The sequence below is a fragment of the Shimia sp. CNT1-13L.2 genome, from assembly GCF_024331145.1.
GTDB lineage: Bacteria > Pseudomonadota > Alphaproteobacteria > Rhodobacterales > Rhodobacteraceae > Shimia.
In genome coordinates, this window is sequence record NZ_JANDJO010000003.1 from 506610 (window position 1) to 564046 (window position 57437).

Annotated in this window: 52 protein-coding genes and 2 tRNA genes (2 of these 54 cut by a window edge); 38 read left to right on the forward strand and 16 right to left on the reverse strand. The window is 60.2% G+C overall.

Annotated features, from left to right (window positions below):
- The 4 genes from zwf to NNA36_RS09280 all read left to right on the forward strand — a co-directional run.
- A protein-coding gene (gene zwf, locus NNA36_RS09265; RefSeq protein WP_255106621.1) for a glucose-6-phosphate dehydrogenase crosses the window boundary here: on the forward strand, positions 1-54 show its 3' end. Its footprint begins 1392 nt before the window's first position; 54 of the gene's 1446 nt are visible here — the last part of the coding sequence; its start codon lies off the left edge, out of view; it ends in the stop codon at positions 52-54.
- Positions 51-725, forward strand: coding sequence for a 6-phosphogluconolactonase (gene pgl, locus NNA36_RS09270; protein ID WP_255106623.1), 675 nt, complete (start codon positions 51-53; stop codon positions 723-725). The genes zwf and pgl overlap by 4 nt, the downstream gene beginning before the upstream one ends.
- Position 726: 1 nt before the next feature.
- Positions 727-2343 (forward strand): glucose-6-phosphate isomerase, encoded by a 1617-nt coding sequence (gene pgi / locus NNA36_RS09275; RefSeq protein ID WP_255106626.1) that lies wholly within the window; start codon positions 727-729, stop codon positions 2341-2343.
- A gap of 106 nt (positions 2344-2449) precedes the next feature.
- On the forward strand, positions 2450-3781 hold the full coding sequence (locus NNA36_RS09280; protein ID WP_255106628.1) for a calcium-binding protein: 1332 nt from the start codon (positions 2450-2452) through the stop codon (positions 3779-3781).
- An 8-nt stretch (positions 3782-3789) separates the two neighbouring features.
- Here NNA36_RS09280 and NNA36_RS09285 read toward each other — a convergent pair.
- Positions 3790-3863 (reverse strand) — tRNA-Gly (locus NNA36_RS09285).
- Positions 3864-3944: 81 nt separating this feature from the next.
- Positions 3945-5996, reverse strand: coding sequence for an ASKHA domain-containing protein (locus NNA36_RS09290; RefSeq protein ID WP_255106631.1), 2052 nt, complete (start codon positions 5994-5996; stop codon positions 3945-3947).
- A gap of 278 nt (positions 5997-6274) precedes the next feature.
- On the opposite strand from NNA36_RS09290, the gene guaB reads away from it, so the two are divergent.
- The 3 genes from guaB to NNA36_RS09305 all read left to right on the forward strand — a co-directional run bounded on the left by guaB (position 6275) and on the right by NNA36_RS09305 (position 11283).
- Positions 6275-7723, forward strand: coding sequence for an IMP dehydrogenase (guaB, locus tag NNA36_RS09295; protein ID WP_255106633.1), 1449 nt, complete (start codon positions 6275-6277; stop codon positions 7721-7723).
- A complete protein-coding gene (locus tag NNA36_RS09300; RefSeq protein WP_255106636.1) occupies positions 7723-8874 on the forward strand; it encodes an RsmB/NOP family class I SAM-dependent RNA methyltransferase in 1152 nt (383 codons plus the stop codon). The genes guaB and NNA36_RS09300 overlap by 1 nt, the downstream gene beginning before the upstream one ends.
- A 105-nt stretch (positions 8875-8979) precedes the next feature.
- Positions 8980-11283 (forward strand): ATP-binding protein, encoded by a 2304-nt coding sequence (locus NNA36_RS09305; RefSeq protein ID WP_255106638.1) that lies wholly within the window; start codon positions 8980-8982, stop codon positions 11281-11283.
- Here NNA36_RS09305 and NNA36_RS09310 read toward each other — a convergent pair.
- Positions 11265-11861 (reverse strand): sulfotransferase family 2 domain-containing protein, encoded by a 597-nt coding sequence (locus NNA36_RS09310; protein ID WP_255106641.1) that lies wholly within the window; start codon positions 11859-11861, stop codon positions 11265-11267. The genes NNA36_RS09305 and NNA36_RS09310 overlap by 19 nt on opposite strands.
- A 194-nt stretch (positions 11862-12055) precedes the next feature.
- On the opposite strand from NNA36_RS09310, the gene recA reads away from it, so the two are divergent.
- The 5 genes from recA to NNA36_RS09335 all read left to right on the forward strand — a co-directional run bounded on the left by recA (position 12056) and on the right by NNA36_RS09335 (position 17631).
- Positions 12056-13138 (forward strand): recombinase RecA, encoded by a 1083-nt coding sequence (recA, locus tag NNA36_RS09315; protein WP_303623691.1) that lies wholly within the window; start codon positions 12056-12058, stop codon positions 13136-13138.
- A 23-nt stretch (positions 13139-13161) separates the two neighbouring features.
- Complete coding sequence (locus tag NNA36_RS09320; protein ID WP_255106841.1) at positions 13162-13692, forward strand: hypothetical protein; 531 nt, start codon at positions 13162-13164, stop codon at positions 13690-13692.
- A gap of 98 nt (positions 13693-13790) precedes the next feature.
- On the forward strand, positions 13791-16463 hold the full coding sequence (alaS, locus tag NNA36_RS09325) for an alanine--tRNA ligase (protein ID WP_255106644.1): 2673 nt from the start codon (positions 13791-13793) through the stop codon (positions 16461-16463).
- Positions 16464-16541: 78 nt separating this feature from the next.
- Positions 16542-16829 (forward strand): DUF1330 domain-containing protein, encoded by a 288-nt coding sequence (locus NNA36_RS09330; RefSeq protein WP_255106646.1) that lies wholly within the window; start codon positions 16542-16544, stop codon positions 16827-16829.
- Between the two features lie 19 nt (positions 16830-16848).
- Positions 16849-17631, forward strand: a complete 783-nt coding sequence (locus tag NNA36_RS09335) for a class II glutamine amidotransferase (protein ID WP_255106648.1) — start codon at positions 16849-16851, stop codon at positions 17629-17631.
- A gap of 65 nt (positions 17632-17696) precedes the next feature.
- On the opposite strand, the gene typA is transcribed toward NNA36_RS09335, so the two are convergent.
- The 6 genes from typA to NNA36_RS09365 all read right to left on the reverse strand — a co-directional run bounded on the left by typA (position 17697) and on the right by NNA36_RS09365 (position 22773).
- Positions 17697-19514 (reverse strand): translational GTPase TypA, encoded by a 1818-nt coding sequence (gene typA / locus NNA36_RS09340; protein WP_255106650.1) that lies wholly within the window; start codon positions 19512-19514, stop codon positions 17697-17699.
- Positions 19515-19574: 60 nt separating this feature from the next.
- A complete protein-coding gene (locus NNA36_RS09345; RefSeq protein WP_255106652.1) occupies positions 19575-19910 on the reverse strand; it encodes a multidrug efflux SMR transporter in 336 nt (111 codons plus the stop codon).
- An 85-nt stretch (positions 19911-19995) separates the two neighbouring features.
- A complete protein-coding gene (locus tag NNA36_RS09350) occupies positions 19996-20616 on the reverse strand; it encodes a YitT family protein (RefSeq protein WP_255106654.1) in 621 nt (206 codons plus the stop codon).
- A gap of 100 nt (positions 20617-20716) precedes the next feature.
- Positions 20717-21883: an HD domain-containing protein gene (locus tag NNA36_RS09355; protein ID WP_255106656.1), complete on the reverse strand. Its 1167-nt coding sequence runs from the start codon at positions 21881-21883 to the stop codon at positions 20717-20719.
- Positions 21883-22113, reverse strand: a complete 231-nt coding sequence (locus NNA36_RS09360; protein WP_255106658.1) for a hypothetical protein — start codon at positions 22111-22113, stop codon at positions 21883-21885. The genes NNA36_RS09355 and NNA36_RS09360 overlap by 1 nt, the downstream gene beginning before the upstream one ends.
- A gap of 3 nt (positions 22114-22116) precedes the next feature.
- A complete protein-coding gene (locus tag NNA36_RS09365) occupies positions 22117-22773 on the reverse strand; it encodes an alpha/beta hydrolase (RefSeq protein ID WP_255106660.1) in 657 nt (218 codons plus the stop codon).
- A 160-nt stretch (positions 22774-22933) separates the two neighbouring features.
- On the opposite strand from NNA36_RS09365, the gene NNA36_RS09370 reads away from it, so the two are divergent.
- The 19 genes from NNA36_RS09370 (at position 22934) to NNA36_RS09460 (ending at position 43471) form a co-directional block, all read left to right on the forward strand.
- Positions 22934-23395 (forward strand): Rrf2 family transcriptional regulator, encoded by a 462-nt coding sequence (locus NNA36_RS09370; RefSeq protein ID WP_255106661.1) that lies wholly within the window; start codon positions 22934-22936, stop codon positions 23393-23395.
- The gene (locus NNA36_RS09375) at positions 23392-24435 is read left to right on the forward strand and encodes a cysteine desulfurase family protein (protein WP_255106662.1); all 1044 of its coding nucleotides are present in this window, start codon (positions 23392-23394) and stop codon (positions 24433-24435) included. Before NNA36_RS09370 ends, NNA36_RS09375 begins: the two co-directional genes overlap by 4 nt.
- 17 nt (positions 24436-24452) lie before the next feature.
- Positions 24453-25976, forward strand: a complete 1524-nt coding sequence (gene sufB / locus NNA36_RS09380) for a Fe-S cluster assembly protein SufB (RefSeq protein WP_255106665.1) — start codon at positions 24453-24455, stop codon at positions 25974-25976.
- A 44-nt stretch (positions 25977-26020) separates the two neighbouring features.
- Positions 26021-26377, forward strand: a complete 357-nt coding sequence (locus NNA36_RS09385; RefSeq protein ID WP_255106667.1) for a hypothetical protein — start codon at positions 26021-26023, stop codon at positions 26375-26377.
- Positions 26374-26562: a hypothetical protein gene (locus tag NNA36_RS09390; protein WP_255106669.1), complete on the forward strand. Its 189-nt coding sequence runs from the start codon at positions 26374-26376 to the stop codon at positions 26560-26562. Before NNA36_RS09385 ends, NNA36_RS09390 begins: the two co-directional genes overlap by 4 nt.
- Entirely contained in the window at positions 26562-26762 is a 201-nt protein-coding gene (locus tag NNA36_RS09395) for a hypothetical protein (protein ID WP_255106671.1), read from the forward strand. Before NNA36_RS09390 ends, NNA36_RS09395 begins: the two co-directional genes overlap by 1 nt.
- A 3-nt stretch (positions 26763-26765) precedes the next feature.
- On the forward strand, positions 26766-27080 hold the full coding sequence (locus NNA36_RS09400) for a heavy metal-binding domain-containing protein (protein WP_255106673.1): 315 nt from the start codon (positions 26766-26768) through the stop codon (positions 27078-27080).
- 43 nt (positions 27081-27123) lie between these two features.
- On the forward strand, positions 27124-27879 hold the full coding sequence (gene sufC, locus NNA36_RS09405; RefSeq protein WP_255106675.1) for a Fe-S cluster assembly ATPase SufC: 756 nt from the start codon (positions 27124-27126) through the stop codon (positions 27877-27879).
- A complete protein-coding gene (locus NNA36_RS09410; protein ID WP_255106677.1) occupies positions 27879-29165 on the forward strand; it encodes a SufD family Fe-S cluster assembly protein in 1287 nt (428 codons plus the stop codon). The genes sufC and NNA36_RS09410 overlap by 1 nt, the downstream gene beginning before the upstream one ends.
- On the forward strand, positions 29165-29650 hold the full coding sequence (locus NNA36_RS09415; protein ID WP_255106679.1) for a YIP1 family protein: 486 nt from the start codon (positions 29165-29167) through the stop codon (positions 29648-29650). The genes NNA36_RS09410 and NNA36_RS09415 overlap by 1 nt, the downstream gene beginning before the upstream one ends.
- Complete coding sequence (locus NNA36_RS09420) at positions 29647-30228, forward strand: Yip1 family protein (RefSeq protein WP_255106681.1); 582 nt, start codon at positions 29647-29649, stop codon at positions 30226-30228. Before NNA36_RS09415 ends, NNA36_RS09420 begins: the two co-directional genes overlap by 4 nt.
- Entirely contained in the window at positions 30228-31448 is a 1221-nt protein-coding gene (locus NNA36_RS09425) for a cysteine desulfurase (RefSeq protein WP_255106683.1), read from the forward strand. The genes NNA36_RS09420 and NNA36_RS09425 overlap by 1 nt, the downstream gene beginning before the upstream one ends.
- A 55-nt stretch (positions 31449-31503) precedes the next feature.
- Positions 31504-31580 (forward strand) — tRNA-Arg (locus NNA36_RS09430).
- Positions 31581-32376: 796 nt separating this feature from the next.
- Entirely contained in the window at positions 32377-33174 is a 798-nt protein-coding gene (locus tag NNA36_RS09435; RefSeq protein WP_255106685.1) for a hypothetical protein, read from the forward strand.
- A 373-nt stretch (positions 33175-33547) separates the two neighbouring features.
- The gene (locus NNA36_RS09440) at positions 33548-36850 is read left to right on the forward strand and encodes a calcium-binding protein (RefSeq protein WP_255106687.1); all 3303 of its coding nucleotides are present in this window, start codon (positions 33548-33550) and stop codon (positions 36848-36850) included.
- Between the two features lie 182 nt (positions 36851-37032).
- On the forward strand, positions 37033-39600 hold the full coding sequence (locus NNA36_RS09445) for a calcium-binding protein (protein ID WP_255106689.1): 2568 nt from the start codon (positions 37033-37035) through the stop codon (positions 39598-39600).
- Between the two features lie 137 nt (positions 39601-39737).
- On the forward strand, positions 39738-41093 hold the full coding sequence (locus NNA36_RS09450; RefSeq protein WP_255106691.1) for an MmgE/PrpD family protein: 1356 nt from the start codon (positions 39738-39740) through the stop codon (positions 41091-41093).
- Between the two features lie 112 nt (positions 41094-41205).
- Positions 41206-42816 carry a tetrathionate reductase family octaheme c-type cytochrome gene (locus NNA36_RS09455; protein ID WP_255106693.1) on the forward strand — a complete coding sequence of 537 codons (1611 nt, stop codon included), beginning with the start codon at positions 41206-41208 and terminating at the stop codon, positions 42814-42816.
- A complete protein-coding gene (locus NNA36_RS09460; protein WP_255106694.1) occupies positions 42809-43471 on the forward strand; it encodes a cytochrome b/b6 domain-containing protein in 663 nt (220 codons plus the stop codon). The genes NNA36_RS09455 and NNA36_RS09460 overlap by 8 nt, the downstream gene beginning before the upstream one ends.
- Positions 43472-43774: 303 nt before the next feature.
- Here the strand turns inward: NNA36_RS09460 and NNA36_RS09465 are convergent, their stop codons facing one another.
- Positions 43775-44344, reverse strand: coding sequence for a DUF882 domain-containing protein (locus NNA36_RS09465; protein WP_255106695.1), 570 nt, complete (start codon positions 44342-44344; stop codon positions 43775-43777).
- A gap of 312 nt (positions 44345-44656) precedes the next feature.
- On the opposite strand from NNA36_RS09465, the gene NNA36_RS09470 reads away from it, so the two are divergent.
- Genes NNA36_RS09470 through NNA36_RS09485 form a run of 4 tightly spaced genes read left to right on the forward strand, consistent with a single transcriptional unit; the run spans position 44657 to position 48913 of the window.
- On the forward strand, positions 44657-46270 hold the full coding sequence (locus NNA36_RS09470; protein ID WP_255106696.1) for a murein L,D-transpeptidase: 1614 nt from the start codon (positions 44657-44659) through the stop codon (positions 46268-46270).
- Positions 46271-46295: 25 nt separating this feature from the next.
- Entirely contained in the window at positions 46296-47387 is a 1092-nt protein-coding gene (gene lpxD, locus NNA36_RS09475) for a UDP-3-O-(3-hydroxymyristoyl)glucosamine N-acyltransferase (protein ID WP_255106697.1), read from the forward strand.
- A 32-nt stretch (positions 47388-47419) separates the two neighbouring features.
- Complete coding sequence (locus NNA36_RS09480; RefSeq protein WP_255106698.1) at positions 47420-47677, forward strand: acyl carrier protein; 258 nt, start codon at positions 47420-47422, stop codon at positions 47675-47677.
- A 27-nt stretch (positions 47678-47704) separates the two neighbouring features.
- Positions 47705-48913, forward strand: coding sequence for a beta-ketoacyl synthase (locus NNA36_RS09485; RefSeq protein WP_255106699.1), 1209 nt, complete (start codon positions 47705-47707; stop codon positions 48911-48913).
- A 72-nt stretch (positions 48914-48985) separates the two neighbouring features.
- Here NNA36_RS09485 and NNA36_RS09490 read toward each other — a convergent pair whose 3' ends face one another.
- Positions 48986-49567, reverse strand: coding sequence for an invasion associated locus B family protein (locus NNA36_RS09490; RefSeq protein ID WP_255106700.1), 582 nt, complete (start codon positions 49565-49567; stop codon positions 48986-48988).
- Positions 49568-49601: 34 nt separating this feature from the next.
- Here NNA36_RS09490 and NNA36_RS09495 point away from each other — a divergent pair, with 34 nt between their 5' ends.
- Complete coding sequence (locus tag NNA36_RS09495) at positions 49602-49877, forward strand: hypothetical protein (RefSeq protein ID WP_255106702.1); 276 nt, start codon at positions 49602-49604, stop codon at positions 49875-49877.
- A 120-nt stretch (positions 49878-49997) separates the two neighbouring features.
- Entirely contained in the window at positions 49998-51545 is a 1548-nt protein-coding gene (locus NNA36_RS09500) for a helicase HerA-like domain-containing protein (RefSeq protein WP_255106704.1), read from the forward strand.
- Positions 51546-51638: 93 nt separating this feature from the next.
- On the opposite strand, the gene NNA36_RS09505 is transcribed toward NNA36_RS09500, so the two are convergent.
- The 5 genes from NNA36_RS09505 to NNA36_RS09525 all read right to left on the reverse strand — a co-directional run bounded on the left by NNA36_RS09505 (position 51639) and on the right by NNA36_RS09525 (position 56905).
- Positions 51639-52940 carry a branched-chain amino acid ABC transporter permease gene (locus NNA36_RS09505; protein ID WP_255106706.1) on the reverse strand — a complete coding sequence of 434 codons (1302 nt, stop codon included), beginning with the start codon at positions 52938-52940 and terminating at the stop codon, positions 51639-51641.
- On the reverse strand, positions 52937-53947 hold the full coding sequence (locus NNA36_RS09510) for a branched-chain amino acid ABC transporter permease (RefSeq protein WP_255106707.1): 1011 nt from the start codon (positions 53945-53947) through the stop codon (positions 52937-52939). The genes NNA36_RS09505 and NNA36_RS09510 overlap by 4 nt, the downstream gene beginning before the upstream one ends.
- Positions 53948-53995: 48 nt before the next feature.
- Positions 53996-54703, reverse strand: coding sequence for an ABC transporter ATP-binding protein (locus NNA36_RS09515; protein WP_255106709.1), 708 nt, complete (start codon positions 54701-54703; stop codon positions 53996-53998).
- Positions 54704-54841: 138 nt separating this feature from the next.
- The gene (locus NNA36_RS09520; RefSeq protein WP_255106711.1) at positions 54842-55624 is read right to left on the reverse strand and encodes an ABC transporter ATP-binding protein; all 783 of its coding nucleotides are present in this window, start codon (positions 55622-55624) and stop codon (positions 54842-54844) included.
- Between the two features lie 96 nt (positions 55625-55720).
- Positions 55721-56905: an ABC transporter substrate-binding protein gene (locus tag NNA36_RS09525; RefSeq protein WP_255106713.1), complete on the reverse strand. Its 1185-nt coding sequence runs from the start codon at positions 56903-56905 to the stop codon at positions 55721-55723.
- Positions 56906-57051: 146 nt separating this feature from the next.
- On the opposite strand from NNA36_RS09525, the gene NNA36_RS09530 reads away from it, so the two are divergent.
- Positions 57052-57437 carry the 5' portion of a PQQ-dependent sugar dehydrogenase gene (locus tag NNA36_RS09530; RefSeq protein ID WP_255106715.1) on the forward strand. 715 nt of this gene lie beyond the right edge of the window, so only the first 386 of its 1101 coding nucleotides appear in the window; the start codon lies at positions 57052-57054; the stop codon falls past the right edge of the window.

Here is a 57437-nt window from a genome sequence, read left to right on the forward strand (position 1 = left end):
GCACTGCAAATGGTGCGCCGGGACGGCCGGGACTGGCGAGGAATACGACGTTGAATTTGCAGGAATACGTAGACGCGGACATGATGGCGATCGATCTCGCCAATATTCTGGCCGACGAATTGTCCGAGGCGCTGCACCACGAAGACCGCGTGCTGTTTGCGGTGCCCGGAGGGTCGACGCCGGGGCCGATTTTCGACGATCTCTGTGCCGCTGACATCGACTGGAGCCGGGTCGATGTGGTGCCCACCGATGAACGCTGGGTGCCGGAAGATCACGAACGCTCCAACGCGCGCATGATCAAGGAACGTCTTTTGGTTAACCGCGCCGCTGCGGCCCGTTTCATCCCGCTTTACACACCTGCACATTCACCGGAAGAGGTGTTGCCGGAACTTGAGTCGATGCTGACACCGGAGTTGCCGATTGCCGTCGCACTGATCGGGATGGGGGCGGATATGCACACCGCCTCGATGTTCCCCGGCGCGGACGGGCTTGAAACCGCGCTGGACAGCCACGCGCCGATCCTCGTGCCGATCCGCCGCGATGACCTGCCCGATACCCGGATTACCCTTTCTGCCCGCATTTTGGGCGGTGCCGTCTCAAAGCACCTTGTCATCACCGGAGAGGACAAGCGCGACGCATTGAAACAGTCACGTCATTTGACGGCAGCGCAGGCCCCCGTTAGGAGAGTGCTGAGCGGCGCGACCGTACATTGGGCAAAGAGTTAGTATGTGGAATGAATTGAAAGACTTGCACGCCGCAACCGCGGCGCGTTCTATTGTTGACCTATTTGAAGACAGCGCCCGCGCCGAAACATTTTCACGGCATCACGACGGGCTTTTATTCGACTTTTCCAAGACCAATCTCGACGCTGACATCCTGAAGGCGCTTGTTGCGCTGGCCGAAGAAGCAGGCGTCGCGAACAAACGCGAGGCGATGTTTCGCGGCGACAAGATCAACGTCACCGAGGATCGCGCGGTCCTGCATACCGCCGCGCGGGCCATTGTCGGCGATGCCCAGGATGGCGAGATCATGGTTGATGGCCATGACGTGATTGCCGAGATTCGCCAGACCCATCGCCGCATGGCGCGCTTCGCGCGCGCGGTGCGGGCTGGGGACTATCCGGCAGGGGGCGTGCAGATCACCGACGTGGTCAATATCGGTATTGGCGGCTCTGACCTTGGCCCCGCGATGGCCACCAAGGCGCTGGCCCCCTATGGCGACGGGCCGCGCTGCCATTTCGTGTCGAATGTCGATGGCGGCGACCTTGTGGACGTGGTCAAGCACCTGCGCCCGGAAACCACGCTGGTGGTGGTGGCCTCCAAGAGCTTTACGACCCAGGAAACCCTGATGAACGCCCGCTCCGCCCTGCGTTGGATGGAAGAGGCAGGCGGTGATCCGACGGCCCGGTTCGTGGCGATTTCAACGGCGATGGACCTGACCCGGGATTTCGGCATCAAGCCCGAGAACGTCTTTGGCTTCGGCAGCTGGATCGGTGGGCGCTACTCGGTCTGGGGGCCTATCGGCCTGTCGCTGATGCTGTCCATCGGGCCCGAGCGGTTTGACGAATTCCTGCGCGGCGGCCTTGCCATGGACCAGCACTTTTGTGACGCGCCGTTTGACGAGAACCTGCCGGTGCTTTTGGCCCTGATCGGGTTGTGGCACCAGAAGGTCTGCGGCTATCCGACCCGCGCCGTCATTCCCTACGAACAACGCCTGCGCCGCCTTCCGGCCTATCTGCAACAACTCGAGATGGAATCGAACGGCAAGGGCGTGGGCACCGATGGCCAACCCTTGCCCATGGGCGGCGGTCCGGTTGTCTGGGGCGAGCCGGGCACCAACGGCCAGCACGCGTTCTTCCAACTGATCCACCAGGGGCAGGACATCATCCCCGTCGAGTTCCTGCTTGGCGCCGAAAACCACGAGCCCTCGCTTGGTCACCATCACCGGGCGCTGATTGCCAATTGCCTTGCTCAGTCCGAAGCCCTGATGAAAGGCCGCACGCTGGATGAGGCGCGCAGGCAGCTTGAGGACAAGGGCATGTCTGCGGAAAAGATCGACGAGATCGCGCCGCATCGTGTCTTTACCGGCAACCGCCCGTCGACGACCTTGCTCTATCCGCGCCTCACACCCTACGTTCTGGGCCAGATCATCGCGCTTTACGAGCACCGGGTGTTTGTCGAAGGCGCGATCCTCGGGCTTTATCCTTTCGATCAATGGGGCGTCGAGTTGGGCAAGGAACTGGCCAATGGATTGATGCCCGCAGTGAGCCGCCGTGAACGTGCGGAAGAGACCGAAGGGTCGACCCTCAAACTGCTGCGCTACATCCACAACGTCCGCGGCTAAGCGACGGGTTTGAGGCTCGAAGGCAAGGACCTGCGGCGGCTTGCCGCAAATTAGGTCCGTTTTGTGCTATACTTCCCCAATTGACAGCAAATCAATGGGGGACGTCATGGCGATTGAGACACGGCAGTTTCCGTTGGGCACGTCGACCTGGCGGTACTTTGCAGAGATCCTGCGCAACACCAATTCCACCTTCACACCGAACAGTGACGGGTCGAAACTGACCATCAGCAACGGCTCGGGCACGAATGTTGTCTTGAACGGCACCGGCCTGGATGTGAACGGGGGCATCTTTAGCGGCACCTTCGGCAGCATGTCCTTTGAACGCGCGGGATTTATTGCCACGACGCTGCTGCTGCCGGCGGTTGTGCTCATGCAGACAGCGATCACGCTGGCCCTGTCGCAAAGCGGCAAGTCCAACCCGGTCAAGGATGCGCTGTTCTTTCAACTCCTGCTGCCTGCGATCTTCTTTCTCGATGTCTTGGGCCATGTCGGGCGTGACATCGTCGATGATTTCGAAAGCAACGACTTCATCAACACCGGCGGCGGGCGCGACACGATCTTTTACCGGGGCGGCGCAGATCAGATCGACGGAGGCAAGGGGTTCGATACGCTGGATGGCAAATTCCTGAACGACACGCTGAACGTGAACCTTGGTGCCAACACGATTTCGACGGGCGGTGCGCCTGCGCTGGTCGGGACGATCCAGAAGGTCGAGAATATCAACGGTACCAGCGGGGATGACACCCTGATCGGCAATGCTGCGGACAATACGATCCTTGGCCGGGCAGGGGATGATTTCATTCTGGGTGGTCGTGGGGCGGATTACCTTGGCGGTGGAGATGGCAGGGATTCCCTGAACGGTGAGCGCGGCAATGATACGTTGTTTGGTGGCACCGGTGGTGACTCGCTGAGTGGTGGGCTTGGCAATGACCGGCTAGAAGGCGAGTCCGGACAGGACACGCTGTTTGGCGGGGCAGGGAACGATGTTCTCATCGGAGGGGCGCACAGCGACGTTCTGAATGGCGGCGATCATCACGATACGCTCAAGGGCGGCTCTGGCAAGGATACCCTGAAGGGGGGCAATGGCTCGGACGTTCTGGAAGGGGGCAAAGGCAACGATGTGCTGAAAGGCGGACTGGCGCGCGACACACTCAAGGGCGGTGCCGGAGACGATGTGATCGAAGGCGGCTTGGGCGGCGATGACCTGTTCGGAGGTCCGGGGAGTGACACCTTTGTTTTCACCGACGGTGGCCCCAACGGCTTTGACAAGATCTTTGATTTCAACGCCGCCGAGGACCAGATCCGCATCAAGGGCAGCAATGCCAACGAAGTGACGGTGACCGACAATGGCACCGATACGATTGTCACCTATGATGGCGGGCAGGTCACGCTCAAGGGGGTCTTGCTGACCGAGAGCGACATCACCTTCGATTTCTAGGGAGGCTCTGGAGCGGGTAACGGGAATCGAACCCGTAACAAGAGCTTGGGAAGCTCGTGTGATACCTTTTCACCATACCCGCTCGTGGGGTTCTGGGTAGTGAAACACCCCCGCAAGGTCAAGCCTTGGCGGGGGTGTTTTTGCTTTGGATATCGTCTTGCGATCAGGCGCGACGACGGCGACGGCGGCGGCCGCCGTCTTCTCCGGTGCCATCTCCGCCGCCGGTGTTGAAGTTCACTTGCGGCAGGTCGACGACAGTGCCGAGGATCGGGAAGGGATCGGACGAGTTCGGAATCGCCGAGGCGTTCACGAAATGCTCCTGGAAGCGCGGCTCCACGGCGGTTTCGATCTTCTCGATCTGGCGCACGGTTTCCTCGATCTCGCCGCGGGCTTCGGTGTTCAAAAGCGCGATGCGGGCACCGGTACCGGCGGCGTTGCCGGCCGAAGTCACCTTGTCGAGCGCGCAGTCGGGGATCATGCCCAGAACCATAGCGTGTTTGGCCGAGATATGCGCGCCGAAGGCGCCGGCAAGCACCACGCGATCCACGGTGTCGACTTCCAGCTTGTCCATCAGCAGACGCGCACCGGAATAGAGCGCGGCCTTGGCCATCTGGATGGCGCGGATGTCGGGGTTGGTCACGGTGATGGTCGGGCCGCCATCGGCAGAGCCGTCCCACAACAGATAGGCGTTGGTACGCCCGTCCTGAACACAGCGCGATGTGCCGACCTGTTCGGAAGAGCCGATCAAACCCGAGGCATCAAGGATACCAGCCAGCCGCATTTCGGCGATGGCCTCGATGATACCCGATCCGCAGATGCCGGTGATGCCGGTGGTGGCAATCGCGACGTCGAAACCTTCTTCGTCCGACCAGATATCCGAGCCGATCACACGGAAGCGCGGCTCCTTGGTGATGGGGTCGATTTCCACACGCTCGATCGCGCCGGGGGCGGCACGCTGGCCGCTGGAAATCTGCGCACCTTCAAAGGCGGGGCCGGTGGGCGAGGAACAGGCCAGAACCTTTTCCTTGTTGCCCAGCAGGATTTCCGCGTTGGTGCCCACGTCGACCACCAGAACAAGGTCTTCGGACTTGTCCGGCGCTTCCGACAGGGCCACCGCGGCGGCATCGGCACCGACGTGGCCGGCGATACAGGGCAGAAGATAGACGCGGGCGGCGGGGTGGATGTTGAGGTCGAGTTCCACGGCACGCAGGGCCAGCGCGTTTGAGGTGGCCAGCGCAAAGGGCGCCTGGCCCAGTTCGAACGGGTCGATGCCAAGGAACAGGTGGTGCATGACCGGGTTGCAGACAAAGACCGCGTCCACGATCAGCGCCTTGTCGATCTCGGCTTCGGCGGCGATCTGGGTGAACAGCGCGTTCATGCCCTCGCGCACGGCGCGGGTCATCTCAAGGTCGCCCCCCTTGTTCATCATCGCATAAGAGACGCGGCTCATCAGGTCTTCGCCAAAGCGGATCTGCGGGTTCATGATGCCCGAAGAGGCCACGACCTCGCCGGTTTTCAGATCGCACAGGTGGGCGGCAATGGTGGTCGAGCCGAGATCAACCGCGAGACCATAGACCGAACCCTCGTAGTAGCCGGGCCAGATGTGCATGATCTTGGGCGGGTGGCTGTCATCACCAAGGTGCACGGCCACGGTGACCTTCCAGTCGCCCTTGCGCAGGATCGGCTGCATCTGTTGCAGGATGTGCAGGTCGGTTTTCACGTCCTTCAGATCCCACTGAGTTTCCAGCGCCTCGATCAGGCGCTCCATATCGCCCGAAGGCTTGTGCATGTCCGGTTCTTCCACCTCGACATAGAACAGGCGGGTCGACGGGTTCATGGTGATGTCACGGGCCTCGGCGCGTTTGCGCACAACCTGACGGTGGACCTGGCTTTCGGGCGGCACGTCGATCACGATGTCGCCCTGAACGGTGGCCTGACAGCCAAGGCGGCGGCCATCAATCAGGCCGCGCTTGTCCTTGTAACGTTGCTCGACCTTGTTCCATTCCGACAGGGCGCCATCTTCGACGGTCACGCCGTGTTTGGGAAATTCGCCGTAAGAGGGCGTGATCTGGCATTTCGAACAGATGCCACGTCCACCGCAGACCGAATCCAGGTCAACACCCAGTTGACGGGCGGCGGTGAGGATCGGCGTACCAACGGGGAAATTGCCGCGTTTGCCGGATGGGGTGAAGATCACGAGAGGATCGCTGCTCATGTGTCCAGATACCTGTCTAAGTTTGTTCGCGCGAAGTATAGAATAAGTGACTGGTCGCGCTTGGAAAGACAAGGAGCGGCATCGAAAGGTAAAAGCGCGGCATATCCTGCTCTTTTTGTGGCGATTTTGCTGGCTGATCTGTCGCTCTGGTGCCGAATTTCGGGTTTTGCGGTATATTTCGCGTCACAGAGGCGGAAGTTCCGCAGAATAGGGGTTTCGCACCCCTCCCAGCCATGCAATAGGGAAGCGCCAAACGAGGTCACCCTAGGAGATGTGTGATGAAGATTCGTGAGGCGCTTACCTTCGATGATGTTCTTCTGGTTCCGGCGGCATCCAATGTGCTTCCGACAACCGCTGATACGCGGACGCGTGTCACCAAGAGCATCGACCTGAACATCCCGCTCCTGTCATCGGCCATGGACACGGTCACCGAGTCGCGCATGGCGATCGCGATGGCTCAGGCCGGCGGCATGGGGGTGATCCACAAGAACCTCGACGCCGAACAGCAGGCCCGCGAGGTGCGCCGCGTCAAACGGTTCGAATCCGGCATCGTCTACAATCCGGTGACCCTGACCCGCGACCAGACCATCGCCGACGCCCGCGCGCTGGTGGAACGCTACAACTTTACCGGCTTCCCGGTAGTGGATGCGCAGGGCCGCGTCGAAGGTATCGTCACCAACCGTGACATGCGTTTTGCCACCTCGGATGACACACCGGTTCATGTGGTGATGACAACCAACGACCTCGCCATGCTTCAGGAACCCGCCGATCTGGACGAAGCCAAAAGCATGATGCGCGCCCGTCGTATCGAGAAACTGCTGGTGGTTGACGGCGAGAACAAGCTGACCGGTCTTTTGACCCTGAAAGACACCGAGCAGGCCGTGCTGAACCCGACCGCCTGCAAGGACGATCTGGGCCGCCTGCGCGTGGCTGCGGCCTCGTCGGTGGGCGACAGCGGTTTTGCCCGCTCGGAGCTGCTGATTGATGCGGGCGTCGACATCGTGGTTGTCGATACCGCGCACGGCCACTCGGAAGGGGTGATCGAGGCGGTCAAACGTATCAAGGCACAGTCCAATGCCGTTCAGGTGATCGCGGGCAACGTGGCCACTGCGGATGCGACCAAGGCGCTGATTGATGCCGGTGCAGACGCCGTCAAGGTGGGGATCGGCCCCGGTTCGATCTGTACCACCCGTATGGTGGCCGGTGTTGGTGTGCCACAGCTGAGCGCGATCATGGATTGTGCCGAAGCAGCCGGTGACACCCCGGTGATTGCCGATGGTGGCATCAAGTTCTCGGGCGATTTCGCCAAGGCGATTGCGGCAGGGGCCTCCTGTGCCATGGTCGGCTCGATGATCGCGGGCACGGATGAGTCCCCGGGCGAAGTGATCCTCTATCAGGGCCGTTCGTTCAAATCCTACCGTGGCATGGGCTCGCTTGGCGCCATGGCACGCGGCTCGGCGGATCGTTACTTCCAGAAGGACGCGGCCAGCGACAAGCTGGTGCCGGAAGGCATCGAAGGCCAGGTGCCCTACAAAGGCGGCGCTGGCGCGGTCATTCACCAGCTGGTGGGCGGTCTGCGTGCGGCCATGGGCTACACCGGCAACGGCACGGTCGACGAGATGCGCAAGAACTGCCAGTTCGTGAAAATCACCGGTGCGGGCCTCAAGGAAAGCCACGTCCACGACGTGCAGATCACCCGCGAGAGCCCGAACTACCGGATCGGCTGATGACACCTGCGGCGCGGGTCCAGACGGCGATCGAGCTTCTGGACGAGATCATCGCGGGCACGCCCGCCGAAAAGGCGCTCACCGGATGGGCGCGGCGGGCGCGGTTCGCGGGGTCGAAAGACCGGGCCGCGGTGCGTGACCATGTCTACGACGTCTTGCGCCAGCGCCGCCTGGCAAGCGAGCTTGGGGGCGGCCTGACGGGCCGTCGCCTGATGATCGGTCTTCTGCGTGCGCAAGGTGCTGATCCTTCTGACCTTTTCACCGGACACCCGTATGCGCCGGCCCCTCTGGAGGCGGGCGAACTTGAGGCAGGCACGGCCAGTGGCCAGCCCGATTTGCCGGATTGGATCGCCCCGCCCATGCAGGAGGCGCTTGGGGCAGATTTTGAAGGCAATGCGCAGGCCATGCGCGCGCGTGCGCCGGTTTTCCTGCGGGTGAATTTGCGCAAAGCCTCACCTGAAAAGGCCCTTATTGCCCTGCAGGAAGATGGCATCACTGCCGAGACCTCCGCGATTTCCGACACCGCGCTTCTGGTCACCGAGGGGCAGCGCAAGATCAACAACAGCCGCGCCTATCGCGAGGGGCTGGTGGAATTGCAGGACGCCTCGAGTCAGGCCGCGGTGCAGGCGCTCGACCTTCAGGATGGCACCAAGGTTCTTGACTACTGTGCGGGCGGTGGCGGCAAGGTGCTGGCGATGGCGGGGCGCTGCAAGGGCAGTTTCTTTGCCCATGACGCCAACCACGGCCGGATGCGCGACCTTCCGGACCGCGCCAAACGCGCCGGGGCCAAGGTGCGCACGCTGCGGACGAATGATATTCCGGGGCAGGGGCCTTATGACCTCGTGTTCTGCGACGTGCCCTGTTCCGGCAGCGGAACATGGCGCCGGACACCGGATGCCAAGTGGCGCTTTGAGCAACAGGACCTGGACGAGTTGAACAGGGTTCAGTTTGATATCCTCTCGGAAGCCGCGCGTCATGTGGCCAACGAAGGGCGTTTGGCCTATGCCACCTGTTCGCTGTTGCGGGTTGAAAACCACGATGTTGTGAACCGTTTTCTGGCGGCTAATCCCGAATGGGCTGTGTCCTTTCAAAAGCAATGGACACTTCTGGACGGCTGTGACGGCTTTTTCCTGACGATCCTGTCGCGCTAACCCTCAAATTTGGCCACTTTACTCAACCTGTGGTAGTGTCTCCTTAAGCCGTTGTTAAGAAGCAACGACTTACAACGGGGAAACGAGGTTTGAGAGGGGGCCGCCGTGACGGTTTCTGCACTGCAATCCGGGCAGGCTTGGCGCAACTGGCTGCGCATTGGTCTGTTGTGGGGCGTGGCCATTGGTCTGTTCCTGCTGTCCGGCATGGCGTCACAAGAGGCTTCGCGCCTGTCTCTGATTGTTGCGGGCGCCATTCTCGGGTTTTTCACGCTGTTTCTATGGGTGCGCGACCTGCAACAGAAATCGCGCCGCAAAGCGGTGTCCAAGGGCCTTGGGGCGATGGTCGCGCTTGGACCGCATCAGCAATACCTCACAGATGGCGACAGCGTGATACTGGCCGCCAATGCCGAGGGTGAAAGACTATCCGGCGGCGCGGCCGACATGATCGCCTGTCTCGGCGCGTCCCTTGCCGACGTAGAAGGCATCACTAGCCGGTTGCTCGCCGCAGCAGCGGACAAGGGCGCGACAAGTGAAGAGTTTCACACCCGCGACGGCAAGATCGCCATACATGTGGCCGCCGTTTCTCCGGGAATCTTCCAATGGCAGGTGCATCGACACAGCTATCTGACCAACACGGAAGGCGCCGGAATCCCCCGTCTGCCCATGTTAACGGTCAGCGCCAAGGGGGCGGTTTTGTTCATGAATGCCGCCGCGCGCGAGTTGCTGGGCGCGCGCCGCACGGCCCTGCGCGAGATTTTCGGCGATGACGGTCCGCGCCAGGGCGAGGCCAACACTATCCTGACCGAGGAGGGTGGCAAGAAATGCCTGGTGGCCGAGTTTCCGACCAGCGCCGGACGCCGCGAAATCTACCTCCTGCCAACCACCGCGCCGCGCATCCCGGGCGATGTGGTGATGTTCGAGGACCTGCCGATCGCGCTGTTGAAAATCGCGGTCGACGGGCGGGTTGTTTCGGCCAACCGCGCCGCGCGGGCGCTGGTGAAGCGCGACTTTCGCCAGACCGTGGAACTTCAGGGGCTGATGGAGGGGCTGGGCCGGTCGATCAACGACTGGCTGGCCGAGGCCGCGGCAGGGCACGGGGGCAACCATTCGGAGTTCCTTTTATTGCGCCGCGAGGATCGCGAAGTCTTTGTCCAGGTGAGCCTGAACCGGGTGGTTGAAGGCGGGCGGATTTTCCTGATTGCGGTCTTGAGTGATGCAACCGAGTTGAAATCGCTCGAAGCGCAATTCGTGCAAAGCCAGAAGATGCAGGCCATTGGCCAGTTGGCAGGCGGCGTCGCGCATGATTTCAACAACCTGCTGACCGCGATTTCGGGACATTGCGACCTCATGCTGCTGCGCCATGACGAAGGGGACCCAGACTATGGTGATCTCGTGCAGATCAATCAGAACGCGAACCGCGCCGCGGCACTTGTGGGCCAGCTTCTGGCCTTTTCCCGCAAGCAGAACCTGCGCCCGGAGGTGCTCGACCTGCGCGATACGCTGGCCGATCTGACGCATCTCCTGAACCGGCTCGTGGGGGAAAAGGTGCGGCTGACATTGATGCACGACCCCGAGCTCAGCGCCATCCGCGCCGACAAGCGGCAGTTGGAACAGGTCTTGATGAACCTCGTCGTCAATGCCCGCGACGCGATGCCAAAGGGGGGCGAGATCATCATCCAGACCGAAAGCCTGCGTCTCGACAAGCCTCTCAAGCGGGATCGGGCCACAGTGCCGGCGGGAACCTATGTCTGTGTCAGGGTGCGCGACGAAGGTGTGGGCATTCCCGGTGACAAGTTACAGAAAGTCTTTGAACCCTTCTTTACCACCAAGCGCACCGGCGAAGGGACCGGTCTTGGTCTGTCCACGGCCTATGGCATCGTGAAACAGACTGGCGGCTATATCTTTGTCGATTCGACACCGGGAGAGGGCACGCAGTTTACCCTGATGTTCCCCGAACATGACCTCTACGATGTGCCCAAACCGGTGATCGAAGCCGAACGCCAGGCGGCCCAGTTACGGCCACAAGGCGGCGTTGTTCTGCTGGTCGAGGACGAGGCGCCGGTGCGCAGCTTTGCCTCGCGCGCCCTACGCCTGCGCGGGCTGACGGTGCTCGAGGCGGGTACCGGCGAAGAGGCGCTGGAAACGCTGGAAGATGCCGACCTGCATGTCGATCTGTTTGTGACCGACGTGGTGATGCCCGGCATGGATGGCCCGAGCTGGGTGCAGAAAGCCCGCCAGCGCCGTCCCGATGTCAAGGTGGTCTTCATGTCCGGCTATGCCGAAGACAGTTTTTCCGACCGGCAGGCCAGGATTGCCAATTCCACCTTCCTGCCCAAGCCGTTCTCGCTCAATGACCTGACGGGCATAGTCATGGAAAACCTTGGCGAGACTCAGGAAATTCCGGCGTAAAGGTCGAACTCTTCGGCGCATTTCCGGCGTAGCTTGTCTTCGACCTTCTTGGATAGCGTCAGCTCCATGCTGGGCGAGACGTTTTCGCGCCCCAGCGTGATCTTGCGCGACAGCCGTTCTTCAAGAAACCCGAGCAGCTTGTCCTGGTCTTCGTAGCGGAACAGGAAATCGACCTTGGTGCCGTTGGGGCGCGGTTCGATGAACTTGGCCTGACTGCCCACATTGGCAAAGGCCGGGCGGTCTCCCTTGCAATAGGCATCGACGAATTCGTCGAAGGTCTTGTCGTGGGTGGCATTCGGGTGCCCCTTCATGGCATCGCGCTGCCGGTAACGATACCAACTGCCGAGCCAGCTGATCGGTTCGCGGATCACTGCAACGGTCTGCATGTTTTCTTCGCCGCAGGCCTTTTCGAACATTGGCCGGAAAAACCGGTTGTAGCGATAGACTGGCGCATGTTTCAGCTGCGGCGGGTTGGAGATCACCATGTCGGCGTGGGGGGCAAGTGCGGATTCTATCGCCGTGGTGCCGGTTTTGGGAACGGATAAGATAACGAGTTTTTCTTTCCAGAAAACAAGCATTTGGCGGCCTCAATACAGTCTGCTCAAGATCATTCTTGGTTGGTAAACTACTCTTTAAGACCTCTCTGAAAAAGCTGTTTATAGAGAATTTTGTTGAAATGTTCTCCTTTTGATCTCATAACATGTGAGAACACAAGGTGAACGCAGGCAATCATTGCCGCCGGCAACGGTGTGTGGAATAAGGAAGCGAACCAATGGCAACGGCAGAACTGTTTGATATGAGCAGCAAGAAAACGGCAGACAAGCAAAAGGCGCTGGACAGCGCCCTGGCCCAGATCGAACGCCAGTTCGGCAAGGGCTCGATCATGAAACTCGGCGCGGACAACCCGATCCAGGAAATCGAGGCCACCTCGACCGGATCACTGGGGCTTGATATCGCGCTTGGCATCGGCGGCCTGCCCAAGGGCCGCATCATTGAAATCTATGGTCCGGAAAGCTCGGGCAAGACCACGCTGACCCTGCACTGCATCGCGGAAGAGCAGAAAAAGGGCGGCGTCTGCGCCTTTGTCGACGCGGAACACGCGCTTGATCCGCAATACGCCAAGAAGCTGGGTGTCGATCTTGACGAACTTCTGATTTCGCAGCCCGACACCGGCGAACAGGCGCTCGAGATCACCGATACGCTGGTGCGCTCTGGTGCGGTCAACATGGTGGTGGTCGATTCGGTGGCCGCCCTGACCCCGAAATCGGAACTCGAAGGTGACATGGGCGATTCGAACGTCGGTGTTCAGGCCCGCCTGATGAGCCAGGCCATGCGCAAGTTGACCGGGTCTATCGCGCGTTCGAACTGCATGGTGATCTTCATCAACCAGATCCGCATGAAGATCGGCGTCATGTTCGGCAGCCCGGAAACCACCACCGGTGGTAACGCGCTCAAGTTCTATTCCTCGGTGCGCCTGGATATCCGCCGCATCGGCGCCATCAAGGACCGTGACGAGGTGGTCGGCAACGCAACCCGCGTCAAGGTTGTGAAAAACAAGGTCGCGCCGCCCTTCAAGCAGGTGGAATTCGACATCATGTATGGCGAAGGCATCTCGAAGATGGGCGAACTTCTTGACCTGGGTGTCAAGGCGGGCGTGGTCGAGAAATCCGGCTCGTGGTTCTCTTACGGTGACGAACGCATTGGGCAGGGCCGCGAGAACGCCAAGAATTTCCTGCGGGAAAACAAGCGTATGGCCTATGAAATCGAAGACAAGATCCGTGCTGCCCACGGCCTCGACTTCGACATGCCGCCCGGCGAAGAAGACAATGACGTGCTGATGGAAGATGACGCGTGAGCCACGTCACGACCGAAGAACTGATGCGGGCGCTCCCGCATGTGATGGCCGCCCCCAAGGATGGGGCGGCCATTTCCATGTTGTGCCTGCGACCCGAGCGCAACGAACGCCGCTTCGTGGATGAAATCACCCTGACCCGTGAAAACGGCATCCCCGGCGAACGCTGGAAGGATCAGCCGTGGCTGCGCACCGAAGACGGCGCGCCGCATCCCGGCATCCAGGTGTCGATCCTGCAAAAGAGGGTGCTGGATCTGGTCTGGCGCGACCGCGAAAACACCGTGCATCCGGGCGACACTTTCATCGCCGATATGGACCTGTCCGAAGCCAATCTGCCCGTCGGCCAGTTCCTGGAAATCGGCGAAGCGGTGCTGAAGGTCTCGGAGGTCTTCAACGACGGCTGCGTCAAGTGGAAGGCGCGCTATGGCAGCGAGGCGAAAGACTGGATCACCATGCCTGGCCACCCGGAACTGCGCCTGCGCGGCGTACTTTGCAGTATCGAACGGGACGGCATCATCCGCGAGGGTGATATTCTGAGGAAAATCGACCCGTTATAGGACCAGTTGGCGCAAGTCTGCTTTGACATGTGGACAGGGGCGGGCAGGGGGTTTAAACCCGGGCGGAACCAATAAATCAGCCGCGAGAGACCTATCTCATGCCCAGCCTGAACGACATCCGGTCGACCTTCCTCAACTACTTTGCCAAGCAGGGCCACGAAGTCGTGCCGTCCTCGCCCCTGGTGCCCCGCAACGACCCCACGCTGATGTTCGTGAACTCGGGCATGGTGCAGTTCAAGAACTGCTTTACCGGCGTCGACAAACGCGACTATGTGCGCGCCACCACCGCGCAGAAATGCGTGCGTGCCGGCGGCAAGCACAACGACCTCGACAATGTCGGCTATACCGCGCGTCACCACACGTTTTTCGAGATGCTCGGCAACTTCTCGTTCGGCGATTACTTCAAGCACGAGGCCATCCCCTTTGCCTGGGAACTGATCACCAAGGAATTCGATATTCCCAAGGACAAGCTTTACACGACGGTCTACCACACCGACGATGAAGCCTTTGAAATCTGGAAAAAAGTCGGCGTTCCGGAAGATCGCATCATCCGCATCGCCACCTCGGACAACTTCTGGCAGATGGGCCCGACCGGCCCCTGCGGCCCCTGTACCGAAATCTTCTATGACCACGGCGATCACATCTGGGGTGGCCCTCCGGGCAGCCCGGAAGAAGACGGTGACCGTTTCATCGAGATCTGGAACATCGTTTTCATGCAGAACGAAAAGTTCGAAGATGGCTCGATGGTGGATCTCGACATGCAGTCGATCGACACCGGCATGGGCCTCGAGCGGATCGGCGCCCTGCTGCAGGGCAGCCATGACAACTATGACACCGATCTGTTCAAATCGCTGATCGAGGCTTCGGCCAATGTCACCTCGACCGATCCTTATGGCGACAAGAACGTGCATCACCGCGTGATCGCCGACCACCTGCGCTCGACCTCGTTCCTGATTGCCGATGGCGTGATGCCGTCGAACGATGGCCGTGGCTACGTGCTGCGCCGCATCATGCGCCGCGCGATGCGTCACGCCCACCTTCTGGGCGCGAAAGATCCGGTCATGCACCAGCTGGTTCCGGCGCTGGTTCAGCAGATGGGCCAGGCCTATCCTGAACTGACCCAGGCGCAGGCGCTGATCACCGAGACGCTGAACCTAGAGGAAACCCGCTTCAAGCAGACGCTGGATCGCGGTCTCAAGCTGCTGGACGACGAGTTGGCCGGTCTTGAAGAAGGCGCACCGCTGGCGGGCGACGCGGCCTTCAAACTCTATGACACCTATGGTTTCCCGCTTGACCTGACGCAGGACGCCTTGCGTGAAAAGGGCCGCGAAGTCGACACCGCGGGCTTTGATGCCGCCATGGCCGAACAGAAGGCCAAGGCGCGTGCTGCCTGGGCCGGGTCTGGCGATGCGGCACAAAGCGAAGTCTGGTTCGATCTGGCCGAAGAGGCCGGCGCGACCGAGTTCCTTGGCTATGACACCGAAAGCGCCGAAGGCCAGGTTGTGGCCATCGTGGTTGACGGCGAAGCCACCGACAAGCTCGAGGCGGGCGCAACCGGTTGGCTGGTGATGAACCAGACGCCGTTCTATGCCGAAAGCGGCGGTCAGGTGGGCGACCACGGCTATGTGGCGCGACTTGAGAACCGAGATGACATTGCCAAGGTCGAAGACGTTCAGAAATTCGCCGAAGGCAAGCTGTTTGCGCACAAGGTCACGGTGGATCAGGGCACCTTTGCCAAGGGCGATCCGGTGGCGATGGAGGTAGACCACACCCGCCGCAGCGCCATCCGCGCCAACCACTCGGCGACGCACCTGCTGCACGAAGCGCTGCGCGAACACCTTGGCGATCACGTGGCTCAGCGCGGCTCGCTGAACGCGGCGGATCGTCTGCGCTTTGACTTCAGCCACGCCAAGGCCCTGAGCGCAGAAGAGCTGCACAAGGTGGGTCTCGACGTGAACGCCTATATCCGTCAGAACACCGCCGTCGAAACCCGCATCATGACCCCGGACGACGCCCGCGAGATCGGCGCACAGGCGCTGTTCGGCGAGAAGTACGGCGACGAGGTACGTGTTGTCTCGATGGGCCGCGCCAACACCGGCAAGGGTATGGGCGGCGATACCTATTCGATCGAACTCTGCGGCGGCACCCACGTCAAGCAGACCGGCGATATCGGTGTGTTCGTCCTCCTCGGCGACAGCGCGTCGTCTGCCGGTGTCCGCCGGATCGAGGCGCTGACTGGTGAGGCCGCGTTTGAACATCTCGAACGCGAAGCAGGCCGCATGGCGCAGGTTGCCGGTGCCCTCAAGGCACAACCGGCCGATGTCATGGACCGTCTGAAATCGATCATGGACGAACGCAAGGCGCTTCAGAACGAGGTGGCCCAGCTGCGCCGCGAACTGGCCATGGCCGGTGGTGCAGGGCAGGGCGGTGCCCCCGAAGCCAAGGACGTGAACGGCGTGAAGTTCTTTGCCCAAGTGCTGACCGGCGTTTCCGGCAAGGACCTGCGTCCGCTGCTGGACGAGCACAAGACCCGCCTTGAAAGCGGTGCCGTGCTGCTGATCGCCGACGAAGGCGGCAAGGTGGCCGTCGCGGCTGGTGTGACCAATGATCTGACCGACAGCCTGTCGGCGGTTGATCTTGTCCGCGCCGCGGTCGAGGCCCTTGGTGGCAAGGGCGGCGGTGGCCGTCCCGACATGGCACAAGGTGGTGCCAAAGATGCCAGCAACGCCGACGCCGCCATGGCCGCTGCCGAGGCCGTGATTGCAGGCTGACCATTTGGTCAAAAAAATCTTGGACTGTCCGGCACATCGTCTAAACTGCCGGGCAGATCAAACAAGGGGGAGATTCCCATGCCCGCACTCTGGATTGCACATGTGACCGTCACTGACGCCGAGGCCTATGGCAAATACGCCGAACTGGCCGGGCCGGCTATCGCCAAACATGGCGGCCATTTTATCGCCCGTGCCGGCAAGTTCGTGCAGCTTGAGGGCAAGGAGCGCCCGCGCAACGTGGTTGCGAAATTCCCGGATGTCGAGACCGCAGTCGCGTGTTACAACAGCCCGGAATACCAGGAGGCGCTCAGCCATGCGCGCGGTGCTTCGGAACGTGAACTGATGGTCGTGGAGACCAGCGAATAATCAGAAGGAGACTGGCCAGATGTGCCGATGGGCCGCCTATATCGGGCACCCCTGTTATCTCGAAGATGTCATCATCAGGCCAGATCACTCGCTGATCCAGCAAAGCATGCAAGCGGTCGAATGCAAGACCCAGACCAACGCCGACGGTGTTGGTCTTGCGTGGTATGATCGCCGTCCCGAGCCGGGGCTTTATCGCGACACGCATCCCGCGTGGTCCGATCCGAACCTCAGATCCCTGACCGCGCAGGTGCAATCGGGTCTGTTCCTGGCCCATGTGCGGGCCTCGACCGGCACCGCCACCAGCCGCAACAATTGCCACCCTTTCGCGGTGCGCAACTGGTCGTTCATGCACAACGGGCAGATCGGGGGCTTTGAAACCTTCCGCCGCCGCGCCGACATGCTGATCCCCGACGAGCTTTATCCCGAACGCAAAGGGGCCACCGACAGCGAGGTGATTTTCCTGCTTGGTCTCGCCGAGGGTCTGGATCACGGCCCCAAGGAGGCGATGGAGATCGCCGTGGGCGTGCTGCAGCGCATGAGCCGCGACAAGGGCGCCAAGCCACATGTCCGCATCGGGGCGGCGTTTTCCGACGGCGAAACCTTGTATGCGATCCGCTATGCCTCGGACGAGCGCGCGCCCACGGTCTATCACCGCTGGAGCGACAGCCGCAAAGGCCGCGCCGTGGTCAGCGAACCTCTGGTACAGGCCGAGGACGGATGGGAAGAGGTGCCGGCAGGAAGCTTCTGCCGCTTCTCGAAAGACGGGTCTTTCTCGATCGAACCTTTCAAGCCGCTGATCTGAAACAAAAAACGCCGGAGGTAATCTCCGGCGTTTCTGATTTCTCACATTGGAACAGGTAAAACCCGTTACCCTTGCTTCGACATCCGCTTGCGCTCGTGCGGATCGAGATAGCGCTTGCGCAGACGTACGTTGTTCGGGGTCACTTCCACCAGTTCGTCGTCGTTGATGTAAGCAATCGCCTCTTCCAGCGAGAGGGTCATCGGCGTGGTCAGGCGTACCGCTTCGTCCGAACCCGAGGCCCGCACGTTGGTGAGCTTCTTGCCCTTCAGCGGGTTCACTTCGAGATCGTTGTCACGGCTGTGTTCACCGATGATCATGCCGGTATAGACGTCGGCCTGTGCGCCGATCATCATCTTGCCGCGATCTTCAAGGTTCCACAGGGCGTAGGCGACCGACTGGCCGTTTTCCATCGAGATCAGAACACCTGCACGACGGCCCGGGATTGCGCCCTTGTAGGGGGTCCAGCCTTGGAACACGCGGTTCAGAACACCGGTGCCGCGAGTGTCGGTCAGGAATTCGCCGTGATAGCCGATCAGGCCACGCGACGGCACGTGCGCGATGATGCGGGTCTTGCCGGCACCGGCAGGGCGCATCTCGACCAGCTCGCCTTTGCGCGAACCGGTCAGCTTTTCGATCACGGCGCCCGAGTATTCGTCATCCACGTCGATGGTGGCTTCTTCGACTGGCTCCATTTTCTGGCCGTCTTCTTCGCGCATGATCACCTGCGGACGCGAGATCGACAGTTCAAAGCCTTCGCGGCGCATGTTCTCGATCAGAACGCCCATCTGGAGTTCGCCACGGCCCGAGACTTCGAAAGCCTCGCCGCCGGGGGTGTCGGCGATCTTGATCGCCACGTTCGACTCGGCCTCTTTATAAAGACGGTCACGGATCACGCGCGACTGAACCTTTTTGCCGTCACGACCCGCCAGTGGGCTGTCGTTGATGCCAAAGGTCACGGTGATGGTCGGCGGATCGATCGGCTGTGCTTCCAGCGGCTCTTCGACGGCCAGCGCACAGATGGTGTCGGCCACGGTGGCCTTGGCCATACCAGCGATCGACACGATGTCACCGGCCTGTGCTTCTTCGATGTCCTGCTGCGCCAGACCACGGAAGGCCTGGATCTTGGTGACGCGGAACTGTTCGATTTTCTGACCGATGCGGCTGATCGCCTGCACGGTTGCCCCCACCTTGAGCGTGCCCGATTCCACGCGACCCGTCAGGATGCGGCCCACGAAGGGGTCGGAACCAAGGGTGGTTGCCAGCATGCGGAAATCATCATCCTGCTGGTTGACCTGCTTGGGGGCAGGGACGTGGTTCACGATCAGGTTGAACAGGGCGTGCAGATCCTTGCGCGGACCGTCCAGTTCGGCATCGGCCCAGCCATTCCGGCCCGAGGCATACATGTGCGGAAAGTCCAGCTGGTCGTCGTTGGCATCCAGCGAGGCAAACAGGTCGAAACACTCGTCCAGCGCGCGATCCGGTTCGGCATCCGGCTTGTCGACCTTGTTCAGAACAACAATCGGACGCAGCCCCAGCGCCAGCGCCTTGGAGGTTACGAATTTGGTCTGCGGCATCGGGCCTTCGGCGGCATCCACCAGCAGCACAACGCCGTCCACCATGCTCAGGATACGCTCGACCTCGCCGCCGAAATCGGCGTGGCCGGGGGTGTCCACGATATTGATGCGGGTGCCTTTCCACTCAACACTGGTGGGTTTTGCGAAAATCGTGATCCCGCGTTCGCGCTCGAGATCGTTGCTGTCCATGGCGCGCTCGGCCACTTCCTGGTTTTCGCGGAATGCGCCGGACTGTTTCAGCAGCTCGTCCACAAGGGTGGTCTTGCCGTGGTCAACGTGCGCGATGATCGCAATATTACGAAGGTCCATTTGATATGCCTTTCCTGTTCGCGCCTCCGGTATCCTGCGGGCGCGAAAAAGGCCAGCCCCTTAATGGCCTGCGGTCTTGGAAAACAGGTTAATGACCACGATTCCGGCGAGGATCATGCCGATCCCGATCACCGCGGGCAGGTCCAGCTTCTGTTGCAGCCAGAAATAGCCGATGATCGCCACCAGAACGATGCCCAGCCCGGACCAGATCGCATAGGTGATGCCAATGGGCAAAACCCGAAGCGTCATGCTGAGCAGGTAGAAGGAAATGGCATAGCCGATCAGCACCACAAGCGAGGGGATCAGCCGTGTGAACTGGTGGCTGAGTTGCAGGGCCGTGGTGGCAATTGTCTCGGCAATCACTGCCAGAAGAAGGATGATATAGGTCTTGGCCATCGCTTGAACTCCTGCGCCGTCCTTGATCCCCCGCTACCGCGCGGCAATCGATTTGCCAATCCGAATTCGTGCGGGACGCGGCGTTTCAGGTGGCGATATAGCGGTCGCGGCGATGGTTGGTGGCAATCACGACGTTGGTGACAATGGCCCCCAGAAGCGACCAGCCCACGGTGGCAGGCGCAAACAGGAAGATCGCCAGCGTGAAGACACAGGCATCGAACCCAAGCTGAACCCAGCCCGCCTTGATGCCGCGCGTGTCCTGCAACCAGACCGCAACGATCCCAACGCCACCAAGGGTGGCGCCGTGGCGGAACAGGACGAGCAGGCCTGTACCGGCCGTCACGCCGGCCAGAACCGCCGCCGCGCCGGGGTGCAGATCGCTCAGCTGCATGACCTGCGGAAGAAGGCTGGTCCAGAGCGTCAACGCGCCCACGGCGGCAAAGGTCTTGAGCGTGAACCGCCAGCCCATCCGGTAGATCGCCACTGCGTAGAAGGGCAGGTTCAAAACGAAGAACACTGCCCCGAAACTCCAGCCGCCCCAATAGGCGGTCAACAGAGACAGGCCGGCAATCTGGCCGGTGATCAACTGGCTCGCCTGCAGAAACTGGACCGAGAGGGCAACAAGCAGCGTGCCCACGACAAGGCCCTGCACGTCTTCGCGCGGCGCATGTCTGTCGGCAGGGGCGGTTTCAAGCAGGAATGTCATGCGCTGGTTTTTCCGCCCAATGGCGGTTTTGTCCAGCGCAGCAGGGGAATACCGGCCATGCATCAGGTGCAAATATGGCCGCTATCCGCATGATTTGCCGTCAGGTATTGGCCTCGAACCACGCCCGAATGGGCACTTGCAGATGCGCCCAGACAGCAGGAGCGCCGCGCGTTACCTTGGTGCCGACCCGCGCTTCCACCTGTTCATAGGTGACGTTGTAGTCCACCCACGACCGCCCGCCGGTCTTGAGGTTGGCAAGGCAGGGCTGCACGCGGTCAATGGACTTGGCAAACACCGCGTCATCGCTTTCGGCGGCTTCGAATTCTTCCCAGAGGGTGCGCAGTGCGGCCGCCTGATCCTCCGGCAACAGGCCAAAGATGCGATCCGCCGCGCGGGCCTCTGCCTCCTGGATTTCCGCGCTGCCATGCGCCGCGCCATCCTGTGAATGGATCGGCACATCGCCCACGTCGATTTCGACAAGGTCGTGGATCAAAAGCATCTGGATCACGCGATCGGCGTTCACCGGGCGATTGGCGTGTTCGGCAAGGATCATCGCATAAAGCGCGATATGCCAGCTGTGTTCACCGGAATTCTCCTGCCGCGCTGCATCCAGCGTCATGGTCGCGCGCATGACCGTCTTGAGGCGATCCGCCTCGTTCAGGAAATCGATGCGCGTGGTGACATCGCCAGCGTCGCTGGTCGAGGTGCCGTGCAACAGCGCGTTGGCATGGGCATAGGCCGCCGGAAACACGTGCTGAAGCCTGCGGGCGCGGCCTGTATCGAGGTTCTCGCGCACGATCTCGACATGTTCCGGCAGGGGCTCGGGCGCACAGAGGGCCTGAAACAGCGGCTGGCTGTGATCCAGCATCTTGGCAAAAGCCGCATCCGGGGTTTCGCCCGCCTCGAACTCGGTCCAGAGGGCAAGGCAGTCTGCCGCCTGATCCTGAGGCAAAAGCGAAAACAGGCGGTGCGCGGCCTGTTCCTCACGTGCGGCCACCTCGGCCCAGTCCACGCTCTCATGGATCGGATGATCGCCAACGTCGATCTCGACAAGGTCATGCAGCAACAGCATCCGGATCGCCCGTGGAACCGATACGCCATCTGCCGAAATCGGTGCAAAAGCAAGGGCATAGAGGGCGACGTGCCAGCTGTGCTCGGCGCTGTTTTCCCGTCGGGACAGGTCCTGCAACACGTTGGAGCGCAAGACGGATTTCAGGCGATCCGCCTCGTTCAGAAAGGCAATCTGCCGGGCAATCCTGTCGTTCATCACTCGGCCAGTTCGAATCCCTTGGCCTTGAGCCGCGCCGCGAGAAGCTCGCGGGCGCGGTCATTGGCGGCATAGACCCGCACGGCGGTCATGAAGGCCTCGTGCATGGTCGAAGAGGTGGCCTGCAAGACCTTGGCGATGTCCTGAACCAGCATATCGTCACCGGTGGCGCGTTCCGCCTCGATCACCTGCAGGGCCAGCTTGTTGGCAAGGTCGTCGTAATAGGCCATCGCTTAGCGGGTGTTCTCGGTCAGACGGCGCTTCACGTAATCGGTCACGTTGCCAACCATCGTGTTCATATAGTCTTCGGTTTCAAAGAAGTGGCCCGCACCGTCGATCTGTTCGTGGGTGATCGTGATGCCTTTCTGCTCGTGCAGCTTGCCAACCAGCGCCTCGGTATCGGCGGGCGGGGCAACACGGTCATTGGTGCCGTTGATGATCAGGCCCGAAGACGGGCAGGGCGCCAGGAACGAAAAGTCGTACATGTTGGCCGGCGGGGCGACCGAGATAAAGCCGGTGATCTCGGGGCGACGCATCAGAAGCTGCATGCCGATCCACGCGCCGAACGAAAAGCCTGCAACCCAGCAGTGCTTGGAGTTCGAGTTCATCGACTGGAGATAATCCAGCGCCGAAGCCGCATCGGAAAGTTCACCAACCCCCTGGTCATATTCGCCCTGGCTGCGGCCAACGCCGCGGAAATTGAAGCGAAGGACGGTGAAGCCCATGTTGTAGAACGCATAGTGGAGGTTATAGACCACTTTGTTGTTCATCGTGCCGCCGAACTGTGGATGCGGATGCAGCACAATCGCGATCGGGGCGTCTTTTTCTTTTTGCGGGTGGTAACGGCCTTCGAGACGGCCTTCGGGTCCGGGAAAAATGACCTCGGGCATGGGGCTCCCTGTCTTTTGAACATGTGCCGAAGTATATTCTTGACGAATTTCCTCGGGCACCTTAGAACGGTTCTAACTTATCGTCGGGCTAATCCGACAGCGCTGCTAGGGATGTATGCCCTGTGGCGCGCGACGTCAATCTATTCGCTGGAGGAACAGGATGAAACTGTCGACGAAAGGCCGCTATGCTGTTGTCGCACTGGTCGATATCGCCCTTCAGCCCAGCGATACGCTGGTGACGCTTTCCGACATTTCCCAGCGACAGGACATTTCGCTGCCCTATCTGGAACAGCTTTTCGTGAAACTGCGTCGTGCTGGCATGGTTGACTCGGTGCGCGGGCCGGGTGGTGGCTACCGTCTTGCCAAGTCCACCTCGGACATTCGCATTGTCGACGTGCTAGCGGCGGTGGATGAAACCGTCTCCGCGCTTCACACCGGTGCCGGTGCCACTGGCGCGGTTTCGGGATCGCGTGCGCAGTCGATGGCAAACCGCCTCTGGGAGGGTCTGTCGGCCAACGTCTATGTCTTCCTGCATCAGACCCGTCTGTCGGACGTGGTTGAAAACGAGCTGGCCCCGTGTCCGGCCATTCCCAACATCTTTGCCGTGGTCGACGCTGAATGAACCGCGTCTACCTCGATCATAATGCAACAACACCGCTGCGCCCCGAGGCGCGGGCGGCGATGATTGATGCGATGGACGTGGTCGGCAACCCGTCTTCGGTCCATGCGGAAGGACGCGCCGCCAAGGGCGTTCTGGAGCGCGCGCGGGGCGACATCGCCACCGCCTTTGGTGCCGATGGTGCCGACGTGATCTTCACCGCCACGGCCACCGAGGCCGCCGCGCTGGCACTGGCGGGGCGTGATCTTCATGCAGGTGACATCGAACACGACGCGGTGGGGGCCTGGGTGACGTCTGATCTTGCAGTTGATGGCAATGGGATCGTCTCAGTCACGGCACCGGAACGCACGACGCTTCAGGCCGCCAATTCGGAAACCGGCGTGATACAGACGCTGCCCGAGGGACTTGCCGTCAGCGACATGACACAGGCCTTTGGCAAGCTGCCGGTTGCCTTCAACTGGGCTGGTTGCCAGATGGCTCTGATTTCGGCGCACAAACTGGGCGGCCCCAAGGGGATTGGCGCCCTTGTCGTCAAGCGCGGCACCGACGTGCAGGCCATGATCAAGGGCGGCGGTCAGGAAATGGGCCGCCGGTCCGGCACCGAAAACGTGATTGGCGCTGCAGGCTTTGCGGCCGCCGCAACGGCAGCAGCGCGCGATCTGGCCGATGGCGTCTGGGATCGGGTTGCAAATCTGCGCGATTTGCTGGAAGAGACCCTTGCCGTAGACGCCAAAGATACCATTTTTGTCGGGAAAGGGGCGAAACGCCTTCCCAACACCCTCTGCCTGGCCACGCCGGGCTGGAAGGGAGAGACACAGGTGATGCAGATGGACCTCGCAGGCTATGCGATTTCCGCAGGCTCTGCCTGTTCGTCCGGCAAGGTGCGCGCCAGTCGCGTGCTCAAGGCAATGGGATACGAAGACGAGGTCGCCGCAGGGGCGATCCGGGTCTCTCTGGGGCCCGAAACAACGGAACAGGACGTGCTGGGTTTCGCGGATGCGTGGCTGACCCGGTACAGGAAACACCGCGCCCGTGCGGCGTGAGCGAACAGGAGAATTACATGGCAAGTCTGGAACAGACACAGGTCAAGGAAGGCGTCGATCAGGAAACGGTTGATGCGGTTCGCGAGGTTGGCGGCAAGTACAAGTACGGCTGGGAAACCGAGATCGAGATGGAATACGCCCCGAAAGGGCTGACCGAAGACATCGTGCGCCTGATCTCGGACAAGAACGAAGAGCCGGAATGGATGACCGAATGGCGTCTCGAGGCCTACCGTCGCTGGCTCGAAAAGGAAGAGCCCGACTGGGCGATGCTCGACTATCCGGAAGTCGATTTCCAGGACCAGTACTACTATGCCCGTCCCAAAAGCATGGAAGAAAAGCCCAAGTCGCTTGACGAGGTCGATCCCAAGCTGCTCGCCACCTATGAGAAACTGGGCATCCCGCTCAAGGAACAGATGATCCTTGCCGGTGTCGAAGGTGCAGACGAAACCCCGGCAGAAGGCCGCAAGGTTGCCGTCGACGCCGTGTTCGACTCGGTTTCGGTTGGCACCACCTTCCAGAAAGAACTGAAAGAGGCGGGCGTGATCTTCTGCTCGATCTCCGAGGCGATCAAGGAACACCCCGAGCTGGTCAAAAAGTACCTCGGCTCGGTCGTGCCGGTCTCCGACAACTTCTATGCCACGCTGAACTCGGCCGTGTTCTCGGACGGCTCCTTCGTCTATGTGCCGCCGGGCGTGCGCTGCCCGATGGAACTCTCGACCTATTTCCGCATCAATGCTGAAAACACAGGTCAGTTCGAACGCACCCTGATCATCGCCGACAAGGGCTCTTACGTGTCCTACCTCGAAGGCTGTACCGCCCCGCAACGCGACACCTCGCAGCTGCACGCAGCTGTGGTGGAAATCATCATCGAGGAAGATGCCGAAGTGAAATACTCGACCGTCCAGAACTGGTATCCGGGCGACGAAGAAGGCAAGGGCGGCATCTACAACTTCGTGACCAAACGCGCCGATTGCCGGGGCGACCGCTCCAAGGTGATGTGGACGCAGGTGGAAACCGGTTCTGCGGTGACCTGGAAATACCCGTCGTGCATCCTGCGCGGCAATGACAGCCAGGGCGAGTTCTACTCGATCGCGATCACCAACAACATGCAGCAGGCCGACACCGGCACCAAGATGATCCACCTTGGCCGCAACACCAAGAGCCGCATCGTCTCCAAGGGGATTTCGGCAGGCTATGCGCAGAACACCTACCGTGGTCAGGTCTCGATGCACCCCAAGGCGAAAAACTCGCGCAACTACACGCAATGTGACTCTTTGTTGATCGGCGACAAATGCGGGGCCCACACGGTGCCTTACATCGAGGTCAAGAACAACTCGAGCCGCGTGGAACACGAGGCGACAACCTCGAAGGTGGATGATGACCAGATGTTCTACTGCCTGCAACGCGGCATGGACGAGGAAGAAGCCGTGGCGCTGATCGTGAACGGCTTTGCCAAGGAAGTGCTTCAGGCACTGCCGATGGAATTCGCCATGGAAGCACAACAGCTTGTTGCGATCTCGCTGGAAGGGTCGGTGGGGTAACGGCGTCCGTCCCGGAGGCCATAACCGCCAGAGGCGTGTCGATCATGAATGATTTCCCGACCAGAACACCAGAAAGCGAACCGCGCGTCGCGCGTGCTTTCTTTGCGCACTATTTCAGTGCGCAAATTCTGGGCCGTCTGGCTTTCACGAGTGGTCTGATCGGGGCGGCTTTCGGGTTCGTTCTCGCCGCAGCTACTGGCCTGATGCACCCGTTTCTGGGCTCGGTTCTGGGGGCTGGCTTGATGGCGATCCTCTTCAAGGTGGTTCTTGGTCGTCATGTCGCCGCCAAGCACCATGAACTTGATGAACACCATCGGGATCTGGCCCGCAATCGCGAAGCGGAAACGCAGCGCCAGATTGCAGAGATGAAAGCGCGCAAGGCAAAGGAGGAGCGGGCATGAGCCGCAAACTCGAAAGCTTCATTCCCTTTGGGCTGCCCGTTCTGGGCGGGCTGCTGGGCGTGATCTGGGTCAACCTCAACAAGTTCGACTTCATCAATCCGGTTCTTGGCATCGGTCTCGGCGCCATCGCCGGCTGGGCCGCTGCCCGGATCATCCTCACAATCATCCGCAGGAGCCGTCACTGATGGAAACGATCAACCAGTTGATGCAGCAATCCGTCGGCGTTGGCGCGGGCATCGCATTTGGCTCGATGGTGGGGTTCGGTATTCGCAAGCGGTCTGGAAAGACCGAGGGGCTGATTGGCGGCTCCGTGCTGGTGACCTCTGCTGTCGCCGGGATGGTCGCCATGAGCGTGATGATGCTGATCAAGTATATCGGAGGATAAGACATGATCGTGACAACCACACCGAGCGTCGAAGGACGTAAGATCATCGACTACCGCGGCATCGTTGTTGGCGAGGCCATCATGGGTGCCAACGTGGTGCGCGATGTCTTTGCCTCGATCACCGATATCGTGGGCGGCCGTTCGGGCGCCTATGAAAGCAAACTGCAGGACGCCCGCGACACCGCGCTTGCAGAACTCCAACAACGCGCCACCGCCGTGGGCGCAGATGCCGTTGTCGGCGTCGATCTCGATTACGAAGTTGTAGGCCAGTCGATGCTGATGGTCTCGGCTTCGGGCACCGCAGTGGTGCTGGACTAAGGACAGGGGCCGCTTGGCCACAGGATACGCGAAGGAAGAAAAGATGCTGGAAATCAAAGGCCTGAAGGTCAAACTTGAAGAAGAGGAAAAGCAGATCCTCAAAGGCGTGGACCTGACCGTGGAAGCGGGCAAGGTACATGCGATCATGGGTCCGAACGGGTCCGGCAAATCGACGCTGTCCTATGTTCTGTCGGGCCGCGACGGATACGAAGTGACCGAGGGCGAAGCCACCCTTGATGGCGAAGACCTGCTTGAACTGGAAGCCGAAGAACGCGCCGCAGCCGGCCTGTTCCTTGCGTTCCAGTACCCGGTGGAAATTCCCGGCGTCAGCAACATGACCTTTCTGCGCACCGCCGTGAACGCACAGCGCAAGGCACGTGGTCAGGACGAAATGTCGGCCGCCGAATTCCTCAAGGTGGTGCGCGCCGAGGCCAAGAACCTCAAGATCGACGCGGATATGCTCAAGCGTCCGGTCAATGTCGGCTTCTCCGGCGGTGAGAAAAAGCGCAACGAGATCCTCCAGATGGCGATGCTCGAGCCGAAGATGTGCATCCTTGACGAAACCGACTCCGGTCTCGACGTGGACGCCATGAAGCTGGTGTCCGAAGGTGTGAACGCCCTGCGTGATGCGGGCCGCAGCTTCCTTGTCATCACCCACTACCAGCGCCTGCTGGACCACATCAAACCCGACGTGGTGCACATCATGGCAGACGGCCGCATCGTGAAAACCGGTGGCCCCGAGCTGGCGCTCGAAGTTGAAAACAACGGCTATGCCGACATCCTCGCGGAGATGGCATAATGGCTCTGGATGATCTGAAAGTGTCGGCCACCGAGGCGCGTCTTGGCGCCATGGTGTTGCCCGACGTCGGATGCACCAAGGAGGCGCGCGAAGCCGCCCTTGGCCGTGTCCGTTCGATGGGCCTGCCGCATCGTCGCGACGAGTACTGGAAATACACCCGCCCTGACACGCTGGTTCAGCCCGAAGCGCCCAAGGCGTCGGTTCTGGAAGCGGATGAACCGCTGATGTTCCACGATGTGGATCGTCTGAAGATCTGGTTCGTTGATGGTGTCTTCAGCGCCGAGCTGTCCGATGACCTGAGCCTCGAAGGGGTTCAGATCGACCGTTTGGAAGATGTCTGCTGCAAAGATGACCACTGGGCAGAAGACCTCTACGGCACGTTGGAAGCCACCGGCCACGATCCGGTTCAGCGCCCGCTGGCCGCGCTCAACACCGCCTATGCCGGTGATGGCGTAACCATCCGCGTGACCGGCAAACCGTCCAAGCCGATCAGCCTGATCTACACCCACGAAGCCGACGACTCGGATGTGTTCCTGCACCACGTTGTCCGCGTCGAGAGCGGGGCAGAGGCAACCATTCTTGAAAACGGTCCGGCGGCTGCGCGCTTCAACAAGTGCATGGAGATCGACATCGCCGATGGCGGCAAGCTGCACCACGTCCGTGCGCAGGGCCGCGATCACGAGCGTCGCGCCATGACCCACATGTTCGCGCGTCTCGGCACCGAGTCGGTGTTCAAATCCTTCACCCTCACCGTGAACGGCGTCATGACCCGCAACGAATGCGTCATGACCCTGACCGGCGACGATGCCATTGCCCACGTGGCAGGGGCCTGTGTCGGTGACGGTGATTTCCACCACGACGACACCGTTTTCATCACGCATGACGCAGTGAACTGCGAAAGCCGCCAGGTGTTCAAGAAGGTGCTGCGCAACGGCGCGACCGGCGTGTTCCAGGGCAAGATCCTTGTTCAGCCCGGTGCCCAGAAGACCGACGGCTACCAGATCAGCCAATCGCTGCTTCTGGATGACGACAGCCAGTTCCTCGCCAAGCCGGAACTCGAGATCTATGCTGATGACGTGGCCTGTTCGCACGGCTCGACCTCGGGTGCGATCGACGAAGAGGGCCTGTTCTACCTGCGCGCCCGCGGCGTGCCCAAGGACATCGCGACCGACCTCCTGACACTCGCCTTCCTTGCCGAAGCGGTGGAAGAGATCGAGGACGAGGAGCTCGCGGCTGAAATCATCGACCGTCTCGAAGGCTGGCTGACCCGGAGACGTCAGGCCTGATGTCGGTCCTCCGCGATATTGCGGCAACTTATGGCGGGCCCCACAAGGTGGTGGCCCGTCATCTTGCCATGGGACAGCGCGAAGACCGCACGTTGGTGATCCTGATGGCCGCCTGCGTGATCTTCTTTGTCTCGACCTGGCCCCAGAACGCCCGCATTGCCCACCTTGAGGGGCAGGAGCTCAATCCGTTGATGGGCGGGTCGCTGATGGCGTGGATCTTCATCGCGCCGCTGGTGTTCTACATCCTTGCCACCGTGGTTGGCGTAATCCTCAAGATGTTCGGTTGGAAGGGCGGCGGCTATGGCAGCCGCGTTGCGCTGTTCTGGGCCTTGCTTGCGGCATCTCCGCTGGTGCTGCTGAACGGGCTGGTGGCGGGTTTTATCGGGCCAAGCGTCCAGCAAACCCTTGTTGGCGCGATCTGGTTCGGCTTTTTCCTCTGGTTCTGGACAGCCGGCCTCCGGCAGGCGGGCAGGGTTGAAGCATGATGGCGTTCCTGATTGATCTGCTGGTTCTGACCGTCAAGAACCCGAGCGCCGCAGCTCAGCGCATAGCGGCCATGAACCTCAGCCGCGAAGATGGCTGGAGCGCCCTTGCGCTTGGTGCGATCCTGAACACTTTCCTCTACTACCTGAACCTGGCCCTGTTCCCGGTGCCACCGGATTTTCCGATCCCGGTGATCCAGGGCCCGTTCATTTTCCTGACACTCGCGTTGTCTTTCAACGTGATCCTGGTCTTCGGTCTGTTCTGGTGTGGCAAGATTGTCGGGGGCACCGGCCAATTGACAACGCTGGTTTCGGTGATTGCCTGGCTGATGCTGGCATTGGTGGCGGGTGATATCCTTTCGGTCCTCCTGCTGTTCCTGATGCCGCTGTTTTCAAGCCTCATCTCTCTCGGCATCAAGCTCTACGCGATCTGGGTGCTTTTGAACTTCATCAAGGTCGCGCATGGCTTGCCCAGCATCGGCGCGTCTGTCTTCACACTGGCCCTGACGGTTGTCGGCATGATCATGGGTATGTCCGTGTTCCTGTCTTTCATGGGCGTCACCGCAATAGGAATTAACTGATGTATGACGTGGCAAAGATCCGTGCCGATTTCCCGATCCTCTCGCGCGAGGTGAACGGCAAGCCGCTGGTCTATCTCGACAATGGAGCCTCGGCCCAGAAGCCGCAGGTGGTGATCGACGCGGTCACCAATGCCTATGCCAATGAATACGCCAATGTGCACCGCGGTCTGCACTATCTGTCGAACCTCGCGACCGACAAGTACGAGGCCGTGCGCGGGATCATCGCGAGGTTCCTCAACGCCGCCAGCGAAGACGAGATCGTGCTGAATTCGGGCACCACCGAGGGCATCAACATGGTGGCCTACGGCTGGGCCATGCCGCGCATGCAGGCGGGCGACGAGATTATCCTGTCGGTGATGGAGCACCATGCAAACATCGTGCCCTGGCACTTCCTGCGCGAACGTCAGGGCGTGGTCATCAAATGGGTCGACGTGGATTCCACCGGCGCGCTTGATCCGCAGGCGGTGATCGACGCCATCACCCCCAAGACCAAGCTGATCGCCGTGACCCAGTGTTCCAACGTCCTTGGCACCATGGTCGATGTGAAAACCATCACCGAAGCCGCCCATGCGCAGGACGTGCCGGTTCTGGTGGACGGCTCGCAGGGCTCGGTCCACGCGCCTGTGGATGTTCAGGACATCGGCTGCGACTTTTACGCTATCACCGGCCACAAGCTCTATGGGCCGTCCGGCTCGGGCGCGATCTACTGCAAGGCCGAACGCATGGCCGAAATGCAGCCCTTCATCGGGGGCGGCGACATGATCAAGGAAGTCTCGAAAGAGGCGGTGATCTACAACGATCCACCGATGAAGTTCGAGGCAGGCACCCCCGGCATCGTGCAGACCATCGGCCTCGGCGTCGCGCTTGAGTACCTGATGGAACTGGGCATGGATAATGTCGCCAAACACGAGGCGGGACTGCGCGACTATGCCATGCAGAAATTCAACGGCCTCAACTGGATGCAGGTACAGGGCACCACGCCCGACAAGGCCGCGATCTTCTCGTTCACGCTGGACGGGGCAGGGCACGCGCATGACATCTCGACCATCCTCGACAAGAAGGGCGTTGCCGTGCGCGCTGGCCACCACTGTGCCGGCCCGCTGATGGATCACCTCGGCGTCACCGCCACCTGCCGCGCCTCCTTCGGCCTCTACAACACCACCGAAGAGGTCGACACGCTGGTCGAAGCACTGGAACTGGCCCACGAATTGTTCGGTTGATTGCCATTTTCCCGATTGCGGGGCGTCGCCAGTCTGGCTATACCCCGCAACACGCGCACCTTTAGCTCAGCTGGATAGAGCGCTGCCCTCCGAAGGCAGAGGCCAGAGGTTCGAATCCTCTAAGGTGCGCCACTTCTCCAAAACGACTTTGATCTAATTGGTTTTTTTGCGATTATGGAAACTAGGCGAGGCGAGTTTCCACGGTTCTGGTCTTGTTCTGTTCTCGAAACGAGAATCCGCTTGTTTGCATTCCGCGTGTAGTGGGTGATCTCTGCAAGGTATTCGTTGCCGATCCATGCGCCGACTTGGTGGGGTGGCGACCTGTGCCTTTCGGGGATCGCTGCACGCTCTGTGAGGGCAAACCCTCAACGCCGTACACAATATCAAACAACCACCGAGGCCGATATGAAGCTTCAATCACAGAGAACCGAAGAAAAGCAGCTTCATGCCTGCGCCTTGTCGTAGCTGTAACGAACCCAGATCCGAAGAAATTCCGGCCAGACGCCCGCGCTGTCTTCAGCGTCAGTGAATTTTCTGACGTGGATAGGTATCTGTTTTTATTTATTAAATTGTAGCGCAACCTTAGCGCGGCGTATTTAGTATCTGAAACCACTTTCAAAACCGATACTCGCCATCTGGAAGATATTGTGTCGCCGTAACCAAGGTCATAGCGGCAACGACTTCCACGCAAAACATGGACCGATTGAGAGGAAGTTTTTGAACTCGCTTGCGCAGCGCTTGATGAAGAACTTCGACATTTACGTCTGTCACAAATCGGCTATTAAAGCCTTGGTTGCAAACTCCGGCTTCGAGCACTCGCGCCCTATTGAACTGACCCAGTTGCCGAAACTACTGGGGAAAGCCCTTTCTTGACCATAGGGGGTATCAATCTCGCTCAGCGCTTTCGCGTCAACAAGGAAGTAAGATCATGAAACTCGTAATTCATTGCGGCCTTCACAAGACCGGAACTACAAGCTTCCAAAACTTTTGCTGCGATAATCGATCAACACTCTTGGACGTCGGCATTCATTACCCACCCTATAAGGACAATTACCAGCACAGCTTCTTGATACACGACATTCAAGAAAACGGGATGAGCAGCATTCAGGAGTATCTTGATCGCGCTTACGCTGAAGCCCGAGGCCTGTGCCATACCGTGCTACTGAGTGGAGAAGACTTTGAGAACTGTATTGTTGATGTTTCTCTAGCAGCCGATATTGAATCAGCTGCATACAAAACAGGCTTTGAATCAGTAGCTTGGGTGGTTGTCACGAGGGATCAAGACGAATTGTTGCACTCTTTGTACGCAGAGATGAGCAAGCACGGTGTCACATTGCGTTTGGACAAATTGAAACAATGGGCCGCAAAGCGAGGCTGCCTGTATATCTCGGCAAATCTTTGTAATTATATCTTTGTTTTGGACTACTATCGATTTGAGGATCGCTTTAAGCAGCATACTTCTGGTGCTCACATAGTGCTACGCTTTGAGGATTTTGTTCGAGACACCATTGGCATGGCACTCTTTGAAGAAATATTGCCGGAAGAAAAGCTTGCTGCGCTTCGTAAAACAGCAGTGCCCAAGTCGGGCAAAAAAAATAAACGGCTCGGCAAATACCAAGTTGAAGCCAATTATATTGCAACGGCGCTTGGGGTGGAGCGTTTTAGCAAGCGTCAATATTCGTTTCTGCTTGCACCACTCATCTGGCTCAGTCGTCGAAAAGCATGACCAGAGGAACTTGCGGCTACCCCGTCGATCGCACGGTGTAGTGGTGACGGTGCCCGTTTTGTGGAGAGGTGCCATTTGATAGGCTTGGTTTACACCAGTGGTGTTCCGGGAATGGTGTTTTACTGACCCTGTGAAACCGGCTAACCCGCAGTCCAACGACTAGCGGCAATCCGGCGGTGCCTATCGCACAATCATTGCGTGCATTTCGCCCCTTTCCCTGAGCCAAAGCTTGACCTTGGGGCAGGCAATGGGGCTCAATGGCGGCCAAATTGTACTGGTATGTCAGGTCAAGCAACCGCGTGAATTTTTGCGGCTCTTGCCTGTTTTTGAGTTCACTAACCCATTCCGCCTGCGAGATTGTACGGAGTCATTCATGTCCCCCATCCAGAAACCGCTGTTCACCCTGCCACAAGGTTATGTCGTTTCCATCGGTGAAACCCGCGAACCCGTAAACAGCTTTTTTGTCCCGAGCCTGATGATCTACGGCACCGACGGCACGCCTGTGCTGGCCGGGCCTTTGCGGTTTGCCACCGGCACGCCCTATGATGATCCCAGCGCCGATATTCAGATCCGCGGTGTGTTCCAGCGCGATGACGGCGGGTTCTCGGTGGCCTTTGGCGGCTCGCTCGGCGGTTTCTTCCAGACCGACATCTACCGCGTCGAGATTTCCGCCACCGGCAGCCTCCTTGGACCGGCGACCCTGATCACACCCGGCGCCACCGACTATCTCGCAACGCCCGCCGAGAAGCTGTTGTTGCAGGCCGATGGCAGCATTCTCTACACCTCCGGCAAGTGGCTTCTGAAGCTCAATCAGGACGGATCCGAGGCGGTCCGCGTCAACACCGATCCCAGCGGCGGTTTTGAATCCGTGAGCGGCGGCAATGTCGTCGAGGTCGCTGGCGGTTACCTGATGACCTATCTCGTGCGCAACGGCGCGTCCGAGGCTGAAGTGCGCGGCCAGTTCTTCGATACAAATCTCGCGCTGGACGGGACGACCTTCACCATCCACGAAGGCATCCACGTTCTTGCCACGGGGCACGGCCATATCGACACCGTGGTCCTGAGCGATGGCCGCATCGCGGTGGCTTGGTCCACCGACAAGACCTCCGGCGGTGACCCCGACACCTCGGAAAGCGCGGTCTACCTCAAGATCCTGAACGCCGATGGCACCACCGCCGTGGCCGAACAGCTTGTCAATGTCGACAACTACGCTGGCGCGCAGGACTGGGTGTCGCTCTTTGCTCTGGCCAATGGCGAAGTGGCGCTGACCTATGGCACCGAAACCGGTTTTACCCCGACCAACGCCCAGCACGTGGTCTTCTTCGACGAAACCGGAACCGCCTTTGACGAATATACCCAGACCGGCATTTCACCGCGTGACAGCGAATACCTTTATGTCACCACCGACGGATCCGTCTTCCGCATCGATCAGGATCCCGAGGGCGAAGTCTACCAGATGATCGACCCCAACGCGGCAGGCACCACAGGCGAAGAATTCACCGTCTCGCGCGCCTTCAACGGCGAGTTGGCGCAGGACGGCGAACTGGCGATCCTGAACGACGGCAGCGCGATCGTGGTCTATGACCACACCAACCTGACGGGCTATGTGCAAAAGGTCGACCTCTCCGACGACAGCGTCACCGATCTTGCCATCATCTCGGGTGCCGACAACCTCTCTGTGGCGGCTCTGTCGGATGGCAACTTCGCCGTCATCTACCAGAACTTCAGCGATCACGTGCTGGCCCGTATCTACGCGCCTGACGGCAGCATTGTGACCTCGGAATTCACCATACACGCGGGCCAGAGCGAAGAGATCGAGGTGCACGCCACCAGCACCGGTTTCTTCGTCTCATTTACCGACAACGAGGGCGCGGCGGATGATCTGCTGACGGGGCAGTTTTTCAACAACGCGGGCACCGCGCAGGGCACTGCGTTCATTCCGCAACCCACGCTCGAGGCCGCACAGGCCGCCGATGCCACGGTCCTGTCGAACGGCACGCTTGTGACAGTCTGGAACAGCGACCAGCGCAGCACGCCCTTCGAGAACCACCTGACCGTGCAGCTTTACAATGCCGCCGGCACCTCGATTTCCGGCCCGACCGAACTGGGTGAAATCAACAACTGGTCGCCAGTGCGCGTTTCCGAAAATCCCGATGGCGGGTTCGTCGTTGTCTACTTCACCGCCGACAACACCTTCATGATGCAGAAGTTCACCGCCGCCGGGGCCACGGACGGCGGCCCGCTCCAGCTGCACAGCCAGTCAACCGATGACGGAACGCTGCCCGACGTGGCCACCATCAGCCAGGATCAGGCCTTTGACATGGTGGTGCTGCCGAACGGGCAGCTGGTACTGGCCTATACCGTCAACACCGCCAACGACGGCAAGGACGTGCGCTATGGCGTCTATACGCTGGACGGGGTGATTGTCACCGAAAGCCGCACCGCAAGCGTGAACACCGACGATGATCAGTTCGGTGTCGACCTTCAGGTCATCGACAACAAGACCGCGCTGCTTGTCTTTACCGATGACACCAACGTGCAGTTCAGCTCGCAAAGCTCGATCCAGGCGATCCGCATCCAGGGCGGTGATCTGCCGCCGGGGCCGACCGCCGGTGATGATTTCGTGAACGGCACCGACCGCGATGACACCATTGCGCTTTTGGGTGGGGATGACACCTTCAACGGCGACAACGGCGATGATTTTGCAGATGGCGGCGCGGGCAATGACACCCTGAACGGGGATGGCGGCAACGACACCCTCAAGGGCTTTGGCGGGGCGGATGAATTGAACGGCGGCGATGGCAACGACACGCTTGACGGGGCCAACGGCGCAGACAGCCTTTCCGGCGGGGATGGCAACGATCTGTTGAAGGGCGGCGCACTGGGCGACACGCTTGACGGCGGCGCGGGCAATGACCTGTTGCAAGGCAATGCCGGAGACGACAGCGCCCTTGGCGGCGCGGGCGACGACACCATCAACACCCATGGCGGCAACGATACAGTCGACGCGGGCGAGGGTGCCGATCTCGTGCGCATGGGTGGCGGCAACGATCTCTTCACCGACGTCGCCGAGGCCGGCGCGACGGGGCGTGACACGGTCTACGGGCAGGGCGGCAACGACACCATCACCGGCGGTGGCGGCAATGACGTTCTTTATGGTCAGGCCGGTTCGGACCGCATCGCCGGGGGCGACGGGTTCGACAGGATCTATGGCGGCGATCAGGGTGACGTGCTGTTTGGCGGCCGTGGCGGCGACACGGTTGCCGGTGGTGACGGCAAGGACAACGCCACCCTTGGCGATGGCAACGACCTCTGGCTCGACACCCTGACCATGGGCGCGGCCCAGGCCGATACCGTCAAAGGCGGCAAGGGGGCCGACACCATTCAGGCGGGCGGCGGCAATGACGTGCTGACCGGCAACAAGGGCGCCGACAGTTTCGTCTTCCTCGGTACCGCGTTCGAGGCCGACCGCATCACCGACTACAAGAAGGGCCTCGACAACTTTACCCTCGATGATGCGCTCTGGGGCGGTGGTCTGACGGCGCAGCAGGTGGTCGACACCTACGCTGATGACATCACCGGCACGGTGATCTTTGATTTCGGCAACGGCAACACCATCACCTTTGACGGCGTGACCCGCACCAACTTCCTTGATCAGGACCTGATCATCGTCTGACCCTTGCCCAAATTCTAGGCGGTGACAGAAATCGCTTCACGTGCTAACCACGTGGGACGATGCGAAAACGAACCCGGCGCGTGAACCAGGCGCGCCGGGGATTTACGACAAGCGATTTCAAGGTGCCCCGCGCGACCCCAAAGGGGATAGGACGCACCCGGAATTGATGAAGGGGGATTTCGATGATCATCAGGTTTAACTTTTTTACACCGTGGACCTACAACTTCATGGACGCGGCCTTTACCGCAGATCCGATTAACCCCGGTGCCCCGCTCGAAGGCATATTCTCCCCCACTATTCCGGGCTTTAGCTATATCTGGTCGCACGCTTTCACGTCTTTTGTAACCGTGTTTACCGGGGGCGGGCTTTTTATGGACGGGCCTTCCGAAATTGGAGGCATCAACCCGGACTCGGGCACGATCAATACCATCGATTTTTTCGACGCGTTCGGCGCAACCCATGTGCAGATCACCAACGCCTTTATCGATGCAGGTACCTTCGAAACCGGGTTGACGCAGGAATATACCGTTGGCGACTCCGGCCATTTGAACTTCGTGTTTGGATCAGAGCCTCTGACGGTCGACTTCGCTCCGGTCTTTGCACCCGTCAATGTGGCTCTTCTCCCCGACTATATCCGCAACAACATTGATACGATCTTCGGTGGCTCAGGAGCGGATATACTCGATTTCAGCCAGTTCTCTTCGATATCTCCGATCACCGCGTGGGGGAGAGCGGGGAACGATGCTATCATAGGACGCGAAGGCAACGACCTGTTCTATGGTGGAATTGGCAACGACACGCTTATCGGCGGCAATGGCAATGACACCCTTATCGGAGGTACGGAAAACGACAGCATTTCCGGCGGCCACGGTGACGACTCCATTGAAGGGGGAGACGGAAACGACAGCCTTGACGGTGGGTGGGGCAACGACACGATCAAGGGTGGGGCTGGCAACGACACCATCCACGGTGGTCTTGGTGGCGGACCTTTCACAGGTGTGCTCGATGGCGGTTCCGGTGACGATTTCATCCAGTCCGGTTTTGGCGTCACCAACATGACCGGCGGCACTGGAAAAGATACCTTTGCCGCGCAACATGGCGAATTTGATGGCAGCGCGATCCTCGACTACGAAATCGGTGAACGCATTCTGTTCCTTGATGGTGGCAGTGTCACCAAGTGGAACAACTGGGCCACGATCACCGAACAGGGCACCGGCCACTATTCGAACTCGACCGCGCCGCTTGGTATCACGTCCACCAATATCGGTGGCAATCTCCACGTCACTGTAACCATGCAGATGGACCGGACCAGCGCCGGAAACATCTTCTCGGACACCTTCGTTCTCATGGGATACGGCGCGACACCGGGGTCGGTTGTGGCCATCATGGACCTGCCAACCTCGTTCCATAGCAACGCAAACATCGACACCGAACTGTTCTTCGCACCGGCGGCGGGCCTGCTGACGGCAACGGCGGGCAATGACACCATCCTTGGCACCAACGCGGCCGAGGCTCTGAACGGCGGCGCCGGAGAAGACGCGATGCACGGCCTGCGCGGTAACGACACCCTTGATGGCGGTGACAACAACGACCGCATTGTCGGTGGACGTGGTCGTGACCTGCTGATCGGTGGTAATGGCAACGATTACCTGTTCGGGTCCTCTGGCGATGACAGGTTGCAGGGCGATGCAGGCAACGATCTTCTGTTTGGCGGTGACGGGCGCGACAAGATTTTTGGGGGTGCCTCCAACGACACGATCTCTGGCAACAATGACAATGATACGATCAATGGCAATGACGGGGATGATGTCCTTTACGGTGGTGCGGGATCGGATATCCTGCGCGGTGGCACCGGCCATGACCAGATGCACGCCGGCCACTTTGCCTTTAGCCAACACGACGCCGGAACGACGAACCAGCTCTTTGGTCAGGACGGAAACGATATGCTCTATGGCGCCGACGGTCAGGATCTCCTGAGCGGCGGTAACCACAACGACATCCTTTGGGGCGGCAATGCTGACGACACGGTTCTTGGTGGCGACGGCAATGACTCGGCCGACGGAGCAGAGGGCAATGACTCGGTCGACGGAGGCATCGGAAATGACACCGTTGTCGGCTGGCGTGGTGACGACACTTTGCTTGGCGGCAAGGGCAAAGACAGCCTGCGCGGCGACGATGGTGTTGATCTTCTCGATGGTGGAGACGGTGCCGACACCCTGCACGGCGGAAACAACTCTGACACGCTGAACGGCGGTGTGGGAAGTGACTCGCTTCTTGGTGACGACGGCCAGGATGTCTTGAACGGTGGCTCCTTCGGCGACATTGCCCGCGGTGGTCGCGGGCGTGACCTCGTGAACGGAGACGCCGGCAATGACCGTCTTTTCGGTGACAAGGGCGATGACACGCTGAACGGTGGTCTCGGCAACGACAAACTCGCCGGCGGATCGGGCAACGACACTCTCGACGGTGGCGCTGGCAATGACACCCTGAACGGCAGCGTGGGCAGCGACACCTTCATGTTCGGGGCCGGAAACGATGTTGTGACCCGCTTTGTCAACGACGTCGACACGCTGTTGCTTGACGAAAGCGCGCTCTGGGGCGGTGGTCTGACCATCGCGCAGGTGTTGACCATCTACGGGGACGACAGCAGCGGCACCCACATCGACTTTGACTTTGGCGGTGGCAACACACTTCGCCTGAATGGCATCACGGCTCTGGGTGATCTGATCGACGATCTGGCGTTCTTCTAAGGCGATTTCCAATCCGGAAAACATCAGGGCGGCCCCGCATTCGGGCCGCCTTTTTTGCTGCAATGCGGCGGGTTTGGTGGCTTGTCCGACTCATCAAGATGCGCTCACGTGGCCGGAACACAACTGCGGACACCACCATGCCACTTCCCTTCGATCACTTCGCCGCCAGCCTGACCTACGACGACCTGCCCGAAGAGGTGCTCGCCATCCTGCGGCGCAGCTTCCTGGATACCATGGGCGTTGCCGCCGTCGGCAGCACGACCCCCATGTCCGCCATCGCCCGCAAAGGCGCGCTTGCGCTGTTCGGGGCGGGCACGGCAGGCTCAGCCCAAATGCTGATGGACGGGCGCGAGGCCAGCCCTGCAGGCGCAGCCATGGCCGGGGCCTTCACCGTCGACAGCATCGACGCCCATGACGGCACCACGCCCTGCAAGGGCCACGCGGGCTCGGCGATCTTTCCGGCCACGATCGCCATGGCGCAGGCCGAAGCCTCGCAGGGCAGGGCGCTGACCGGCCGCCGCTTTGCCGAAATCCTCGCCGTTGCCTATGAAGTCAGCTACCGCGCGGGCCTTGTCCAGCACGCCACCTGCGCCGACTACCACACTTCCGGCGCCTGGACCGCTGTCGGCGTGGCGGCGGCGGGGGCGCGCATGCTGTGCGGCAATGATCCCGAAATCATCCGTCACGCCGCCGGGATCGGTGAATACCACGGCCCGCGCAGCCAGATGATGCGCTGTATCGATTTTCCCACCAACGTCCGCGATGGAGTGGGGTGGGGCGCGCCGTCCGGTGTCACCGCCGCCTATCTCGCTGCCGACGGCTTTACCGGCGCGCCTGCGCTGACCTGTGAAGGGCCGGGGTCAGAGCCGTTCTGGGAAGACCTCGGGCAGGGTTGGCGCGTGGTGGATCACACCCACTACAAGGCCTATCCCTGCTGCCGCTGGTCGCACCCGTCGGTCGACGCCGTGCATGACCTGATGCAGGAGCACGCCCTCAGCCATGACATGATCGACAGCATCGAGATCAAGACTTTTCACTATGCCACGCGTCTTGCCGGACATGAGCCGATGACGCAGGATGAATTCGCTTATTCCATCGCTTTTCCGGTCGCGGCCATGGCGGTGCGTGGGCAGATCGGTGTAAACGAGTTGAGCGAGCAGTCCTTGTCCGATCCGGACATTTTGAGGCTATCAAGGACAGCAAAACTGATCGATGATGATCATTTTACAACAATTAGCACGGAAAAGCGGTGGGCTCAGGTCACGCTTGTCCTGAAGTCCGGTCAGCGTATCGAAGACGCCCCGCGCACGCCGAGAGGGGACGCAGACATGCCCCTAAGCGACAGCGAGATCATCACCAAGTACCACCGGCTCGCCGATCCGGTACTTGGCAACGACCGCGCGTCCAAGATTGCAGCCCTCAGCGGACGGTTCGACAGCCTCGATGCCGACGAGCTGACCTACCTGATGACGCTCTGCACCAACCCCACATAAGTATTCCAAACACGATATATCTACAGATTGATATATATCAAAGATACATCCTTGATGCGCGTTTTAACAATGAGACGCGCGCATACCCAGCTATATGCAAGGGAGGATCAAGATGTATCTCAAACGGGCCGTATTGGGCCTTGGGCTGGCCGTGGGAGTGGCCGGTCTTGCCCTGGCCAATGAACCGGCGATTAGCTCATCCACCGCCGACCACTCGAAATTTCCCAGCCTGCAAAAGGACTTCACCTCTGGCCCCGAGGTGACCGAGGCCTGCCTTGAGTGCCACACCGAGGCGGATGACCAGTTCATGCACTCGATCCACTTCCGCTGGGACTACGAACACCCTGAAACCGGCCAGCGTCTTGGCAAGAAGAACGTGATCAACGCCTTCTGCGGTTCGGTCGCAGGCAACGAACCGCGCTGTACCTCCTGTCACGCGGGCTATGGCTGGGAGGACATGTCGCAAGAGCCACCCAAAGACGCCAACGCCAAGGATTGCCTTGTCTGCCATGACAAATCGGACCAATACACCAAGCTGGCGACCGGGGCAGGGCACCCGCCGATGGAGGCCAAGGGCAAAACCATCACCGGCGCCAAGGCCTGGGCCGTTGATCTCAAGAAGGCCGCGATGAGCGTCGGCATGCCCGACCGGGACAATTGCGGCAATTGCCACTTTTACGGCGGCGGCGGAGACAACGTGAAACACGGTGATCTCTCGTCCGTGCTGTATGATCCGCCACGCGAAGTCGACGTGCACATGTCCAAGGACGGCGAGAACATGGTCTGTTCCGATTGCCACGTCAGCGACCGCCACCAATGGGCCGGTTCGCGCTACAACGTGACCGCCTCCGATCCACACGGCACCGGAAAACCGGGCGAGGCCCGCAGTGCCGCAACCTGTCAGTCCTGCCATGACAACGATCCGCACCCGGCGAACATCAAGGGCCTCAAGCTGAACGATCACACCGACAAGCTGGCCTGTCAGACCTGTCACATCCCGGAATACGCCCGTGGCGGCGTGCCAACCAAATCCTTCTGGGATTGGTCGACAGCGGGAAAGCTGAACGAGGACGGCTCGATCATCAAGGAAGACAACTATGTCTCCTCGAGTGGCAAGCACATGCACACCTACATGTCGACCAAGGGCCATTTCGACTATGCCGAAGATGCCACCCCGCACTATGCGTGGTTTGACGGTCAGGTCGAGTATTCGACCATCGACCGCAAGATCGACCCGACACAGGTTGTCGACGTGAACCAGATCAAGGGGGATCCCACGGACGGCACCTCTCGCATCTGGCCTTTCAAACGGATGGAAGGGCGGCAGGCCTATGACAGCGTCAACAACACGCTGGTCTATACCCATGTCTGGGGGCCAAAGACCGATACCGCCTTCTGGACCAATTTCGATTGGCCCAAGGCGATTGAGGCAGGCATGAAGGCCGCCAATCAACCGTACTCGGGGCAATACGGGTTCGTGGATACCTACATGTACTGGCCGATCACCCACATGGTGGCCCCGGCGGATCAGGCGGTGGACTGTGTTGAATGCCATGCCGAAGACGGGCGTCTTGCCAATGTGGCCGGTGTTTTCATGCCCGGCACCAACACAAACAGCCTTGTCGGGTTGCTTGGCAAGGCCTTGATCCTGCTCACACTTCTTGGCGTTCTTGGTCACGCGGCCCTGCGCCTCTTTAGCCGTAACGGAGGCAGCCATGAATAAACGTATCGTCAAGGTTTACCCGTTCTTCGAACGCTTCTGGCACTGGGCACAGGTGCTCCTGATCCTGGCCCTCATGGTGACCGGCATGGGGTTGAATGGCGTCCACGGCCTGATCCCCTTCGGTCCAGCCGTCATGTTGCACACGCTGGCCGCGCTGGTTTTGTTGGCGCTCTGGATCTTTGCGACCTTCTGGCTGTTCACCACCGGCGCATGGCGTCAGTTCATCCCCAAGATCGAAGGCATGCTGTCGGTGGCGCGCTTCTATGCCTACGGCGTTTTCAAAGGTGAGGAGCACCCTTACGAAAAGATCTTCTGGCGCAAGCACAACCCGCTTCAGGCCGCGACCTACTTTGTGCTCAAGTGGTTCATTTTCCCGGCGATCTGGGTCACGGGTCTCCTCTACCTGACCTACAACTTCTGGGCCGATGGCAACTCAATCGTCGCGATCACCCTGATTGCCAACCTGCATCTCCTGTCGGCCTATGTGATCGGGGCGTTCATCATCGTGCATATCTACCTGCTGACGGTGGGGCATGGCTTCCGAAGCCACGTACAGCCGATGATCACCGGCTATGACGAGATCGACCTGACGCCTGAGCAGGAAGCCTATCTTGAAACCAACGAGCCAAACCGCCTGAAACCCTTGCAAGGCTAGGGCAGGGACTGCAAAGGCCGTTTCCATCCTACCCTTGGGCCTTTGCCAGAAAAGGCGCTCTCACGGGCGCCTTTTCATTTGTTCAGGCAACGCGCGCGAGGGGCGTTGACAGGGCGCATTCCGTTAAATCTGTGAGTTCACCTCTGCAATACCGACGTGATACCGACGCAATACACATGTCTGATTTTGCAGAAATTCCGGTTAACCTTCACAGCCGAAGCCCGCAATCCCGACTTCCGAGCATAAGAAAAGCCGGCCCCGAATACTGGAAACCGGCTTGGAAAGCGTGATTTTCGAAAGACGTTAACGGCCCCAGGTGCGGACAGGACCACAATCCATATGCACGAAGTTCGACCCCGAGTAGCGGCCCACGCCACCGGCACGACAGGCGCTTGCGGCGCGTGCCATCTGGCTCACCGAACGTGACCCCAGACGCAGGTCTGCCGCCTGACCCTTCATGTGCAGCGAATTCTTGGCCACACCGCGCGACCGGCTGCGCAGCATCGCGTTGGTCTGCGGGCTGCGGTAGCCCGACAGCAGCATATAGGGTTCGTTCACATCCATCATGTTGTGCGCGGCGGCCATGATGTCGATGGTACGCAGGTCCATGGTCTTGACGCCATTGGTGCGCCAGTCGCGCATGAACTTGTTGATTTCTTTCACGGATTCTTTGATGTACTCGCCTTCGATCCAGTAGATCGTATCGAGGCGCTCGCCGGTGCGGCCCGAGTACATACGGATGCGACGGATATCGCCAGCGCCCTTGAGGAAACCCGCTGCATTGGAGAAGGTTGGTGCGGCTACGAGTGTGGTTGCCGCAAATGCGCGCAGCAAGCCGCGCCGCGTAAAGCTCACAGAACTGTTATCGTTCATCGTTTCTAGCGCCTGTCCCGTCGCTACCTTTTTGATATCGCCACGATTTTTCGTGGTCGCGTTGTATCCATCCCCAGATGCGCACCTTATGCCACAAAGCGAATCCCTGACCAAGTGTTCATTTCCGGCATGCGCGGAATGTGGAATAATTTAGGCGGAAATCTGCTGAAACTTCGTAAATTTCGCAGATGTGGCGTAGAAGTCGCGCATTTTCCCCTTGAGCCGCAGCATTACCAATTGTGAATGGACACACCCCGTTTTTTTCGGGACAACCATAGAAACGCATCGGTTTATTTGCGCGAGGAAGACCATATGTTGCTGTCATTTCATTCACTGCGTCGACATTTTGTGATTGCCGGTTTTGTGCTGGCAGCGCACGGGGGACTGCTTGCGACCCCTGCGCAGGCTGAACTGACCGCTTTCAAACAGGCGGTTGCCGAAACCGCTGCGCGTGATGCCGACATTGCCAAGTTCTACCGCGAAAACGGTTACCGCCCGATCTGGACCGGCACCGACGCCGATGATCTGGAGCGCCGCCTCGCCCTGTTGCAGGCGCTTGAGAACGCGGATGAACACGGTCTTCCCACGGCACGCTATGATTTCAACGCACTTTATCAGCAACTGTCTGAGGCCAAGACACCACGCGACCTTGGCAAGCTCGAAGTGGCCCTTGCCAAGGCGTATCTCGGATATGCCCGCGACGTTCAGACCGGCATGTTCGTGCCCTCTAAGCTCGACGAGGGCATTGTCCGCAAGGCGCCGGTGCGCGATCGCGGCCTCTACCTGTCGGAACTCCTGATCTCTGATCCGACCGACTACATCCGCGCGTTGCCGCCAACCACGCCGGAATACAATCGCCTGATGAAGGAAAAGCTGCGCCTCGAACGTGAGGCCGCCCGTGGCGGCTGGGGGCCCAAGGTCAAAGCCAAGAAACTTGAACCCGGTGACAAGGGCAACGCGGTTGTCGCTCTGCGCAACCGTCTTATCGCGCTCGGATACCTTCAGCGCAGCGCCGCAGGCACCTTCAATTCCGAAATGGAAAAAGCCGTTCAAGCCTTCCAGATCGACCACGGGCTTGAATCCGACGGCGTCGCCGGCGCCTCGACCATTGCCGAGGTGAACCGTACGCCGGTCGAGCGCTTGAAATCTGTCATTGTCGCGATGGAACGTGAACGCTGGCTGAACAAGCCGCGCGGTGAACGGCATGTCATGGTCAACCTGACCGACTTCAAGGCCAAGATCATTGACGACGGCAAGGTCACTTTTGAAACCCGTTCGGTTGTCGGCAAGAACCAGCATGACCGTCGCAGCCCCGAATTCTCGGACGTGATGGAGCACATGGTCATCAACCCGACGTGGAATGTTCCGCGTTCGATTGCGACCAAGGAATATCTTCCGATGCTGAAGAAGAACCCGAACGCAGTCAGCTATCTCAAGCTGATTGACTCGCGGGGGAAAGTGGTCAACCGCGGGGCCGTGGACTTCACGCAGTTCAGCGCCAACACCTTTCCCTTCGACATCAAGCAGCCGCCCAGCAAAAGCAACGCACTTGGCCTTGTGAAGTTCATGTTCCCGAACCGTCACAACATCTATCTGCACGACACCCCGGCCAAAAGCCTGTTTGCCCGAGAGGTGCGCGCCTTCAGCCATGGCTGCATTCGCCTGCACCAGCCGTTCGATTTCGCCTATGCGCTTCTGGCGGTACAGCAGGACAATCCCAAGCCGTACTTCCACAAGATCCTGAAAACCGGACGTGAGACGCAGGTCGATCTGAAGAAACACGTTCCGGTCCACATCATCTACCGAACCGCCTTTACCAACGCCAAAGGCCCGGTCCAGTATCGTCGCGACGTCTATGGACGTGACGCCAAGATCTGGCAGGCGATGGCCAATGAAGGGGTGGTCTTGCGGACGGTTCAGGGCTAAAACCCTCGCAAATTGCGAGGAATTCATGGCCCACACGATCCAGCAGATTGCTGACGCCATCGGCGCAGAAGCCTTTGGGAATACTGACCTTTTGGTAGAAAAAGTATCCGAGCCAGCAATGGCTGGCCCGGATGATCTTGCGCTTCTGACAAATCCCAAGTTCGCCGCTGGCCTGTCGCAGGGCAAGGCGCGTGCTGCCATGGTCTGGCCCGGCGCTGATTGGCAGGCGCTTGGACTTGAAGGTGGGCTTTATTCGCCGCGCGGGCGCTATGGCATGGCAGGGCTTTCGAAAATGATGGACCCGGGCCAGCACTTTGGCGAGGGCATCCACCCTTCGGCCGTGATTGATCCCAGCGCGGAAATTGGCGAGAACGTCTCGATTGCCCCGCTTGCGATCATCGGCCCGCGCGCCAGGATCGGTGCCAACAGCGTGATCGGCCCCCATTGTCATGTCGGCGCTGACGTCACGTTGGGCGAGGGGGCTTTCCTGCGCGAGATGGTCTCGATCGGCGCGCGCGCCACCATCGGCCGCAACTTCATCGCCCAACCCGGTGCGCGCATTGCCTCGGACGGATTTTCCTTTGTCACGCCAGAGAAATCGGGTGTTGAAGCGGCCCGCGAAACCCTGGGCGATCAGGGCGAAGTGAAATCCCAGGCCTGGACCCGCATTCATTCTCTCGGCTCAGTCACCATCGGTGACGATGTCGAGATCGGCGCCAACGCCTGCATCGACTGCGGAACCATCCGCGACACCCGCATCGGCAACGGTGTGAAACTCGACAACATGGTGCACATCGCCCACAACGTTGAAATCGGCGACAACACGCTACTTGCAGGTCAGTGCGGCATCGCAGGATCGACCAAGATCGGCAAGAACGTCGTGATGGGTGGCCAGTGCGGGGTCAGCGACAACACGACAGTCGGTGACAACGTGATTGCCGGCGGCGCAACCAAGATCCTCTCCAAGGTGCCGGCAGGCCGTGTTCTGCTTGGGTATCCGGCTGTCAAAATGGAGTCACATTTGGAGATGTATAAGGGGCTCCGTCGCCTGCCTCGGCTGTTCGCTGACGTGGCGGCGCTACAGAAAAAAGTTTCCAACTCGGAAACCAATGACTAAATGACTGCCAGTATTGGCGAAAGGAAGACATAATGAGCGTCAAGGACCAGGTTATCGAAATCATCGCGGAACAAGCCGTTCTCGAGCCATCCGACGTCACTCTCGAAAGCACGCTTGAAGATCTGGGCATCGACAGCCTTGGTCTGGTCGAAAGCATCTTTGCGATCGAGGAAGCCTTCGACATCACCGTACCTTTCAACGCCAATGAACCCACCGAGAGCGATTTTGACATTTCCTCGGTGGCATCCATCATTGCCGGTATCGAAAAGCTGGTTGCCGACCAGTCCTGACTTTTCCCCGATCCGGAGGATTGATCCATGAAACGTGTCGTGATCACCGGCGCCGGAACCATCAACGCTCTTGGCCACAACGTGGCCGATACGCTTGATGCGATGAAAGAGGGGCGCTGTGGTATCGGCCCCCTTGAAATGCGCGACGTTGACCGTCTTGCAATCAAGATCGGCGGGCAGGTGCGCGGCTTTGAAGCCGAAAACCTGTTCAACCGCCAGCAAAACGCGCTCTATGACCGCTTCACCCAGTTTGCCCTGGTTGCCGCCCGCGAGGCCATCGCCCAGTCCGGCCTTGAGTTTTCCGGCGAAATGGCGGCCCGTTCCGGCGTTGTGCTTGGCACCTCGGGCGGTGGTATGCAGACGCTCGACGAGAACTATCGCACGGTCTATGAGGACGGCAAGAACCGCGTGCACCCCTTCGTGGTGCCCAAGCTCATGAACAACGCCGCGGCCAGCCACATCAGCATGGAGTTCAACCTCAAGGGCCCCAGCTTTACCGTGGCCACCGCCTGTGCCTCGTCCAACCACGCCATGAGCCAGGCCTTCCAATTGGTACGCTACGGTGCGGCCCCCGTGATGGTCACGGGCGGGTCGGAATCCATGCTGTGCTTTGGCGGCGTCAAGGCCTGGGAAGGTCTGCGCGTCATGTCCAAGGATGCCTGCCGCCCATTCTCGGCCAACCGAAATGGCATGGTTCAGGGCGAAGGGGCAGGGGTGTTTGTCTTCGAAGAATACGAACACGCCAAGGCGCGCGGCGCGGAAATCCTCGCCGAAGTGGTGGGCTTTGCCATGTCGTCAGATGCCTCCGACATCGTGATGCCCTCGAAACAAGGCGCGGCAAGGGCGATCTCGGGCGCCTTGGCCGATGGCGGCATCAACCGCGACGAGGTGGGATACATCAACGCCCACGGCACCGGCACCGCCGCCAATGACAAGACGGAATGCGCCGCCGTGGCAGATGTTTTTGGCCAGCACGCGGATGATCTGATGATCTCGTCGACCAAGTCGATGCACGGCCACCTGATCGGCGGTACAGGCGCAGTAGAACTTCTGGCCTGTATCATGGCTCTGCGGGACGGCGTGATCGCGCCCACCATCAGCTATGAAGAGCCCGATCCAGAATGCGCCCTTGACGTCGTGCCGAACGAGGCGCGCGAAGCCAAGGTCGACGTGGCCCTTTCCAACGCCTTCGCCTTTGGCGGCCTGAACGCGGTCTTGGCCCTGCGCAAAGTCTGATCCGTAACCCCCAAAGAAAACGCCGCGCTGTGGGTTAGCGCGGCGTTTTTTCTTTTTGGTTTTGCGGCTGGATTACTGGCTGACCGGATTGGCCTTGTCGTAAGCCTTTGTCATACCGTTCAGAGAAAACCGGACGTTCACCGGCTTCTCCGGAGCAAGAGCGTGGAATATCACGGCAACGCCTTCTGTACCATCCTTGAGAGCTTTCACTTCAATCGGGGACAGGTTCATCCGAGCGACACAGCCACCGCCGTGACAGAAGATGAACGGAATACGCTGGAGAAGAACGCCATCAACCGCAATGCCGAGGCCGGTTCCCAACAGAGTTTGCAAGGGTGCGATAAACGTGGCTTGTGCGGCGACGGTTCCCCCGTCAGGAAGCTTGGCAACCTCGACTTCGATGATCGGGAAGTTTTCGGCATCTACCAGGGTCTGGTACAGAACACAGGGCTTGGGGTCAGGGCCTTCCGTGGTGCAGCGCAGATCCCAGTCACCGATGATTTCCGAAGTGACATTTTCAGGCACAGGGGGGCGCGGCGGGGCCGACGGCTTGCTTTCCATAAGAGAGCCGTCAGACAGCGATCCGACCTGGGCCATCAGGGGCGTCGCTGCAAGCATCGAGACAGCGGCAAGAACTTTCACAATCTTGGACATTGGTATTTCCGTATAAATCAGATCCGAGTCGAACATGGCTTACCATGCCCAACGTCAATTGTCAGGCGAACCTAACGGTTTAGCAGCACTACAGCAGATTTTCGCCCGCCGAATGCACCGTATTGGGAGGGTAAAAGAAAAAGAGGCCCGAAGGCCTCTTTTCCATTTTCACTCCCCGTCGGACTGGCCGACTTATTCATTGCCGAAACGCTACGAAATGAAACGGCACCCGTCAACAGGAAAAATTCCTTATTTCGGTCTGATTTTCCACGAAAAATTGGCCGGACGTGTTTTGCCCGGCCCAGTCTGACAGGGAGGAATTTCGCTCTTTCCCGTACAAAGGGAAAAACGAATGCAAACAATACTGGCAGGAAAGCCTTAACATTGTATTTTCGAAGGGCGCGGCAGTGAGCAGCAAAGGACGTAACAGGTGCAAGATTCAGTTTTCATCGGCGGTGGCGGAGAAGCCTATGCCACCAAACAGGGCCTCAAGCTCAAATACGCCAACCGCCACGGCCTGATTGCGGGGGCCACCGGCACCGGCAAGACGGTCACGCTTCAGATCCTTGCCGAGGGCTTTTCCAAGGCCGGCGTGCCGGTATTCCTGTCGGACGTGAAAGGCGATCTCTCGGGACTGGCGGCGGCGGGCAGCGAGGGGTTCAAACTGCACCAGGCCTTCACCGACCGTGCCTCCAAGATCGGCTTTGACGATTACACCTACGAAAGCTTCCCGGTCACCTTCTGGGATCTCTTCGGCGAACAGGGCCATCCCGTGCGCACCACCGTTGCGGAAATGGGGCCGTTGCTGCTGTCGCGCCTGATGGACCTGACCGAGGCACAGGAAGGTATCCTCAACATCGCCTTCCGTCTCTCCGACGAACAGGGCCTGCCGCTTCTCGACCTCAAGGACCTGCAAGCCCTTCTGGTCTGGGTCGGCGAAAACCGCAAGGAACTCTCGCTGCGCTACGGGGCAGTCTCTGTGGCCTCGATCGGCGCCATCCAGCGCCGTCTCCTGATCCTCGAGAACCAGGGCGGCACCAAGCTGTTCGGCGAACCCGCGCTTGCGCTCTCCGACATCATGCGCACCGATCCGGACGGACGCGGCCGCATCAACATCCTTGCTGCCGACAAACTCATGGGCTCGCCGCGCCTCTATGCAACCTTCCTCCTGTGGCTGCTCTCCGAACTCTTCGAAGAACTGCCCGAAGTGGGCGATCCTGACAAACCCCGGCTGGTGTTCTTCTTCGACGAGGCCCACCTCCTGTTCGATGGCGCCCCCAAGGCCCTGGTCGACAAGGTCGAACAGGTCGCCCGCCTGATCCGTTCCAAGGGCGTCGGCATCTACTTTGTCACCCAGAACCCCGCCGACGTGCCCGAAGACGTGCTGGGCCAGCTGGGCAACCGCATCCAGCACGCCCTGCGCGCCTTTACCGGACGTGACAAGAAACAACTGCGCCTCGCGGCCGAAACCTACCGCGAAAACCCGCGCTTTGACACCGAACAGGCCATCCGCGAGGTCGGGGTGGGCGAGGCGGTCACCTCGATGCTGGCGAAAAAGGGCATCCCCGGCGTGGTCGAACGCACCCTGATCCGCCCACCGTCCTCGCAACTGGGGCCGCTTGACGACAGCTTGCGCAAACAGGTCATCGCCACCTCTCCGGTTTCCGGAAAATATGAAACGGTTCAGGATCGCCGCTCGGCCTATGAAATCCTCAAGCAACGCGCCGAAAAGGCCGCCTCTGAAGCCGAAGCCGCCGAGGCCCGCGAAGAGGAAATGTCGATGGCAGAACGCGAATTCAACGCCGCCCGCCGCTATTCCGGCAGCCGCGTGTCCCGCTCGTCCTCGCGCAGTATGAGGATTTCAAAGGATGACAGCTTTGGCACCGCCATGGGCAAGATGGTGATGAAGGAACTGACCGGCACCACCGGCCGCAAGATCGTGCGCGGCATCCTTGGTGGCCTCTTCAAGGGGCGCTGACCGCCCCGCTTCAATGCACCACAAATACTCCCGCCGGAGGCAAAAAGGCCGCTCACTCGAGCGGCCTTTCTTTTGGACGTATCGTAACAGTCCTTATTTCTCGGGGATCAGACCCCTCGGGCTGAACCGCAGCACCAGCAACAACACAACACCCATCGTCAACAGGCGCATATGCGCGGCGCTGTCGATCAGATGTGCCTTGAGCGCGCTGTCCTCGGCCATGCCGTAGGTGATCAGCTGCATCAGGCCAAGGCCCAGCGGCTCCACCTGCACCCAGAGGAACCAGATCAGGAACCCACCCAGAACCGAACCGAGGTTGTTGCCCGAACCGCCCACGATCACCATCACCCAGACAAGGAAGGTAAAGCGCAGCGGGTTATACGTCCCCGGCGTCAGCTGGCCATCCAGCGTGGTCAGCATGGCACCCGCGATGCCACAGACCGCAGAACCCAAAACGAAGATCTGCAAGTGGCGGCGGGTCACGTTCTTGCCCATCGCCTCTGCGGCCACCTCGTTGTCACGGATCGCACGCATCATGCGGCCCCAGGGCGATTTCAGCGCCAGCTGCGCCATCACGAGGATGATCACCAGTACGATAGTAAACAGAACCGAGTAGCCCAGCTTGACGTACAGCGTCGAGGCCACCACCGGATCGAGCCCAAGTGACTGCGCGTTGCTGACAAAGGTCTCGGAGTTCTGGAGGTCGATTTCGCGCGGTACCGGGCGGGGCAGGCCCACCACGTTTTTCACGCCCCGCGCCAGCCAGTCCTCGTTCTTCAGAACCGCGAGAATGATCTCCGCGATGCCCAGCGTCGCAATGGCAAGATAGTCCGAGCGCAGACCCAGCGCCGTTTTACCGATCAGCCAGGCCGCACCCGCCGCCAGAAGGCCGCCGATGATCCACGCGAACAGGACCGGCAGGCCAAGGCCACCCAGGTTACCGGTCGCCGCCGGATTGATGGCTTCGATGGCTTTCACAGCCGGATCGAAAAGGCCACGGTAAAGGAAGAAGCCCGCGATCAGCACGGCCAGCATCGCCAGACCACGCATACGGCCCTTGAGACGGCCATTCAGCAGGATCGCCACCGCGATGGTGCCCACACCCACCAGAAGCGCAAAGATCACCCGCGTGCCGCCTGCGGCCCAGGCTTCGCCCACCGGCGGCATGGAGGTCAGGACGACCGCCAGACCACCCAGGGCCACAAAGCCCATGACACCGACGTTGAAAAGGCCGGCAAAACCCCATTGCAAGTTCACCCCAAGCGCCATGATCGCCGAGATCAGCCCCATGTTCAGGATGAACAGCGCCGAGTTCCACGACTGAATGACGCCCGTGCCGATGATCAGCGCCGCAACAATTGCGAAGAGGGCAGAGTTTTTCACTGTATCGCTCATACCGATTTCCCCTTGAAGATGCCGGTTGGCTTGAACAGAAGCACGACGATCAGGATCACGAAGCTGACCGCGAACTTGTAGTCGGTGGACAGAAGCTGAACGAGACCGCTGGGTTCCAGCCCCTCGGGCATCCAGTAGGTCAGAACCTTCTTCCACGCATAGGTGATGGTGACTTCCGAAAAGGCGATCACGAACCCGCCCGCGATGGCGCCCAGCGGGCTACCGAGGCCGCCGACAATGGCCGAGGCAAAGATCGGCAGCAGCAGCTGGAAGTACACGAAGGGTTTGAACGTCTTGTCGAGGCCGTAAAGCACGCCGGCAATCGTCGCCAGTGCCGCCACGATCATCCAGGTATACATCACCACCCGCTCGGGGTTGATGCCCGACAACAGCGCAAGATCCTCGTTGTCCGAATAGGCGCGCATCGACTTGCCGGTGCGGGTGCGGTTCAGGAACCAGAACAGCGCCGCAACGCAGATCACCGCGACAACAACGGTCAGGCCCTGCGTCGTCTTGATCGCGAGACCTTCCCGCAGGCCGGTCATCTGTTTGAACTCGCGCACCGAGATGATGAAGCGCTCGCCATCGGCGAACTTCTGGTCATTCGGGCCGATGACGAAACGCACAAGGCCGTTCATGATGAACATCACGCCCATCGACACGATCACAAGGATCACCGGCTTGGCTTTCTGGTCGCGGTAGAACTTGTAAACCATTCTGTCCGTGATCAGTACCAGCGCCATTGTCCCGACAATCGCGAAGGGCAGGGCCAAAAGCGCCGTGGGCAGCGGGCCAAAGGAAATACCCATGCCCTGCAGTAGCCATGTCACCAGCACCGCCAGCATGGCGCCGAAGGCCATGGTGTCGCCATGGGCAAAGTTCGAAAAGCGCAGGATTCCATAGATCAGCGTCACCCCAAGCGCGCCAAGAGCCAACTGGCTGCCATAGGCGATCGCGGGGATCAGCACGAAGTTGGAGAGGGCCACAAGGCCATTCAGAAAGTCCATCAGGTCATCTCTCTCGTGAATTCGTCAGTCGTGTTCTTGGTCATTGGCTTAGCCTCCCAGGAACGATTTGCGGACTTCGGGATCGGCCAAAAGCTCTTTCCCGGTGCCCGAATAGGCGTTCTTGCCCTGGACCAGCACATAGCCCTTGTCGGCAATCTCGAGCGCCTGCTTGGCGTTCTGTTCCACCATCAGGATCGGCAGGCCGGTGCGGCTCACCTCGATGATGCGGTCAAACAGTTCGTCCATCACGATGGGCGAAACACCCGCCGTCGGCTCGTCCAGCATCAACAGCTTCGGCTTGGTCATCAGCGCGCGGCCCACGGCCACCTGCTGACGCTGACCACCCGAAAGCTCGCCCGCGTGCTGGTAGCGCTTTTCCTTCAGGATCGGGAACAGGTCATACACCTGTTCCATTGTCTCGCTGATGTCATCGGTGCGGATAAAGGCCCCCATCTCGAGGTTCTCTTCCACCGTCATCGAGGTAAAGATGTTGTGGGTCTGGGGCACAAAGCCCATGCCCTTCACAACCCGCTGCTGCGGGCTCAGTTTGGTGATATCCTCACCATCGAAAAGCACGCTGCCGGTATGCACGTTCAGCATCCCGAACACCGCCTTCATGGCAGTTGACTTGCCGGCACCGTTCGGCCCGACAATCACGGCGATCTCGCCCTTGTCGACCGAGATCGTGCAATCGTGCAGGATGTCCGGCCCCTTGCCATATCCGCCGGTCATGTTCTGTCCGATCAGAAAGCTCATCTTGTCGTTATCCTTCCTGGCTCACCCTGTCCGCCTGTCGCCGTTCCGGCGTATTCTCGCGAAAAGGGTAGACGTCGCTCGGGTTGGCGCACCAACCCGCAAAGAGGCAACCGCCACCGTGGCGGGCAGGGCCTCTCGTCAGGCTTCCATCATTTCTTTGTTCTTGAGACCGGTGCCGAGATAGGCTTCGATCACCTGTTCGTTGGCCTTGATCTCGTCCAGCGTCCCCTGGGCCAGAACCTTGCCTTCGGCCATGCAGATCACCGGATCGCAGATACGGCCAATGAACTCCATGTCGTGTTCGATCACGACAAAGGTATAGCCGCGCTCCTGGTTCAGGCGCTTGATGGCATCGGCGATGGTATAGAGCAGGGTGCGGTTCACACCGGCGCCCACCTCGTCCAGAAAGACGATCTTGGCATCGACCATCATCGTGCGGCCAAGTTCCAACAGCTTCTTCTGACCACCCGACACCTCGCCGGCCTTCAGATCGGCGATATGGCTGATGGTCAGGAACTCGAGAACCTCGTCCGCCTTGGCCCGCAACGCGCGCTCTTCGTCGGCGATACGCTTGCGGCCAAACCATGTGTTCCACAGCGTTTCACCGGATTGACCGCCCGGCACCATCATCAGGTTCTCGCGGCAGGTCATCGAGCTGAACTCATGCGCGATCTGGAAGGTGCGCAGCAGTCCCTTGTGGAACAGCTGGTGCGGCGGCAGGCCCGTGATGTCCTCGCCATCCATGGTGATCCGGCCACTGGTGGGTTTCAGAACCCCGGCAATCACGTTGAAGAGGGTGGTTTTCCCGGCGCCGTTTGGTCCGATCAGTCCGGTGATCGATCCCGGCGCAATGGACATCGTGGCCCCATCGACGGCACGAAAACCGCCAAAATGCTTGTGAACGTCTTCGACGACGATCATGTGGTTATCCCCCGAGGCGCTTTTTGGCGCGCCTTCTGAAATGGTGGAGCAGCCCGAACGGAAATCCGGGCTGCCCTAGATTGAACTCTTGCTGGCTTAGTGGAACTTGGCCGTGGTGATCTTGCCACCTTCGATCACGATCTCACGATAGCCGCCAGCGGCTTCACCGCCACCGATCAGCTCGACCGCGGTCGCGCCCACATAGTCGACATCGCCGCCACCGGCAATGATGTCCAGCGCCTTGCCCAGCTCACCCGGATAGATTTTCTCACCCGGAGCGTTGGCAACGTCCATGATCTTGGCAGCATAAGCGCTTGCGTCCGAAGACCCAGCGGCCTGCATGGCCAGCATGATCAGGGCTGCAGCGTCATAGCTTTCGCCGATGTAGGGGCCGGATGCGTCCGCACCGGTTGCCGATACCTTTTCGGTTACCATCGAAGCGTCTGCCGACTCGCTGCCCGGAACGGTGCCGATCGAACCTTCGATCTCGTCACCAAAGGCCGCTTCCAGCGCCGAACCGATCATGCCGTCGGGCAGGGCGAAGGTGTCGAATGCGCCGGTGTCGAGGGCTGCACGGATAACGCCCGGGCCACCCTGGTCGACGTAACCGGCAACAACCAGAAGGTCACCACCAGCGGCTGCCAGCGTTGCAACTTCTGCCGAGTAGTCGGCCTTGCCGTCTTCGTGTGCGGTGGTTGCGGTCACTTCGCCACCCAGCGCGGTGAAGGCGGCCGAAATGCTGTCTGCCAGACCCTTACCATAGTCGTTGTTGGTGTAGGTGATCGCGACCGAGTTGATACCCTTGTCTTTCATCACCTGCGCCAGAACCTGACCCTGACGGGCGTCCGACGGTGCGGTGCGGAAGAACAGGCCATTGTCCTCTGCGCTCGACAGCGCGGGCGAGGTCGCCGACGGCGAGATCATGACCATGCCGTTCGGAACGGCCACGTTTGCAAGGATCGCACCGGTCACACCCGAGCAGTCCGCGCCCATGATGCCCTTGACGCCGTCTGCGGTGATCAGACGCTCAGCCGCAGCCGATGCCGCGCCTGCGTCAACGCAGGTCGAGTCACCACGCACGGGGGTAACGGTCGAACCGCCCAAGAGCTTGCCGCTGTCGGACACTTCTTTCATTGCAACTTCTGCACCGGCGGCCATGGCCGGGGTCAGCGATTCAATCGGACCGGTAAAGCCCAGGATCACGCCCAGTTTGACGTCATCGGCCGAAACCGCGCCCGCCATCAGAGAAGCCGCTGCGGATGCCATCAGCAGTTTTTTCATGTTTTCACACTCCCTAAGTGGATATTGTTGTTCCAGACCCGAGCCTATGGCCGAAAAAAACAAAAGAAAAGGGGGGCAGACGCCGTTTCCCTAGGGAAGCGTAAAACTAATTCGTTGTCTGTCGTCGCAACAGGGAGAACTGTCGTATGAAGCCCCTCATGATCCTGGCCCTGCTTGTCCTGCAAGCCCTGCAACTGTCCGCGCAATCCATCGATTCCAGCGCCGGCAAAATCTCCGTCACCCGCATGGCCGACGGGTTCAAAGGCCCCTGGTCGCTTGCTTTCCTGCCGGACGGCGGCTTTCTGGTCACCGAAAAACGCGGGCGTCTCTGGCGTGTCGGGACAGACGGGCGGCGCGTGGAAATCACCGGACTTCCCAACATCAAGGTACAGGGGCAGGGTGGTCTGCTCGATATTCTGGTCCCCCGCGATTTCGCGTCGACCCGCGAGGTTCTTTTTACCTATGTGAAGGCCCAAAAAGGCGGCTCCGGAACCGCGCTTGCCCGCGCTGTCCTGCCAAAAGGACAGACGCG

What these genes read in the sequence shown, in the direction of transcription:
- NNA36_RS09395 (WP_255106671.1), top strand. Translation starts at nt 26,562, where the DNA reads ATGGAAACGATCAACCAGTTGATGCAGCAATCCGTCGGCGTTGGCGCG.
- NNA36_RS09465 (WP_255106695.1), bottom strand. Translation starts at nt 44,344, where the DNA reads ATGAACGATAACAGTTCTGTGAGCTTTACGCGGCGCGGCTTGCTGCGC.
- NNA36_RS09310 (WP_255106641.1), bottom strand. Translation starts at nt 11,861, where the DNA reads ATGCTTGTTTTCTGGAAAGAAAAACTCGTTATCTTATCCGTTCCCAAA.
- NNA36_RS09490 (WP_255106700.1), bottom strand. Translation starts at nt 49,567, where the DNA reads ATGTCCAAGATTGTGAAAGTTCTTGCCGCTGTCTCGATGCTTGCAGCG.
- NNA36_RS09370 (WP_255106661.1), top strand. Translation starts at nt 22,934, where the DNA reads ATGAAACTGTCGACGAAAGGCCGCTATGCTGTTGTCGCACTGGTCGAT.
- NNA36_RS09435 (WP_255106685.1), top strand. Translation starts at nt 32,377, where the DNA reads ATGAAACTCGTAATTCATTGCGGCCTTCACAAGACCGGAACTACAAGC.
- NNA36_RS09415 (WP_255106679.1), top strand. Translation starts at nt 29,165, where the DNA reads ATGTCGGTCCTCCGCGATATTGCGGCAACTTATGGCGGGCCCCACAAG.
- guaB (WP_255106633.1), top strand. Translation starts at nt 6,275, where the DNA reads ATGAAGATTCGTGAGGCGCTTACCTTCGATGATGTTCTTCTGGTTCCG.
- NNA36_RS09290 (WP_255106631.1), bottom strand. Translation starts at nt 5,996, where the DNA reads ATGAGCAGCGATCCTCTCGTGATCTTCACCCCATCCGGCAAACGCGGC.
- NNA36_RS09300 (WP_255106636.1), top strand. Translation starts at nt 7,723, where the DNA reads ATGACACCTGCGGCGCGGGTCCAGACGGCGATCGAGCTTCTGGACGAG.
- NNA36_RS09390 (WP_255106669.1), top strand. Translation starts at nt 26,374, where the DNA reads ATGAGCCGCAAACTCGAAAGCTTCATTCCCTTTGGGCTGCCCGTTCTG.
- NNA36_RS09345 (WP_255106652.1), bottom strand. Translation starts at nt 19,910, where the DNA reads ATGGCCAAGACCTATATCATCCTTCTTCTGGCAGTGATTGCCGAGACA.
- lpxD (WP_255106697.1), top strand. Translation starts at nt 46,296, where the DNA reads ATGGCCCACACGATCCAGCAGATTGCTGACGCCATCGGCGCAGAAGCC.
- NNA36_RS09455 (WP_255106693.1), top strand. Translation starts at nt 41,206, where the DNA reads ATGTATCTCAAACGGGCCGTATTGGGCCTTGGGCTGGCCGTGGGAGTG.
- NNA36_RS09320 (WP_255106841.1), top strand. Translation starts at nt 13,162, where the DNA reads ATGCGGGCGCTCCCGCATGTGATGGCCGCCCCCAAGGATGGGGCGGCC.
- NNA36_RS09365 (WP_255106660.1), bottom strand. Translation starts at nt 22,773, where the DNA reads ATGCCCGAGGTCATTTTTCCCGGACCCGAAGGCCGTCTCGAAGGCCGT.
- typA (WP_255106650.1), bottom strand. Translation starts at nt 19,514, where the DNA reads ATGGACCTTCGTAATATTGCGATCATCGCGCACGTTGACCACGGCAAG.
- NNA36_RS09350 (WP_255106654.1), bottom strand. Translation starts at nt 20,616, where the DNA reads ATGACATTCCTGCTTGAAACCGCCCCTGCCGACAGACATGCGCCGCGC.
- NNA36_RS09375 (WP_255106662.1), top strand. Translation starts at nt 23,392, where the DNA reads ATGAACCGCGTCTACCTCGATCATAATGCAACAACACCGCTGCGCCCC.
- pgi (WP_255106626.1), top strand. Translation starts at nt 727, where the DNA reads ATGTGGAATGAATTGAAAGACTTGCACGCCGCAACCGCGGCGCGTTCT.
- NNA36_RS09335 (WP_255106648.1), top strand. Translation starts at nt 16,849, where the DNA reads ATGTGCCGATGGGCCGCCTATATCGGGCACCCCTGTTATCTCGAAGAT.
- NNA36_RS09460 (WP_255106694.1), top strand. Translation starts at nt 42,809, where the DNA reads ATGAATAAACGTATCGTCAAGGTTTACCCGTTCTTCGAACGCTTCTGG.
- sufB (WP_255106665.1), top strand. Translation starts at nt 24,453, where the DNA reads ATGGCAAGTCTGGAACAGACACAGGTCAAGGAAGGCGTCGATCAGGAA.
- NNA36_RS09360 (WP_255106658.1), bottom strand. Translation starts at nt 22,113, where the DNA reads ATGGCCTATTACGACGACCTTGCCAACAAGCTGGCCCTGCAGGTGATC.
- sufC (WP_255106675.1), top strand. Translation starts at nt 27,124, where the DNA reads ATGCTGGAAATCAAAGGCCTGAAGGTCAAACTTGAAGAAGAGGAAAAG.
- NNA36_RS09425 (WP_255106683.1), top strand. Translation starts at nt 30,228, where the DNA reads ATGTATGACGTGGCAAAGATCCGTGCCGATTTCCCGATCCTCTCGCGC.
- NNA36_RS09410 (WP_255106677.1), top strand. Translation starts at nt 27,879, where the DNA reads ATGGCTCTGGATGATCTGAAAGTGTCGGCCACCGAGGCGCGTCTTGGC.
- NNA36_RS09355 (WP_255106656.1), bottom strand. Translation starts at nt 21,883, where the DNA reads ATGAACGACAGGATTGCCCGGCAGATTGCCTTTCTGAACGAGGCGGAT.
- NNA36_RS09510 (WP_255106707.1), bottom strand. Translation starts at nt 53,947, where the DNA reads ATGGACTTTCTGAATGGCCTTGTGGCCCTCTCCAACTTCGTGCTGATC.
- NNA36_RS09485 (WP_255106699.1), top strand. Translation starts at nt 47,705, where the DNA reads ATGAAACGTGTCGTGATCACCGGCGCCGGAACCATCAACGCTCTTGGC.
- NNA36_RS09450 (WP_255106691.1), top strand. Translation starts at nt 39,738, where the DNA reads ATGCCACTTCCCTTCGATCACTTCGCCGCCAGCCTGACCTACGACGAC.
- recA (WP_303623691.1), top strand. Translation starts at nt 12,056, where the DNA reads ATGGCAACGGCAGAACTGTTTGATATGAGCAGCAAGAAAACGGCAGAC.
- NNA36_RS09400 (WP_255106673.1), top strand. Translation starts at nt 26,766, where the DNA reads ATGATCGTGACAACCACACCGAGCGTCGAAGGACGTAAGATCATCGAC.
- NNA36_RS09515 (WP_255106709.1), bottom strand. Translation starts at nt 54,703, where the DNA reads ATGAGCTTTCTGATCGGACAGAACATGACCGGCGGATATGGCAAGGGG.
- NNA36_RS09420 (WP_255106681.1), top strand. Translation starts at nt 29,647, where the DNA reads ATGATGGCGTTCCTGATTGATCTGCTGGTTCTGACCGTCAAGAACCCG.
- NNA36_RS09385 (WP_255106667.1), top strand. Translation starts at nt 26,021, where the DNA reads ATGAATGATTTCCCGACCAGAACACCAGAAAGCGAACCGCGCGTCGCG.
- NNA36_RS09525 (WP_255106713.1), bottom strand. Translation starts at nt 56,905, where the DNA reads ATGAAAAAACTGCTGATGGCATCCGCAGCGGCTTCTCTGATGGCGGGC.
- NNA36_RS09495 (WP_255106702.1), top strand. Translation starts at nt 49,602, where the DNA reads ATGGCTTACCATGCCCAACGTCAATTGTCAGGCGAACCTAACGGTTTA.
- NNA36_RS09480 (WP_255106698.1), top strand. Translation starts at nt 47,420, where the DNA reads ATGAGCGTCAAGGACCAGGTTATCGAAATCATCGCGGAACAAGCCGTT.
- NNA36_RS09330 (WP_255106646.1), top strand. Translation starts at nt 16,542, where the DNA reads ATGCCCGCACTCTGGATTGCACATGTGACCGTCACTGACGCCGAGGCC.
- NNA36_RS09440 (WP_255106687.1), top strand. Translation starts at nt 33,548, where the DNA reads ATGTCCCCCATCCAGAAACCGCTGTTCACCCTGCCACAAGGTTATGTC.
- NNA36_RS09505 (WP_255106706.1), bottom strand. Translation starts at nt 52,940, where the DNA reads ATGAGCGATACAGTGAAAAACTCTGCCCTCTTCGCAATTGTTGCGGCG.
- NNA36_RS09470 (WP_255106696.1), top strand. Translation starts at nt 44,657, where the DNA reads ATGTTGCTGTCATTTCATTCACTGCGTCGACATTTTGTGATTGCCGGT.
- NNA36_RS09280 (WP_255106628.1), top strand. Translation starts at nt 2,450, where the DNA reads ATGGCGATTGAGACACGGCAGTTTCCGTTGGGCACGTCGACCTGGCGG.
- NNA36_RS09520 (WP_255106711.1), bottom strand. Translation starts at nt 55,624, where the DNA reads ATGATCGTCGTCGAAGACGTTCACAAGCATTTTGGCGGTTTTCGTGCC.
- NNA36_RS09445 (WP_255106689.1), top strand. Translation starts at nt 37,033, where the DNA reads ATGATCATCAGGTTTAACTTTTTTACACCGTGGACCTACAACTTCATG.
- alaS (WP_255106644.1), top strand. Translation starts at nt 13,791, where the DNA reads ATGCCCAGCCTGAACGACATCCGGTCGACCTTCCTCAACTACTTTGCC.